Raw genomic sequence first — 57,671 nt, 5'->3', positions numbered from 1 at the left:
TGCCCGCCCCGCGCTTCGCCGTGCTCGTCGACGACGCCGAACGCCAGGCCGTAGTAGTTGCGCGTACTGGTCCCGTAGAGGTCGCCCGTCTGGTTGCTCATCATGGTCTCGATGGTCGTTCGGCTCAGGATGCGCGTTCCGTTCAGCTCGCCGCCGTTGAGGTACATCTGCAGGAAGGTCGCGTAGTCTTTCGCCGTGCTCGACAGGCCGGCGCCGCCGGAGAAGAATCGCCGGGCGCCTTTCCGGGGATAATCCGGGTCGTAGAACGTGACGGGATACCGTTCCCAGTCGCCTTCGCTCGATTTCCGCTGTACGGCGACCAGCCGATCGCCCTTGTTTTCGGGCAGGTAGAACCAGGTGTCGTTCATCCCGAGGGGATCGAACAGCCGCTCGCGCAGAAACACGTCGAACGGCTTGCCGGAGACGACCTCGATGAAATACCCGAGCACGTCGAGGCCTTCGCTGTAGGTGAACTTCTCCCCGGGATTGTGGTGCAGCGGGAGCGTGGCCAGTTTCTTGACGCTTTCCTCGATGGAGATATTTTCGGTGGTGAACAGGTCGGTGACGCCGGCCTTCTCATACATCATCTGGAACCGCTCGTCGCCGTCGATCACGCCGTAGCCGAGGCCGGAGGTGTGGGTGAGGAGATCGCGGATGCGGATCTCGCGGCTGGCCGGCACCGTGGTGTAGGTGGTGTCGCGGTACTGGAAGCTCTGCAGCACCTGCGGGTTTTTGAACGCCGGGATGTACTTCGAAATCGGGTCGTCCAGCTGAAACCGGCCTTCCTCCCATAGCATCATGACGGCCGTGGACGTGATCGCCTTGCTCTGCGAGGCGATGCGGAAGATATCGTCCCGCTTGAGCGCGCGGCCGGCCTGGTTGTCGGCCGAGCCGTAGGCCTTCCAGAACACGATCTTGCCATGCCGGGCAACGAGCGCGACGACACCCGGGACGTCGCCGTCGGCCACCGCCTCCCGGCACATCGCATCGATCCGCGCCAGCCGCTCGGCGGACATGCCGACGGACTCCGGACTCGCTTCGGCGAGGGGCGGAGATTTCTGTTGCGACTTCGTCTGCGCCGAAGCCGTGAGGCCGAAGGCGAGCGAAAGAACGAGGACGTAGAGGGAAAAACGGGGGCGGAGCGAAGAGGCCATGGGTACAGCGTTTCAGTGGGAGGTTCGTCCTGCAAGATAGCGCTTCCGGCGAACATCAAGCATCCCGACGGGAAAATGCCCGAGGCGGACAGCCGGTTGTATAGTTGCAGCCTGACCGTTAGTACGGTTGCAGGTTGGTGCCGCACACTCGAACTTGCAACCTGCCGTAGATCCTTCAGGCCTGCGGCCCTCAGGACAAGCCTGCCAACCCGCAACCCGCCAACTTTCTACCTGCCCCTATGCGCATGACCTTCCGCTGGTACGGCCCCGACGACCGGGTGACGCTGGACTCTATCCGGCAGATTCCCGGGATGGTCGGGATCGTCAGCGCGCTGTACGATATCCCGCCCGGCGAAGTATGGCCGCTCGAACAAATCCAGGAGCTTAAGGCCGCCATCGAGGCCGCCGGCCTCGCGTTCGACGTCATCGAGAGCATCCCCGTCCACGAGGACATCAAGCTCGGAAAGCCTTCGCGCGACGCGCTGATCGAGAACTACTGCCGCAGCGTCGAGCACGCCGGCGCCACCGGCATCCCCGTGCTGTGCTACAACTTCATGACGGTGTTCGACTGGACGCGCACCGACCTCGCGATGCCGATGCCCGACGGCTCGACGGCCCTCAGCTACGACCACGAGGCGCTCGGGCGGATCGACCTGTCGCAGGGCACGGGCTCGCTCCCCGGATGGGCCACCGCCTACGACGCCCGGCAGCTCAACGCCCTCTTCGACTCCTACAAGACGATGGACGAGGAGCAGCTCTGGGATCACCTCGGTTATTTCCTGGAGCGCGTCATCCCGGTCGCCGAGTCCGCCGGCGTGCGGATGGCGATCCACCCCGACGACCCGCCCTGGTCGACGCTTGGCCTGCCCCGCATCATCGGGTCGCAGGCGGCGCTCCGCCGTTTCATCCGGCTGGTCGACAGCCCCGCCAACGGCGTCACGCTATGCACCGGATCGCTGGGCGCCAACCCGGCGAACGACCTGCCCGCCACGATCCGCGAGATCGGCGGCGCCGGCCGGATCCACTTCGCCCACTCCCGCAACGTCCGGGTCACCGGCGAGAAACAGTTCCACGAAAGCGAGCACCCCTCGCGTTTCGGCAGCGTCCCGATGCGGGAGGTCATGAAAGCCTACCGCGACATCGGCTTCAGCGGCCCGATGCGTCCGGACCACGGCCGGATGATCTGGGGCGAGACCGGCCGCGCCGGCTACGGCCTCTACGACCGCGCCCTCGGCGCCATGTATTTGCAGGGGCTCTGGGAGGGATTGGGAAGCGGAGGATAATGCAAAATGTATGGTGCACATCGCAAAACCGTAGGTCGGGTTGGGCCGGCCGCCACGTTCCCAAACGCCCTCAAGGCCCATCCGGCCGTAACCCGACAACCCGATGCCGTGACATCCGCGTGCATCGCCAGGCCGTAACCCGACGATTCGATGCAAAAAACATCCGTCACCAGCATCGCCAGACCGTTAACCGACCGTCATCAACACGAACCGATGCGATACGATTGTGTACAGATGTCGGGTTACGCTACGCTAACCCGACCTACGGCCTCGGCGCCATGTATTTGCAGGGGCTCTGGGAGGGATTGGGAAGCGGGGGATAATGCAACGTGTAGGGTGCACATCGCAAAACCGTAGGTCGGGTTTGGCCGGCCGCTACGTTCCCAAACGCCCTCCGGGCCCATCCGGCCGTAACCCGACGATTCGATGCAACCGACATCCGTCACCAGCAAAACCGTAGGTCGGGTTGGGCCGGCCGGCACGGTCCCATACGCCCTCAAGGCCCATCCGGCCGTAACCCGACGATTCGATGCAAAAAACATCCGTCACCAACATCGCCAGACCGTTAACCGACCATCATCAACACGAACCGATGCGATACGTTTATTTACAGATGTCGGGTTACGCTGCGCTAACCCGACCTACGGCCATGGTGCTCCTTCTCGCCCTCCTCGCCGGCTGCGGCGCGCCGCCGGACGCCCTCCGCATCGACGTCGTCTCCGGGCCGGCGGAGTGGGTCAGCGGCGGCATGGCGCGCCTGCAGATCGCCGGCAGCGCGGCGACCGAAGCGGTCCTCACGCTGAACGGCGAGCCGGTGGAAGGGTTTGCTCCGAACGGGGACGGCGTGCTGGAAGGCGTCCTCACGGCACTGCGGGACGGGGCGAATACCGTCGAGGCCAGGGCCGGCTCGGCGAAGGCGTCGATCACCCTCACCAACTATCCCATAGAGGGCCCCATGTTCTCGGGGCCGGCCCAGACGCCCTTCGTGTGCGCCTCCGAAGAGCACCGCGCCCGCGCCCGACTCGGCGCGCCGGTCGACGCCGACTGCACCATCCCTACGGCCGTCGACTTTGTCTACCGCTCCACCCTCGACGACGACTGGAAACCGTACGACCCCGCCGGCCCGCGGCCGGCCGACCTCGCGCAAACCACCACGCTCGACGGTGAGACGGTCGACTTCATCGTTCGCTGGGAACGCGGCACCATCAACCGGTTCATCTATAGCATCGCGATGCTGTCGCCGGCGAGCCAGGAGGCCGGCGCGCCCGACCTCAGCGCCTGGAATCGCCGCGTCATCTACGCCTTCCAGGGCGGGGTGGGCATCGGACACTACCAGGGCAATCCGAGCCCGGGCGACATGCTCTATCCCTACGGGCTCGAAACGGGCTACGCGATCCTCTACTCCACCGGCACCCGCACCTCGACTCATTACGACCTTCAGGTGGGCGGCGAAACCGCGCTCATGGTCAAGAACCGGTTCGTCGCGGCATACGGCACGCCACTCTACACCGTCGGCGTCGGCGGGTCGGGCGGCGGCATCCAGCAATACGTCTACGGGCAAAATCATCCCGGGCTCATCGACGCCGGCGTGCCGCAGTACGCGTATCCCGATATGATTACGCAGACGATCCACGTCGGCGACTGCGAACTGCTCGAACGCTACATGGACGCGGAGGTCGCGAAGGATCCGGCATCCAAGTGGGCAACCTGGTCGAACCGCCCCTGGTTGGAAGGCATGAACGCGTCCGACCTCCTACCCAACCGCTACAACGGCGACCGCCCCGGCCTTACCGAATGCATTCGTGGATGGCGCGGGCTCACGCCGCTGACCTTCAACCCGCATTACGGCACCGCGCCCGGCATCTCCGCCGAGGACCAGGCATCCACCGAGTGGACGCACTTCGGCGACCTCGTGCAGATCTACGGCACCAACGCCGACGGCTACGCGCGGCGGACGTGGGACAATGTCGGCGTCCAGTACGGTCTCCAGGCCCTGCTCGACGGCCATATTTCGCCGGATGAATTCATCGACCTGAACGCGCGCATAGGAGGATGGAAGCCGGCGAAGGAATCGGTGCAGGAAGGCCAGCCTTATTTGCCCGAAGGCGGCCTCGACATCCACAGCGCCCGCAACATGACGCTCAGCCCGAACGACGCCGGCGACCCGCCGGCGCCGCGCACCACGGCCGATGCCGGCGCCATCGAGGCGGCCTATACCAGCGGGATGGTCTTTACCGGCCAGATCGACATCCCCCTGATCGACTGGCGTCATTACCTGGAAGAGGTGCTCGACATGCACAACAGCCACCAGTCCTTCGCCATCCGCCAGCGCATGCTGAACCACGACGGCGACGCCGCGAATCAGGTCGTCTGGTTCACGGACACGGGGACGGACCGCGAGCGCTACGACCAGACGCCGCTCGCCTTCCAGGTCATCGACGAATGGATGGCGAACCTGCGCGACCACCCGGAACGCGGCGTCGCCGGCAACAAGCCGGATCGCGCCGTCGACAGCTGCTACGACGTGGACGGCTCCCTGATCTACAGCGGCCCCGACGCCTGGAACGGCATCCTGGACGACCGGCCGAAGGGCCCCTGCGCCGAGCGGTTTCCGGTGTACCGCACCTCGCGCATCGTGGCCGGCGGCCCGATCACCGGGGATGTGTTCAAGTGCCAGCTCCAGCCCATCGACGACGCCGTGCGGCAAGGTCTGTATGGCGCATGGGAGATGTCCCCACAGCAACGCACCCGCATGGAGGCGATATTCCCGGAAGGCGTTTGTGATTACACCCGCCCCGACGCCCGACGCCCCCCATTGCCGTAGGGCCATGAAACTTCGTGGCCGCGCCATCGCCAAACCTGCAGAACATGATGCATCGGATCGCCCTCTTCCTTGTCGCGCTGGCTGGAACCACCGGCCTCCCCGCGGTCGCCCAGACCCCCACGCGCAGCGACATCCTCGTCACGCGTCTCGGCACCGTCTTCCCCGACGCCGTGCAGCTCGAACGCTCACTCCGCTCGGAAGAGCTCTACTACATGCGGGTCAACGGCAACATCTACCGGCTGATCGAAAACGAGCAAGGATGGGAATCGGACCTGCTCTACACTACCGACTCGCATGGACTGAACGCCCCGCAGGGCATGGCCATCGGGCCGGACGACACGATCTACCTCGTCGGCAACGAAGCCGACGACCTCGTCACCACCGCTTGGATCAAACGCGGCGTCCGTGTGGATCCCTCGAATCCACAGAATCATGCGCGCACGTGGAGCACCCTCGCGCGAACCGAGCCCTATCCGCTCACCGGCGACGGATTTAACCATCTGTTCAACGGCGTCGTGGTGAGCCCGGACGGCGCGTATGTATTTGTGAACAGCGGCGCGCGGTCGGACCACGGCGAAGTGCACGAAAACGCCGGCAACTTCCCCGGCCTCCGCGATATCCCCCTGACCACCGTCATCTTCCGCCTGCCGGCCGACAGCACCGACCTGCTGCTGCCCAACGACAGCACGGCGCTCGCACCCTACGTCTTTGCGCGGGGGATCCGAAACACGTTTTCGATGGCGTTCGGGCCGACCGGCGATCTGTTCGGGACGGAGAACTCGGGCGACCGCAACGACCCCGAAGAACTCAACTGGATCCGGGAAGGCCATCACTATGGATTCCCGTGGCGGATGGGCGACAACGAGACGCCGCAGCAATTCCCCGGCTTCGACCCCGATCAGGATCCGCTGATCAACCCGACCTCCACCGCGTATCTCCGCGGCTTCTTCTACGACGATCCGTCCTTCCCCACCCCGCCAGCCGGCGTCACCTTCACCGACCCCATCCCCAACAGGGGCCCCGACGCCGACCGGTACATGGATCCCCTGAACGGCGAAATCATCGACGCCAGCGAGGCCGGCGAGTCCATCCACTCGTTCACCGCGCACCGTTCGCCGTTGGGACTGGTCTTCAACCGGTCCGACCGCATCATCGTGGATGCTGGCCAGGTCATCGCCGAGGAGTTCAGAGAAGACGCCTTCGTATTGAGCTGGAACGATCCGACCACCAACCTCCTCGCGCCGATGGAAGACGATGGCGAGGACCTCCTGCACATCGACCTGGAGAAGATCGGCGACGCCTACGTCATGCACGCGACCCAGCTGGTGACGGGCTTCGACCACCCGATCGACGCGGTATTCGACCCGCTGGAAACAACGCTCTATGTCATCGAGAACGGCGCCTCGCGGGGGCTGTGGGAAGTCCAGCTCCCGGTGATGTCCGTGGATATCGAACCGGAAGTCCCTCAGCCGGACTATGCGCTGAGCGTCTACCCATCGCCGGCCTCCGGCTCCAGCACGATCGCCTACACCCTGCCCGCCGACGGCGCGGTCCGCATCGCCCTGTTCGACCTGCTGGGCCGCCGGCTCGATGTCCTCGTCGACGCGCGCCAGGCCGCTGGGCCGCACGAGGTCCGGATGGATTGGTCCGACCGGCCGGCCGGCCTCTACTTCGTACGCATGGAAACCGCCGGCCGCGCCGTGATCCAGGCGGTGGCGCATCGATAATGTGCCGGGATGAAACGTAACGTCGTCGATGCCATACAAGGCGGAAGCGGTTACAGAAGATGCCCACCGATCTGTGCCGGTTTGTCCATGGATCCTTGCCCCGCCGGCGTCGCCACGCGGCATGCAGGGCACGCCTGTCACCTGATTGTCTACCCATGCATTTTGAATTCGGCTCCGTCGCTGCCCTCCTGGGCCACATCCAGGAATACGGAAACCTCGAGGCCGTCGTCTGCCAGGGCCTGGACCTGCAGGACCAGTCGGAGGTCCTCCTCGGCGTTTCGGCGGCCGGCGCGGCGTTTCTTGGATGCCAGTTCGAGGACCGCGTCCTGAGCCACATCGTCGGCAGCGGCGGGCTCATCTTTCCCCGCCTCCCCGGCCTGCCCTATCGCCCCTACCGCTCGACGCTCTACACCATCGACGAGCTGATGCAGGGATACCGGCGCGGCGACCCCGGCAGCTTCCAGCGCGATGCGCTGGACATGACCATCTATCAGCACTTTACGCGCTACCGCCTCAGCGACAGTCCGCCGCCGATCCTCGAAGCGCTCGCCCAGCGCCTGCACGACCACGCCATCGACGACGCGCTGGAAGAACTCCTCGATGCGCATCCCCAGATCGTAGCCATCATGGGCGGCCACCGCATGAAGCGCGGCGAGCCGGCCTATCGCGATGTCGCCCGCATGGCGTACAGCCTCACCGGCCGGGGGTATTTCATCGCGACGGGCGGGGGCCCCGGCGCCATGGAAGCCGGCAACCTGGGCGCCTACATGGCCCGCTATCAGCCGGGCGACCTCGATGAAGCCATCGACATGCTGGCCGGCGAGCCGTCGTACCATGAGGACGCCTACCTCGATCTCGGCTTCGCCGTGCGGGACCTCTATGCCGACGGCGGAGAGAGCCTCGCGATACCGACCTGGTTCTACGGCCATGAACCCACCAACCAGTTCGCTTCGCATATCGCCAAATATTTTGCGAACAGCATCCGCGAAGACGTGCTGCTCGCCATCGCCACATCCGGGGTCATCTATGCCCCCGGCAGCGCCGGCACCATCCAGGAGGTCTTCATGGACGCTGCCCAGAACCACTACGGCAGCTGGAAGGTGGTCAGCCCCATGGTGTTCTACGATACGGCGTTCTGGACCCAGACCAGCCCCGTCTATCCCCTCCTCCAGCACCTCGCGGCGACGAAACAGTACCGGGAGTTGCTTTCCATCCACGACGACCCCGAAGCGATCGTGCAGTTCATCGAATCGCATCGTCCCATCCCCTACGACCCGTCATTCGGGGCCGCGGGAGCGTGATTTTAGCGATTTTCGCTTTCGGCCGATCCTATAGTCAGGCGCAGGCCTCGCGCGGTCGCCCTGTGCGCGGTGGACAAGGTCCCGGCCTAACACCCTGACCCCGCTTGCGGGATCGCCCCCTGCCGAGGCCCGCTTTCATCGATGCCAGGGAAGGCAATTAGCGGCCGCGATGGAACACAGTCGCCGGATCGGGCGTGGCATTAACGCCTTTTCAAGCACCTGTGCCTTTCAGCAACCAGCCTCGCCGGCCTCTTGCCTTCTGTTCAACCGGCCGGCTTTTCACCATACCGGAGCGTCGTCATGCCTATCGAATGGGTGGGCGAAAGCCTGCCGACGACCTACAAGCCGGAAGAAACCCGGCCGGTAACGCCATCCGATCGGGGTAAATCTGATCGAGAGCAAAATGCCGCGTGGACCAATCGGCGCGGCGCCCGTGGCGCGAATCCCTATAACCAGGCCCTGACACGCCAGAATCAGCGGCTCGAACAGGCGGTGTTTGCCAAGGAAGTGATGCAGACGCGAATGCAGACCGTCGAGCCGGAGCAGCCGCTCCACGTCGCGGTAAAACTGTTCGCCGACCACCACATCGACCATCTTCCCGTCAAGAACCGCTCGGGCAAACTCGTAGGCATCCTCTCCCAGCACGACGTGATGCGCACCCTCGCCGGCGGCCGGCGGCCGGAAGACGTCCTCATCGCGGAAGTCATGACCGGCCACGTGCTCACCGCCACCGGCAACACGACCCTGCGCGAAATCTCCCGCGTCATGGTCATGGAAGACATCCACTGCATCCCGATCGTCGATTCCGGCCAGAAAATGATCGGCCTCCTCACCGCCGCCGACATGCTGCAGTGCATGGTCAACCATCACAAGCTGAATGTGTGGATCTGAAGAGTTTCAAGCAGGCAGGTTCAACGTTTAAGGCGTCCAGAAACGAGCATCATGGAACGTTGAACGTCGAACCTCGAACCCTTACAAAAACGCACTCGCCACCAGCACCACGACCAGTCCCACCAGGCCGACGATGCTCGAAACCACCGTCCATGACTGGATGGTCTGTTTTTCGGTCATCCCCATGTAGCGGCTGACGAGCCAGAAGCCGGAGTCGTTGACGTGCGATACCATCGTGGCGCCGGCGGCGATGGCGATGGTGATGCAGCCAACGAGCGGCGCGGAGAAGGACCCGGTTTCGATCACCGGTGCGATGAGGCCGGCCGCCGTCACCATCGACACCGTCGCGGAACCCTGGGACAGCCGGACGACGAGTGCGATCACGAACGCCAGCAACACCATCGGGAGGCCGGATGCCGCCATCATATCCGCCAGTGCGGTCCCGACACCCGTGGCGATCAGGACCTTGCCGAACACGCCGCCGGCTCCCGTGACGAGGATGATGAGCCCCACCGGCTCCATCGACCGCGTCGCAATCCGCTGGATGTCGTCGCGCGAATACCCCCGGAGGGTGCCGAGCGTGTAGAACGCCAGCAACGCCGCCAGGATGAGGGCGATGAAGGGGTGACCGATGAATCCAACCCACTGCGCCACCAGGCTGTCCTTCGGCAACATGACCCCCGTCACGGTATTGGCCAGGATGAGCACGATCGGGAGCCCGATGATCGTCATCACCGTCGCGAACGAGGGCAACTCCTTCGATTCGATATCGCCCGATGGCATGTCGCGGGCCATGTATTCGGGGATCGCGATGTCCATCCGGGCCGAGATGAACTTGCCGTACAGGATCCCGCCGACCGCCGTGGCCGGCACGCCGGCGATCAAACCGAACAGAATCACCCAACCCAGATCGGCGTTCAGCAGCGCCGCGACGGCCACCGGCCCCGGCGTGGGCGGGATGAAGGCGTGCGCGACGCCCATGCCGGCGATGAGCGGCACCCCGTAATACAGCAGCGACGTCTTCGCCCGCCGCGCGAGGCTGTACACGAGTGGGATAAACAGGATGAGCGCCACGTCGAAAAACACCGGCGTCGATACGATGAGCCCGGTCAGCGCGAGCGCCCACTGCGACTTCTTCTCACCGAACCGGTCCAGCAACGTCCGCGCGATGCGCTCGGCGCCCCCCGACACCTGGAGCAACTCCCCGAACATCGCCCCGACACCCACCACCACGGCGATGTACCCGAGCGTGCTGCCCATGCCGTCCTGGATCGTTCGCGCGATCTCGCTGATCGGGATGCCGCCCACGATCGCCACGAACAGACTTGCCAGCAGCAGCGCGATAAACGCCTGCAGGCGGACGACGATCACGAGAAACAGCAACAAGCCGATCCCGACTACCGCCAGCGAAATCAAAAAAGCCGTCGACATAAGCTCAACCTCGATCATGATGGTGAAGGCGCAAGGTGGTGCGCCCGGGCTCAGCGCCCACTCCTACTCCACCCGCGGCCAGAATAACGCCTCTCGCAACGGGGATCAAGCTATTCGAAACGCAGCGCGTACAGATCGGCATCCTGCATCACGAACCGAAGGCGAACCGGCCGGCCGGCGAGCGCGCTCACGTCGCTTCGCCCTCCCCAGGCGACGTCCTGCGCGATCGCGTCGCCCACGAACGGGTCGCTTTCCGCCAGGCTGTATCCCGGCAGGGGCCGGCCCGCCTCATCCTGGATCTCCACCCGCAGCGACCCGCTGGCGCTGGTGGCCGCGTTCAGCACCAGCCGCCCGCCCGAGAACGTGAGGGGCCGGGTCACCATCTCGCCCCCCTCGAACCCGGCGTGCACCGACGCGAACCCGTCCGTCCGCAGCACGTAGCGCCGGCCGCGAACATAGATCGACATCTCCGCCTCGCCGGTCGGGACCACATTCAACGCCGCATAATTGGCGCGATTCTGCCAGTATTCCGGCTGGAGGCCGGGGCGAATGAAGGCTTCGAGGAACGTCCGGTCGAACGCGGCGCCGCCGCGCGAGGTCATGAATACGATGTCCGTGGCGTTGCCCCGATCGGGCATGAATCGCGTCGGCAGCGCGATATAGAGATGCGGCGCTCTGAAATACGGATGCGTTCCGCTCGTATAGAGATGCTCGTTTTCGGCATTCGGCCGCAGCGCGACCGGCGCCGACCAGTGCACGAAATCGGTCGACGTGGTCCGGCTGATCGTGCGCAGGCCGCTGTAGCCCTCGCCGGTCCAGCTCCGGAAATAGCAGACGTACCGCTGTTCGACGTCCGACCAGAACGACACGTTCTGCGAATCAAATATCCCGTCCGTAAACACGGGGCTGTCTCCCTGGCGCACCCAGTGGACGCCGTCCGCCGAATAAAACGCGTGGAGGCCGGATTCGCGCGTGCCGGCCAGCGCCTTGTAGCGTTCAGCCGGCGGCACGCCCGGCCGGGTATCCAGGAACGGCGAGAAATTATGGCTGAACGGCGGGGCGTTGGCCAGGATCGCGTTGTTATCCCGCGAGCCGTTCAGCTCGAACAGACCGAGGCGCGGCGCCACCCAGTCGATGCCGTTCGTGCTGACGAAATACGCGGTATACTCGCGCTCGTCGCCATCGAAATCCGAGATGCCGCCCCGGTTGTAGAGCCGGTAGATATCGCCATCCTTGATGACCGTCGCATAGTGCCCGTTCGACAGCGGCGCGCGCGAAGGGGGCGCTGGCGTCGGGGGATGCAGCATGAGCGACGCGCCGTCGAGCGTGTCGATCAGATAGCGGTCGACGAACAGTTCGAGACGACGGCCGATATCGACCGGATCGGGGCGGGACGGAAACGCGGCCGGCGTCGCCGCGACGAGCAGCGCAAGCAGGAGCGGGCGGATCAGGGTGATGCGCATGGATCGGTTGGCTAAAACGTTCGCGCCAACCTACGACCCCGGCGTCATATCCTCAACCGCTCCGGTTCCGTCCACCGGCCGGCGCGGGACGAGTTTTCGCCACACGAGGTAGTGTCATACCAGAACCTCGCCTGTCCCAGGTCCAGCAACAAGCCCCCGATCTCCCGTGTCCGAGCCCGTCATCCCGACCGATCTTCCTCCCGTCGCCGCGCGTTTCCTGCGCTATGTCCAGATCGACACCCAGTCCGATCCGGCGTCGACCACGATCCCGTCCACCGAAAAACAAAAAGACCTGAGCCGTCTCCTGGCCGACGAACTGCGCGCCCTCGGCGTACGGGATGTCGAGATGGACGCATACGGCTATGTGTACGCCACCCTGCCGGCCGTCGACGCCCCCGAGGCGCCGGTGCTCGGCCTCCTCGCCCATGTCGACACGTCGCCCGATGCCTCGGGCGCCGGCGTCAAGCCGATCATCCACCGGAACTACGACGGCCGCGTGCTGACGCTGCCCGGCAATCCCGCCGTCACGCTCGACCCATCCCGCCAGCCGGCGCTGCTCAACCACCTCGGGCACGACCTCATTACGAGCGACGGCACCACGCTGCTCGGCAGCGACGACAAGGCCGGCGTGGCTATCCTGATGCAACTCGCGGAAGACCTCGTGGCCGACACTGCCACGCCGCGCCCGGAAGTCCGCCTCTGTTTTACCATCGACGAGGAAATCGGCCGGGGCGTCGACAAGCTTGACCTCGATCGTTTCGGCGCCGCCGTGGCCTATACCATCGACGGGAGCGACATGCATACCGTGTTCGCCGAGACCTTCAACGCCGCGGAAGCCACCATCCGGGTAACCGGCAGAGGGGTGCACCCGGGCTACGCCAAAGATATCATGGTCAACGCCGCCCGCATCCTGTGCGAGATGGTCGCCACGCTGCCCCAGGCGGAAACCCCGGAGCATACCGCGGAGCGCGAGGGCTATATCCACCTGCACGGACTCCACGCCGGCGACGTCGAATCCGCCTCGGCGCACCTGATCCTGCGGGATTTTTCGGACGAGGGGATGGCGCGACGCCTGCAGCTGCTCGAACGGCTCGTCGAGCGGTATCGCATCCAGTATCCAACGGCGACGATCGCGCTCGAAACGCGAGAACAGTACAAAAACATGCGCGCCTATATCGACGCGAGCGACCCGCGCGTCGTGAGCCTCGCGTTCGACGCCGCGGAGCGGGCCGGCATCACCCTCCGCGAGGAAGTCGTGCGCGGCGGCACCGACGGCGCGCGGCTCTCGGAACTGGGCATTCCGACGCCCAACCTGTTTAACGGCGGACACGATTATCACAGTTGCTTCGAATGGAATACCGTCCAGAACCTGGTGGAGTCGCTGCGCTACCTGCGCGTCCTGCTCGGAGTCTGGGCCGAGGCGCCGGCGCGATGAAGCGTTCGCCGTCGTTTTTCTGCCAGCCTACAGGACGTAAGGATTGTAGAATGCAACGCGTGAGGCAACTCTTTAAGGTAACATGCCGTTATAGCCCCCGATTGCAATGATTGCCGACATGACGCGGTCGATGAATCCGGTTACGGCCCGGCGCATGCAAGGATATGAATGCGTGTTTGGTCTCGATCTGTCGGATTCCATTGAGTGTCTATTTTTTCTTCTCCCACTCAAACCCGTACGCGTGGTGCGTCGCCATGCACTTCTATAATTTTTCCAGGGATAATCGCCGGGGGCGCATGGGGACGGTAGTCCGCAACGCCCTGTTTGTGCTTGCCATTTTGTTTTATCTCGGCGCGCTCTTTCTGGTGATCCGGTACTTCAGTTAAACGCGCCGGCGAGCCCCGCAAAACCTGGGCGACCATCGCGCGTTTGCATTTCATTGTGCACGAGAATACCTTCGTGCTCCTGTACGGTCAAACGTAGCGATCCCCCATGCTCATCTACGGATACCCGACTGGCAGCCAGGGCCGCAAACGCCAGCGTCAACGCCGGCGCCGGCGGCGGATGCGCGAATTCCGCACGCTGTTTGCCGCCCTGGGGTTATTCCTCACGACCGCGCTGATGTATCTCGGTGCGCTGGCGCTGCTCTTTCTGCTGGCCAGGTGGTAAGCATCGCCCCAACGCCGTCTCCAGATATCGCATAACGCCATGGCTCTCGCAGATCGCCCTTCCAACCGTGGATTTTCTCCGCTCTCGCGCAAATCCACGCGGCTCTTCCTGGCATCTTTCTTCGCCATCACCATCGTACTGGCCTATTTCGCGGCGAAAGCCATCCTGCATGACGCCGAGAATCCCGAATTGCAGCAACGCGTCGAGGCGTTTCGCGAACGCAAGACACGCAACTCGCTTTTTGCGCCTGCCGATTCGACCAGCGCCCCTGTCCAGGCCGGCGCCGACACGACGGATACCCCCTGAGGGGCTCCAGACGTAGTCAACCATGCGCGCCGCACTCCTTATTTGCTCAATCGGCCTCGTCATCCTGCTCGTACGTTCAGGCCCCTGGCTATCGGACAAGCTCGCCGTATACGAAGACCGCACCGCGCTCGAGGATAGCCTGGATGCGTTCATTCGGCGGGAGCTGGCCGACAAAGACCTGCCCGGCCTCTCCGTCAGCCTCGTGCACCACCAGCGCGCCGTGTTCGAGCGCGGCTACGGCATGGCCAACCCGGCCACCGCCACGCCGGCCACCGCCTATACCGTCTATCGCGTCGGCGCCCTCTCGCAGGCCTTCACGACCGTCGCCATCCTCGAACGGGCCGAACGCGGCATCCTCAAGCTCGACGCCCCCATCGAAACGTATCTGCCCGCGTTCCGGCCGCTGAACCCCTATGGACATCCGATCACGCTGCGCCAGATCCTCGCGCATCAGTCCGGTCTGCCGCGCGAGTCGCATGTCGGGCACTATTTCGATGCCTCCGGGCCCACGCTCGCCGCGACAGTTGCCGGCCTGAATGAAACGGTGGTCGTCTATCCACCCGAAACGTTCACCAAATACAGCAACGGCGCGTTCGCGGCCGCCGGCTACGTGCTCGAGAAGGTCCAGGAAAAACCCTTCGAGCAGCATCTGCGCGCCGTGCTGGACCGCATGGATCTGAAACGGACCAGCTTTGCGCCCCGGTTCGATCTGCGGAGCAAACTGGCCCAGGGGTTTCAATGGACCTACGACGGGCGCGCCGTCCCGGCTCCGCTGTTCGAACCCGGCGCGTCGCCGGCGCTCGGCCTCTACACGACCGTCAACGACCTCGGACGTTTTCTGAATGTCCTGTTCGCGGAAGGTGAGAGTCCGAACGGTGGGATCATCTCGCCGGCGGCCATCGAGGAGATGTGGACGCTGCAACCCGCCACTGCGCGGCAGGAAACGCCGTACGGGCTCGGCTTCGTCGTGTCGTCCTACCGACGCGAACGCCGCATGCGCATCGACGACAGCTTCCACGGCTACACCGCCCGCCTGGACGCGTTGCCGGACAGCAAGATGGGCATCGCCATCGTAACCAACATGGCGAACGCAAACGCCGTCCTCGAGCGCATCGCCACGTATGCCTTCGATCTCCTGCACGCGGATGAAGCCGGCCTCCCGCTGCCGGCGCCGCCTGCCACGCACCCTATTCCCACCGCGCTGCGCAACCGCATGATGGGCCGCTACGAGGGACCCGCCGGCGAATTGACGCTGTCCGTCCTCGATGGCGATCTCTACCTCTGCCAGGATATTCGGCGAACGCGGCTCCGTATGCTCAACAACAGCGACACCCTCGTCACCGACGACCGCCATAGCGCCGGCGCCTGGATCGTCCAGCAGGCCAACGGCTCGATCCACTTCGGTCCGGACGTCTACGCGCGCCGCGATGCGACGCCCCCCCTCCTCCAGAACGCCGACCTGCTCCCCTTTGTCGGGGTCTATCAAAACGACACCCATGCCCTGTTCGTACTCGAACGGGATGGCATGCTGCATACGCTGCTCGACTGGATCCGCTTCTTCCCGCTCGCCTACGAGGAAGGCAACACCTTCACGTTCCCGGCAGAAGGCATGTTTGGCGGCGAGCGCGCCCGGTTCGAGCAGGATGATACGGGGCGCATCGCACGGGTTACGATGGCGAACATGACGTTTGAACGGGCCGCGGATCCCCCCTACCCGATCGCGATGCGTCCGCTGCCCGGCGCCGATGCCTTCAACCGGATCCTGCAGGAACTCCCGGCCGCCCCGGTGCCTGTCGCGGCCGGCGCCAGCCGGCCTTCGGAGTTGGTCGACGTGGCCCTCGTCGATCCCCTGCTGAACCTCGACATCCGGTACGCGACCAGCCTGAACGTCGTGCAGCGGCCTATTTACGAAGAACCCCGCGCATTCCTCCAAAAACCGGTATCGGATGCCCTGTTCAGGGTCCAGGAGACGGTTCGACGCAAGGGTTTCGGCCTCATCATTTACGATGCCTACCAGCCCTGGCAACTGACCCGCGCGCTGCGGGCGACGGCGCCCGATTCCTTGAAGTACTTCTTCCCCCACCCGGCGGTGGGCGGCGCGCAAAACCGGGCGTGCGCGATTGCGCTCAACCTGTACGACCTGAACACCGGCGAACCGCTCGCGATGCCCACCGAGGTCGACGCCCTGGTCCCCGAAGCCTCGGCCGGCTACCCGATCACCGACAACCAGCTGCGCTGGAATCGGGACAACCTGCGTCAGCTGATGGAGGCAGAGGGGTTTGCGGTGGATCCCAACAAATGGTGGCTCTTCGCCCACACATCCTGCGAGGACTACCCTATCCTGAACGATACGTTTTCGGCCTTGAGCCAGACGCTGTTCGATGCGCAACCGCCCAAGGCCCCGCTCCCTGCGGAGCAGTGAGCGGCATGGGCTGCGGGACAGATACAAAAAGGCCCCGGACGCGCTGAGCATCCGGGGCCTTTTTTACATGTTGCACGTCACGCGGGGAATCAGCCTTCCTCCGTCTCCACCGATTCCCCGTCGCCGCCGGCCGGCGCACTCGTGGCCGTAACCGACGTCGCGGCGCGGGCCGCGGCGCTGCTGCTGCCGATGGCAGCCTGCAGTTCGGCGAGCTCTTTCCGGGAGCCGACCACGATATCGCGGAAGCGGCGCTGGCCGGAGCCGGCCGGAATGAGGTGACCGACGATGACGTTCTCCTTCAGACCGTACAGCGGGTCCACCTGCGCGTTGATCGCCGCGTCGGTGAGCACCTTCGTGGTCTCCTGGAACGACGCCGCCGAGATGAACGAATCCGTCGAAAGCGACGCCTGCGTGATGCCGAGCAGGATAGGCTCGGCAACGGCCGGCTGCGATTCGCGAACCATGATCTGCTTCAGGTCGCGACGCTTGAGGTCGGAGTTCATTTCGCGCAGACGCCGGCGGCTGATCAGCTCGCCCACCTTGTGCGAGTTCGCACCACCCGGATCCACGATCACGAAGCGGTCGTACAGGTCGTCGTTCAGCTCTTCGAGCACGAAACGGTCGACGGTATCCTGTTCGAGCAGGTTCGTGTCGCCCGGATCCGTGATGCGCACTTTCTGCATCATCTGGCGAACGATCACTTCAATGTGCTTGTCGTTGATCGTCACACCCTGGAGGCGGTACACTTCCTGCACTTCGTTCACCAGGTATTCCTGCACGGCTTTCGGGCCGAGAATGCTCAGGATGTCCTGCGGCGATACCTGCCCGTCGGAGAGCGGGTCGCCGGCGCGAACGAAGTCGTCTTCGTGCACGATGAGGTATTTCGAGAGCGACACCAGATACGTCTTCGCGATGTCGCCGTCGCGGCTCGTCACGATGACTTCCTGGGCGCCACGCTTACGACCGCCGAACGACACGACGCCGTCGATCTCGCTGACCACCGCCGGATCGGTCGGGACACGCGCCTCGAACAGCTCGGTAACACGCGGCAGACCGCCCGTGATGTCGCGCGTTTTCGCGGACTGGCGGGGAATCTTCGCGAGCACCTGGCCGGCCTGAACCACATCCCCCAGGTCGATCTGCAAACGGGCGCGGATCGGCAGCGGATACTCGCGCACATCGCCTTTCGCCGTGGTCACCAGGATGGCCGGCGTCATGTTGCGCTCGCGGCTTTCCGTGATGACCTTCTCCTTGTACCCGGTCTGCTCGTCGGACTCTTCGCGGTACGTCGTGCCGTCGATGATATCCTGGAACGAAACCTTACCCGACACCTCGGAGAGGCGCACGCTGTTGTACGGGTCCCAGCTGGCAAGCACCTGTCCCTTCTCGACGGTGTCGCCATCCGAAACGAGCACTTCCGCGCCGTACGGGATGATGTAGGAGATCAGCTGCCGGCCTTCTTCGTTCGGATCCGTGATCCGGATTTCACCCTGACGGGCCAGCACCACTTCCTTGGGCTCCTCGCCCGTGTCGTAGGTCACCGTACGGAGGTTTTCATACACCACCTTACCGGCGAACTTCGTCTGGATCGTGCTTTCGGCCGCGATACGCGACGCCGCGCCACCGATGTGGAACGTACGGAGCGTAAGCTGCGTGCCCGGTTCACCGATCGACTGCGCCGCGACGACGCCGACGGCCTCGCCGGGCTCGACGATGCGGCCCGTGCCGAGGTTACGGCCGTAGCACAGCGCACAGGCGCCGCGACGGGCTTCGCAGGTCAGCACCGAACGGATTTCGACTTCCTCGATCGACGTCTCCGAGATCCGGCGGGCCTTGGCCTCGTCGATCATCTCGTTGGCGCCGACGATCATCTCGCCGGTCAGCGGGTCGTCCACGTCGTGGACCGACACACGGCCGAGGATGCGGTCGGCCAGCGGCTCGACGATGTCCTCGTTGTCCTTCAGCGCCGAGATCCGGATGCCGCGGAGCGTGCCGCAGTCGTTCTGGGTGATCGTGACGTCCTGCGCCACGTCGACCAGACGACGCGTCAGGTAGCCGGCGTCCGCCGTCTTGAGGGCCGTGTCGGCCAGACCCTTACGCGCGCCGTGCGTCGAGATAAAGTACTCGAGCACCGACAGCCCTTCCTTGAAGTTCGAGATGATCGGGTTTTCGATGATTTCGCCGGCGGAGCCCGTGAGGCTCTTCTGCGGCTTGGCCATCAGACCGCGCATCCCGCCGAGCTGACGAATCTGCTCCTTGGAACCACGAGCACCGGAGTCGGCCATCATGTAGATGGCGTTGAACCCTTCCTCGTCGGCCTTCAGCGCGTCGAACAGTACCTCGGAAACGAGGCTGTTCGTGCGCGTCCAGATGTCGATTACCTTGTTGTAGCGCTCGTTCTCCGTGATGTGACCCATCTCGTAGAAGTTGCGCGCCTGCTCGACCTCGGTCTGCGCCTCGGAGATGAGCTTCTCCTTCGCGTCGGGCACGACGATGTTCGCCAGCGAGAACGTGAGGCCGGCGGTCGTCGCGCGCTCGAACCCGAGGTTCTTGATGTCGTCCAGGAAGCGGGCCGAACGGGCAAAACCCGTCGCCGAAAGCACGCGCGAGATGATGTTGCGCAGGCTCTTTTTGGTCAGGACCTCGTTGATGTAGCCGACTTCGATCGGCACCACTTCGTTGAAGATCACGCGACCGACCGTCGTCTCGATCGCCTGGCCGTCCGGCGTGCGCACGCTGATCTTGGCGTGCTGCGCGACGACGCCCTGGTCGAATGCCTGGCGCACTTCCTCCATCGTGCTGAACCGCATGCCTTCGCCCTTCTGACCGCTCTTGCCTTTGGTCAGATAATACAGCCCGAGCACCATGTCCTGCGTCGGTACCGTCACCGGACCGCCGTGGGCAGGGCTGAGGATGTTGTGGCTCGCCAGCATCAGAATCATGGCCTCGAGGCACGAATCGTAGCTGAGGGGCAGGTGGACCGCCATCTGGTCGCCGTCGAAGTCGGCGTTAAACGCCGTACAGACGAGCGGATGCAGGCGGATCGCCTTGCCTTCGATCAGCACGGGCTGGAAGGCCTGGATGCCGAGACGGTGCAGCGTCGGAGCGCGGTTGAGGAGCACCGGCCGGCCGTCGATGACCTTTTCCAGGATGTCCCACACGTCCGCCGTGCGGCGATCGACGACCTTCTTGGCGCTCTTCACCGTCTTCACGATGCCGCGCTCGATGAGCTTGCGGATGATGAACGGCTTGAACAGCTCGACCGCCATCTCCTTGGGCAGACCGCACTGGTGCAGTTCGAGCTCCGGACCGACGACGATGACCGAACGACCCGAGTAGTCGACGCGCTTGCCGAGCAGGTTCTGACGGAAGCGGCCCTGCTTGCCCTTGAGCATGTCGGAAAGCGACTTCAGGGCGCGGTTGGAATCCGAACGGACGGCGTTGGCCTTGCGGCTGTTGTCGAACAGCGAGTCCACCGCTTCCTGCAACATGCGCTTTTCGTTGCGCAGGATCACCTCGGGCGCCTTGATGTCGATCAGGCGCTTGAGGCGGTTGTTGCGGATGATGACGCGGCGGTAGAGGTCGTTCAGGTCGCTCGTGGCGAACCGGCCGCCTTCGAGCGGCACCAGCGGACGCAGTTCCGGCGGGATGACCGGAATCACGCGCATGACCATCCATTCCGGACGGTTTTCCATGCGGCGATTGGCCTCGCGGAACGACTCGACCACCGCCAGGCGCTTGAGGGCTTCCGCCTTGCGCTGCTGGCTGGTTTCGGTCTTCACCTGAAAGCGGAGTTCCTGGGCGAGCGGCTCCATGTCGAGCCGGCTCAGCATCAGTTCCACCGCCTCGCCGCCGATCTTGGCGATGAACTTCTCGGGGTCCTCGTCGTCGAGCCGGTTATTGTCCTCGCGAATCTGGTACAGCACGTTGAAGTACTCGTCCTCGCTGAGAAGCTGGTCCCGCTCGATGCCCAGCTTCTCGGCAGCGCCGGGCTGGATGACGATGTAGTTTTCGTAATAGATGACCCGCTCGAGATCCTTGGACTTCAGACCCAGCAGGTGGCCGATCTTGTTCGGCAGCGTCTTGAAATACCAGATATGGACCACCGGCACGCTCAGCGTGATGTGGCCCATGCGCTCGCGGCGAACGGCCTTCTGGGTCACTTCCACGCCGCATCGGTCGCAGATGATGCCCTTGTAGCGAATCCGCTTATACTTGCCGCAATGGCACTCCCAGTCCTTCACGGGGCCGAAGATCTTCTCGCAGAAAAGACCGTCTTTTTCGGGCTTGAACGAGCGATAGTTGATCGTTTCGGGTTTCAGGACCTCACCGTAGGACCGTTCCAGGATCGCCTCGGGCGACGCCAGACTGATCGTAATCTGGTTGAAGTTCTTCTTGATCTTCTGCGTTTTTCCGTACGGCATATCGAATTCCGAATATCAATGTCGAGTGACGAAGACCAGCGGCCTCGACCGCATCGGTCGGGGCGCGTTCATCTAATCTGTCAATCCAGCTTCACTTCCAACCCGAGACCCTGGAGTTCTCGGACGAGGACGTTGAAGCTTTCCGGAGTGCCGGCTTCGGGCATGTTCTCGCCCTTGACGATGGACTCGTACGCCTTCGAACGGCCCTGCACGTCGTCGGACTTGTAGGTGAGCATCTCCTGGAGCGTGCTGGCCGCGCCGTACGCATACAGCGCCCAGACTTCCATCTCCCCGAGCCGCTGACCACCGAACTGCGCCTTGCCACCCAGCGGCTGCTGGGTGATGAGGCTGTATGGCCCGATGCTTCGGGCGTGGATCTTGTCGTCCACAAGGTGGCTCAGCTTGAGCATGTAAATGACGCCGACCGTCGTCTTCTGGTCGAACGGTTCACCCGAGCGGCCGTCGTAGAGCTGGGCGCGGCCGTCGGCCGGAAGGCCCGCCGCCGCCAGTTCGGTCGACACGTCGTCCATCTTCGCGCCGTCGAAAATCGGCGTCGCGTATTTCTTGCCAAGCTTCAGGCCGGCCCATGCCAGCAGCGTCTCGAAGATCTGCCCGAGGTTCATTCGGGAAGGCACGCCGAGCGGGTTGAGCACGATATCGACCGGCGTCCCGTCCTCGAGGAACGGCATGTCTTCGTGCGGCACGATGCGGGCGATGACGCCCTTGTTGCCGTGCCGACCGGCCATCTTGTCACCCACCTGAATCTTGCGCTTCTTCGCCACATACACCTTCGCCAGCTGGACGATGCCCGGCGGCAACTCGTCGCCCATCTGCACCTGGTGACGACGACGCTTCGCGTCGCTCTGGATGCGGTTGTAGATCGTGTGGTAGTTGCGGAGCAGCTTCCGGATCTTGCGGTTCACGCGATCGTCCGGCGTAAAGCCCTTGCGGACACCCAGCTGGATCGGCTGGATCTCGGCGAACGCTTCCTTCGTGAACTTGGCGCCATCCGGCACGACAACGCGGCCCTCGCGGTCTTCCACGCCGGCGCTCTTCTGGCCGTCGACCAGCTGGAAGAACTTGTCGTAGAAACGGCGATTGATGTGGCCGATCTCGTGCTCGAGGTCGCCCTCGATCTCGGCGATGCGCTGCTGCTCGATCTTCTTCGAGGCGGGATCGAGCTTGCGCCGGCTGAACAGCTTCGTGTCGATCACGACGCCCTTCATGCCGGGAGGCGCCTTCAGCGAGGCATCCTTCACGTCGCCGGCCTTGTCGCCGAAGATGGCGCGCAGGAGCTTCTCTTCCGGCGTCGGATCCGTCTCCCCCTTCGGGGTGATCTTGCCCACGATGATGTCGCCGGCCTTCACTTCGGCGCCGATCCGGATGATGCCGCGCTCGTCGAGGTCCTTCGTCGCCTCTTCCGAGACGTTGGGAATCTCGCGCGTCAGCTCTTCCTCACCGCGCTTCGTGTCGCGCACCTGGAGTTCGAACTCCTCGATATGCACCGAGGTGTAGACGTCTTCCGCAACGAGCTTCTCCGAGATCACGATGGCGTCCTCGAAGTTGTACCCGCGCCACGGCATGAACGCGACCAGCACGTTCTTGCCCAGCGCCAGCTCGCCCTTCTCGGTCGCGAAGCCTTCGGTCAGCGGCGTGTTTTTCACGACCCGCTGGCCCGTCTTCACGATCGGCGTCTGGTTGATGCACGTGTCCTGGTTCGTGCGGCGGAACTTGGTCAGGTAGTAGGTCTTGATCGTATCCTCGAACGCCACATCGGCGTCGTCGACATCCGTATCGTAGCGGATGACGATGCGCGTCGCGTCGGCGAACTCGATGACGCCCGGGCCTTCCGCGACCAGCACCGCGCGCGAGTCGCGAGCGATGCGGCCTTCGAGACCGGTGCCCACGATCGGCGCCTGGGGCCGGAGCAGCGGCACCGCCTGGCGCTGCATGTTCGATCCCATGAGCGCGCGGTTGGCGTCGTCGTGCTCGAGGAACGGAATCAGGCTGGCCGCCGGCGAAACGATCTGGTTCGGCGCGATGTCCATGTATTCGACCTTCTCGGGCGCTACGATGGGGAAGTCGCTGCCGAAACGGCACTTCACATATTTGTTGATGAACTCGCCCTGCTCGGTGATCGGCGCATTCGCCTGCGCGATGATGGCGTTGTCCTCTTCTTCCGCCGTCAGATACCGCAGTTCATCCGTCACCACGCTGTCCTTCACCACCCGGTACGGCGTTTCGATGAAGCCGAACTGGTTGACGAACGCGTGCACGCACAGCGACGAGATCAGACCGATGTTCGGGCCTTCCGGCGTTTCGATCGGGCAGAGCCGGCCGTAGTGGGTGTAATGCACGTCGCGGACTTCGAAGCCGGCGCGCTCGCGGGTCAGACCGCCCGGTCCGAGCGCCGACATACGCCGCTTGTGCGTCAGTTCGGCCAGCGGATTCGTCTGATCCATGAACTGGCTGAGCTGGTTCGTGCCGAAGAAGCTGTTGATCACGCTCGACACGGTGCGGGCGTTGACCAGATCCTGGGGCGTGAAGCTCTCCGCGTCGCGGAGGTTCATGCGCTCCTTGATCGTGCGGGCCATACGCGCCAGACCCAGCGAGAACTGGGCGGCGAGCTGCTCGCCCACCGTACGGACACGGCGATTGCTCAGGTGGTCGATATCGTCCACCGAGCTCTTGCCGTTCTGCAGGTTGACCAGCTCGCGGATGATCGCGAGGATGTCTTCCCGGGTGAGCGTGAGCGTCTTGTTGTCGTCGCCCAGGCGCAAGCGCCGGTTAATACGGTACCGGCCGACGTCGCCGAGGTCGTACCGCTTCTCGCTGAAGAACAAACGCTCCAAGACACTGCGCGCCGTCTCGAGATCCGGCGCCTCCGTCCCGCGCAGCTGGAGGTAGAGGTACTCCAGCGCCTCCTCCTCGGTGTGCGTGGCGTCCTTCTTGATCGTGTTCAGCAGCGCGCTCTTGTCGACGCTGTCGTCGCCGATGTCGTCGTGCAGCAGATAGAGCCGGGTGATGCCGGCTTCCTTCAGCACGTTGTAGTCGTCTTCCGCGACGGCGTGTTCGGCCGGGAACAGCACCTTGCGCTCTTCCTTCGTCTCGATCACCTCGCCGGTGTCCTCATCGACCACTTCCTTGGTCTCCATCACGAAGACCGAAGCCGCCAGCTTGCGGTTCTCGAACTTCTTGAAGTTCTTCTTCGTGTCGACCGGATGCTCTTCCGCGAGGTCGAAGATGCGCACCAGCTCTTCGTCCGTCGAGTAACCGAGGGCGCGCAACAGGGACGTGACCGGAAGTTTTTTCTTCCGGTCGATGTACGCCCACATCACATTGTTCACGTCCGTCGAAAACTCGATCCACGACCCACGGAACGGGATGACGCGCGCCGAGAACAGCTCCGTGCCGTTCGGGTGCATGCTCTGCCCGAAAAACACGCCCGGACTGCGGTGCAGCTGCGATACCACGACGCGCTCTGCCCCGTTGATGACGAACGTGCCCCGCTCGGTCATCGCCGGCAAATTGCCCAGGTACACTTCTTGCTCAATCGCTTCCTCGGCTTCGTCCTCGTCCTCGTCTTCCTTGCTCGAGAGACGCAACTTGGCCTTGAGCGGCACCGAGAACGTCAGCCCCTGCGCAATGCATTCGGCAACGGAGTGCTTCGGCGCGTCTAGCGAATAATGGATAAACTCCAGCGTGTACCGTTCGCGGCTATCCTGGATGGGGAAATGCTCCTTGAATACGGCCTGCAGGCCGACATCAGCGCGTTCCTCCGGCGGGACCTCCTCTTGCACGAACTCGTCGTACGATTGAAGCTGTACGTCCAGGAAGTCCGGATAGTCCTTGACGGCGCGCGTACGGGCAAACGTAACCCGTTCCACGACGCCTCCAGGCTCGGTAATGGTGTTGGGCATAGACTGATCGGTTAGCGAGGTTGGTGACGCGTAGTGAGGGTACTGGTCATGTCTCTCGGGCGTCTACACGTTTATGCGCGACAGAAGTGCATCAAACGCTCAACGCAGCCCCTTTGCTATTGTTTCAAAACCTTACGGAACGACGGGAACCTCGGGTTCCCACGCTCCTATGCAGAAGCATCGAAAGCCGACCCTTCGAGAGGGTCGGCTTTCGCAGATTCCTGCGGTATGATGCTACGCCTTCTGCATGGAATGCGGACTGCCGTACCCGAAGGGTTACTTCAGTTCGACAACGGCGCCGGCTTCTTCCAACTGGGCTTTCAGCTTGTTGGCTTCGTCCTTGTTGACGGCTTCCTTCACCGTGCTCGGAGCGCCTTCGACCAGGTCCTTGGCTTCTTTCAGGCCCAGGCCCGTGATCGCGCGGACTTCCTTGATGACGCCGATCTTCTTGGCGCCGGCATCCTTCAGGATGACGTCGAATTCGGTCTTCTCTTCTTCGGCGGCGGCAGCGGCGCCACCACCGGCGGCCGGACCCGCAACGGCGACAGCCGCAGCAGCCGGCTTAATGCCGTATTCGTCTTCGAGAACCTTCGCGAGTTCGCTCGCCTCTTTGATGGTGAGGCCTACCAGCTGTTCAGCAAGTGCTTTGATATCTGCCATGATCGCTCTAATGCTCCTGCAGCGGTCTGCGCTTACGGCGCGTAGCCCTGGCTGCGCTGCATATTAAGGGTTTGAGGGTGTATACGTAGTAGGAATGAACCGGCGCGGGGGCATCAGCCTTCGCGCTCGGAAATCGTTTTGATCGCTCCGACGAGGTTGCCGCCCTGCGCCTGCAGCGCGCCGACCACGTTGGTCATCGGCGAGAGCAACAGCCCGATGACGTCGCCGATGATCTCGTTCTTGGACTTCAGCGCGACCAGGAGGTCGAGGGCGCTGCCGTCGTAGACCGCGCCGTCGACAAACGCGGATTTCAACTGCGGCAGCCCGTTGCCGGGGCCCGAGCTGAATTCTTTGATCACGCGAGCCGGCGCCGCCGGCTCGTTGCTGAAGGCCACCGCCGTAGGCCCTTCGAGGGTGCCGTACAGATCCTGGTAACCGCCAACGCGATCCATCGCCAGGCGAAGGAGGGTGTTCTTGACGACCCGGTAGCCAATGTTCGCATCGCGAAACTTGTTGCGGAGGGCGTTCACCGACTCCACCGAGAGGCCCGAGCAGTTCGTCAGATAAACGGTCGAGGCATTCTCCAACTGCTTGGTGACCTCTTCCAGAATGACCGATTTTTCTTCTTTGGTAAGTGCCATTGCTGCATCTGCGCCGCTTGACGCGTCTACATTCAGTTAGAGAAAGTCTTAGCGGATCGCGTTGACCACTTCGTTGCGATCGAGCGCAATGCCCGGGCCCATCGTCGTCGACAGCGTGATCGACTTGACGTAGGTGCCTTTCGCCGAAGCGGGGCGCAGACGCATCACTTCCTTCAGGAAGGCTTCCGCGTTGTCGCGAATCTGGTCCGAGGAGAACGAGGCCTTTCCGATGGCGGAATGCAGGATGCCCGTCTTGTCCACCCGGAAGTCGATCTTACCCGCCTTCACGTCCCGAACCGCGTCGCCCACGTCCATCGTCACGGTGCCGCTCTTCGGGTTCGGCATGAGGCCGCGGGGGCCGAGGACGCGACCGAGGCGACCGACTTTACCCATGACGTCCGGCGTGGCGATGAGCACGTCGAAGTCAAACCAGTTTTCATTCTGGATCTTGTCGATGAGATCGTCCAGACCCACATGGTTGGCGCCGGCGTCGCGCGCTTCGGCCTGCTTGCCGTCGCTGGCGAGCACGAGCACGCGCACGTTTTTGCCGGTGCCGTGCGGCAGCGCAACGGTGCCGCGCACCATTTGATCGGCGTGTCGGGGGTCGACCCCGAGACGTACATCGATATCGATCGACTCGTCAAACTTGGCGCTCGCCGTGTCCTTGAGCAATTTCGCAGCCGTGTCCAGCGTCATCGCCGTGCCGGCTTCCGCTATCAGCTTCTGCAGCCGTGTATAGCGCTTTCCTCGCTTTGCCATATTCGCGGTTGATAGTGCGGTTCGTGCGCCTGCGCTCGGTTCGCGTCAGGCTCCCGCTGATGAAACAGGGCATACGGCGCTGCAAGGCAGTGCCGCTGCCAGACCTCAACTTACGCGCCTGCCGGAGCGCCCGTGACCTTGATGCCCATCGAACGCGCCGTACCGGCAACCATCGAGGCCGCCTTTTCCGCGTCGTACGCATTCAGATCGCCCATCTTCACTTTGGCGATTTCCAGGCACTGATCCCACGTCACCGTACCCACCTTCTGACGAAGCGGATCGGCCGCGCCGCTTTCGATGCTGGCCGCCTTCTTGAGCAGCACAGCCGCGGGCGGGCTCTTGATGATGAAGGTGAAGGACTTGTCCGCAAACACCGTAATCACGACCGGGAGGATGAGCCCCATGCGGTCCTGGGTTGCGGCGTTGAACTGCTTGCAGAACTCCATGATGTTGACGCCCTTCTGGCCCAGAGCGGGACCAATCGGAGGCGCTGGATTGGCCTGGCCGGCCTTGACCTGCAGCTTGATGTAGCCGTCGATTTTTTTAGCCATAACAGCAATGCGGTGCAAACGCCCGATCCGAGCTCCCGCGTATAGTGTCGTTGAGACAATCGTTTGGTGTGGCCGCGTGGAATGCGCGCGTCAGGCCGCTTGTTCCACCTGACGCCGGCTCACACGGAGGTTCACAGTAAATTCCCCTACTCCTCGTGCTCGACCTGGAGGTAGTCGAGTTCGAGCGGCGTCTTGCGGCCGAAAATCGATACCATCACCTTCACCTTCATCTTGTCGGGATACACTTCCTCGACAAACCCGGTAAAGTTGTTGAACGGGCCGTCGACCACCTTGACGGCATCGCCGATCTTGAACGGGATCTCGGGCTGCTCGCCCATCTCCCGCGCCTCGTCCACCTTGCCGAGAATCCGGTTCATCTCGTCCGGCCGAAGCGGCGTCGGCTGGTCGCCGGTGGTGAGGAATCCGACGACCGAGGGCACGTTGGCGATGACGTGCTGGAGCTCCTTGTCGAGCACCGCATGAATGAGCAGATAACCCGGGAAAAAGGTCTTCTCGCGCGTGCGCTTCTTGCCCTGGCGCATCTCGAACACCGTCTCGGTGGGAATCATGATGTCGGTCAGCCTATCGGTGAGACCGGTCAATTCGAGCTCTTTCTCCAGATAGGACTTGACCTTCTTCTCATGTCCGGAGAAGGTGCGGAGCACATACCACTTGGGTACGCTGTCTTTTTTCAGAGTGGCCATAGGTCGTGCAGCGCGAGGCTGAACTAAGGGCATTCGCCGGCGAACGCAGGCGGGCGAATGATTCGGATTGCAAGAGGCTGATCGCACCACGCCCGGGACCGGACGTTACGCGGCCCTGAGACGTGGAACTACCACGCCGCGAGGCTCGGCTCAGCCGGCAAGAAGGTAGATGTTCTCGAGCACCAGGCCGATCAACCGGTCCGCCCCGAAAAAGAGCATCGAGATGATGGCCGTGGCGACCAGGGTGATGGCGGTGTTGCTGACGAGCTCCTGTTGCTTCGGCCAGCTCACCTTCTGCATCTCCTTGACCACCTCTTCGATGTACGCCTTGATCTTGTTCATGCTTGATTCAGTCGTCCTCGGCAGACGACGTGTATGGATAATCGGGGGAGGCGTGTTGCACGGGCGGCAGGACTCGAACCTGCAGCCTGCGGTTTTGGAGACCGCTGCTCTGCCAATTGAGCTACGCCCGTAAAACGGTCATCGGCCAAGGGTCATCTGTGCATCGCGCGACACACACTGACCGTTGACCGATGACCCTATACTCAGTCGAGGATCTTCGTCACAACGCCGGCGCCGACCGTACGGCCGCCTTCGCGGATGGCGAAGCGCAACCCTTCCTCCATCGCGATCGGCTGGATCAGCTGCACCGTGAACTGGGTGTTGTCGCCCGGCATCACCATCTCGACGCCCGCCGGCAACTCGATGTCGCCCGTCACGTCCGTCGTACGGAAGTAGAACTGCGGGCGGTACCCCTTGAAGAACGGCGTGTGACGACCGCCCTCTTCCTTCGAAAGCACGTACACCTCGCTCTCGAACGACTTGTGCGGCTTCACGCTGCCCGGCTTACACACCACCATGCCGCGCTCCACGTCGTCCTTGCCCGTACCACGAAGCAGAAGACCCACGTTGTCACCCGCCTCACCGCTGTCCAGCAGCTTGCGGAACATCTCAACGCCCGTCACCGTCGTCGTGATCTTCTCCTCGCGGATGCCGATGATCTCCACCGTCTCACCCACCTTGATCACGCCGCGCTCGATACGACCCGTCACCACCGTGCCGCGGCCCGTGATCGAAAACACGTCTTCGATCGGCATCAGGAACGGCTTGTCCTTGTCGCGCTCCGGCGTCGGAATGTACTCGTCGACCGCCGTCATCAGCTCGATGATCTTCTCTTCCCACTGCTTCTCCCCGTTCAGCGCGCCCAGCGCGCTGCCGCGGATCACCGGCACGTCGTCGCCCGGAAACTCGTACTGGCTCAGCAGCTCACGAACTTCCATCTCCACCAGCTCCAGAAGCTCCTCGTCGTCCACCAGGTCGACCTTGTTCATGAACACCACCAGGTACGGAACACCCACCTGACGAGCCAGCAGGATGTGCTCACGCGTCTGAGGCATCGGGCCGTCCGTCGCCGCTACCACCAGCACCGCACCGTCCATCTGGGCCGCTCCCGTCACCATGTTCTTCACATAGTCCGCGTGGCCCGGGCAGTCCACGTGCGCGTAGTGACGATTGTCCGTCTCATACTCCACGTGCGCCGTCGCAATCGTGATACCGCGCTCGCGCTCTTCCGGCGCGTTGTCGATCGAATCAAACGAACGCACTTCGCCCGATCCCATCCGCTCCGCGAGAACCTTCGTGATCGCCGCCGTCAGCGTCGTCTTACCATGATCCACGTGACCAATCGTCCCTACGTTCACGTGGGGCTTGTTCCGTTGAAACGTCTCTTTCGCCATGGCTCTACTTTTTTATTTCCTATCGTTCTATGTGTAGACAGAGAAAGCGCCGACGCCCGTCTTGCCCATCCGGGAGACGAGGCCGGTCCGCACTCACGCCTCGGCGCGAGATTCTCGTGAGCCAGCTATGGGATTTGAACCCATGACCCCTTCCTTACCATGGAAGTGCTCTACCACTGAGCTAAGCCGGCCAGTAAAACAGCCCGTTCAAAACCGCTTTCGAACCCGAACCAGGCTCGCAGGACGGTTCCGCGACCTGAAACGCTGCTGTAGTGAGCGGGAGACGGGATTCGAACCCGCGACCCTCAGCTTGGAAGGCTGATGCTCTACCAACTGAGCTACTCCCGCCAGGAGGGTTTCAGCGTCGAAAACAAGAAACAGATTTCACGTCACTTCAACCTGAAATCTGCGACCTGAAACCGGTAATGTTGGAGTGGGCAGGGAAGGATTCGAACCTCCGTACTCGTACGAGAACAGATTTACAGTCTGTCGCCTTTAACCACTCGGCCACCTGCCCGTTCGTAAAGTGCCTGTTTATATCCCGTCCACGGTCATCGGGTGCCCCGACATGAACGAATTTAAGGTGAAGAGCTGGCGGAGGGACTCGAACCCCCGACCTGCTCATTACAAGTGAGCTGCTCTACCAGCTGAGCTACGCCAGCACCTTTTTTAAACAGAAGGGCGAATATACACGCCACGAGTCCTGCTGTCAACGGGCTCGCACGTCGCGTGTTTCATTCACGACTTTTCCTTCTGGATCGATACCACACGTACGCTACCGCCACCACCGTGAGCGCGAGGATGAACCATCCGTAGCCTTTCAGATAGACCGAAACGACTTCCCAGTTCTCGCCGACCAGATAGCCGGCCCAGATGATCACCCCCGTCCACACGAAGGCGCTGATGGTGGCGTAGGTCAGCGTCCGCATCCGGTGCATGTGCGCCATGCCGGCCGACAGGGAGATCACGGAGCGCGCCCCGCTCAAAAACCGGTTCGCCAGCACGACTTGGTACCCCCAGCGGTGGAGCCAGAGCCGCACCTTCCCCAGATACGTCTTCGGCAGCCAGCGCAGGCGATCCGGGTCGTACACGGCATCGCCGACCCAGAAGCCGACCGCGTACATCGTCATGAAGCCGAGCGCGCCCCCGAGGGTGGACAACGCCCAGACGCTGTACACGTTGAGATGCCCGATGCCGGCCAGATACCCCCCGAACACCACCACCATGTCGCCGGGAATCGGCGGCACCACGTTCTCTCCGTAGGCGATGGCCAGTATGACCAGATAGGCCCAGACCGGGGACAGCGCCTCGATCCAGGCGAAGACGTTCGAAAAAAGATCGGCCATACGTAGCGATGACTCAAAAAGCAGGGGCGAAGACAACAAACGGCGACAACCCTATCGCGCGAGAAGCAAACAGACGGCATACGCCGCCGCGCCGGCTTCGGAGCCGACAAATCCCAGTCGCTCCGTCGTCGTCGCCTTTACGGAGACGGCCTGTACCGGGATGCGCAGCAGGTCGCCGACGCAGGCGCGCATCGCATCGATGTGCGGCCGCAGCTTGGGGCGCTGCAACGCGACCGTCGCGTCCACGTTTCCGACCACATACCCGGCTTCCTCGACCAGACGAACCGTCTCGCGGAGCAAGTCGCGGCTGTCCGCCCCTTTCCAGCGCATATCCGTATCCGGAAAGTGCATGCCGATATCCCCGAGCGCCGCCGCGCCGAGCAAGGCATCCGTGATGGCATGCAACAGCACGTCGGCATCTGAATGGCCGTCCAGACCCGTTTCGTGGGGGATGGTCACCCCGCCAAGGATGAGCGGCCGGCCCTCCACCAGGCGATGCACGTCGTATCCAAAACCAATCCGCATGGGCGATCCCCTCAGGTTTCCATCGATGTCCAGAACGGCCAGAGGGCGACGGCAAGCTCCCAGTCTGCCGGCGTCGTGACCTTCATATTCAGCGGCCCGCCGGCGACGATCGCCACCGGGTACCCCAGACGCTGCACCAGCGCGACATCGTCCGTCGCATCGACGCCATCCCGCTCGGCCGCCGCGTGGGCCTCCTCGTACCACGCCCGCCGCGCTCCCTGCGGCGTTTGCATCCGGTAGAGGCCGTCACGAGGGATCGTCTCCCCAAAACGGGCACGATCGCCGCGACGCAAGGTATCCGTCAGTTCCACCGCCAGTGCGGCCGCCCCGGTCGTTCGCACGCCCTCGATCACGCGACTGATTTGCTCGGCGCGGATGAACGGACGCACGGCATCGTGCACCAGGACCATGTCCACGTCAGGAGGAAGCCGGCGCAGGGCGGAGCGAACCGAGGCCTGGCGCGTGGCGCCGCCCGGGGCGAGCAGCACCGGGACGTCGAGCGCGGCGGCCTCCAGCAGCGCGGCGATTTCGGCGTGGTCGGCTTCCGGAAGGGTCAGGACCAGGAGATCGATCTGCGGATGCGCCGCAAAGACGCGCGCCGTCCGTAGCAACAACGGCTCATCGCCGAGCAACCGGAACTGCTTGCGCTCGCCGCCGAGGCGCGCCCCCGAACCGGCGGCCGGCATGATGGCGGCAATTCGCTCCCCGGCCATGGCTTCGCCCGGCCTCAGAGGATCATCATCGCGTCGCCGAAGGAAAACAGGCGATACTCCTTCTCGATCGCTTCGCGATAGGCTTCCATCAGGAACTCGTGCCCCGCAAAGGCCGCCACAAGCATGACGAGCGTGCTGCGCGGCATGTGGAAGTTCGTGATCAGCCGCTCCACGATCCGGAACTCGTGCGGCGGGTAGATAAATTTATCCGTCCAGCCGCTGTCCGACTTCAGGGTGTAGGACGCCGAAAGGCTCGACTCCAGCGCACGCACGACGGTCGTGCCGACCGCGGTGACCTTGTTATGCTGGGATGTAAGCGCTTTGTTCACCGTCTCGGCCGACTCGGGCGAGATGATGTAGTGCTCCGAGTCCATCCGGTGTTTGGTGAGGTCTTCCACCTCCACCGGCCGAAACGTGCCCAGCCCCACATGCAGGGTCAGCGGAGCGACCTTGACCCCCTTACCCTGCAGCGTGTCGATGATGCCCGGCGTGAAGTGCAGGCCGGCCGTGGGCGCGGCGACGGCGCCGCGCTGTTCCGCGAACATCGTCTGGTACCGCTCGCGGTCCTCCTTCTCCACTTTCCGCTTGATGTACGGCGGGATCGGCGTCTGGCCGATCTCGTCGATCTTCCGGTACAACTCCTCGTTGTCGCCCTCGAAAACAAACCGAATCGTGCGCCCCCGCGATGTCGTGTTATCGATCACCTCGGCGATGAGCCCGTTCTCGAAATACAGCTTGTTGCCGATGCGAATCTTCCGGGCGGGGTCGACGATGACGTCCCACAGCCGGCTCTCTGGGTTCAATTCGCGCAGCAAAAAGACCTCGATGCGGGCGCCTGTCTTCTCCTTGTTCCCGTACATACGGGCGGGAAACACCTTGGTGTTGTTTACGACAAGCACATCTCCATCCGAGAAATACTCGACGATGTCGCTGAATACCCGGTGTTCGATGGTCCGTTTTTCCCGATTCAGCACCATCAGCCGCGCGCTGTCGCGGGGCTCTGCCGGATACTTGGCGATCAGCTCCTTGGGATAATCAAAGAGGAAATTAGACAGCTTCATGGAAGAAACCTGGTAATACGGGGATACTACGTCTGGCTACACGTACTGCATGGGTAGACGCGTAGCTCGCGGGAACACGAGCGTGCGCACCGGCCATGAGAGCGGTTGCGTAGGGGATGGTGGCTGCTGCGAGGACGCGCAATAGGGTGCGGCACATCAGAATTTGAAAAAGCGCGGCCGGGTGTGGGTTGCCGACCGCACGCAAGCTTCTTCGATTAAGCCGCATCCTCATAGGCATGGCGACAAAGTCGTTAGACAAGAAACGGTATGATGCCTATATTCAAATTTCGCAAATATAAGCGCATCTTCGCTCTGCTCCAAACGAACTTTTAGCGATGAAGATCGGCCTCGCGGTGGGTTTTTTGTCTGATCCAGCGTTCCCTGGACCGGTCGAGCCGGCTGGTGGTCGGGCCCGCCCGTCGCCCTGTTGCATCCTACAGGTGTGTCGCATAAGATCGTACCGAAACGCGGCCGGCCGCAACGCCAGCCGGCGTATACCCACTTCCCCCTTGTAGCGTCGACGCACTACCTTATCGCCCCCACGCCGTCATCCATTCCACCCCCCATGCGTACGCTTCTTGTCTTCGTTATCGCGCTGATCGTCGCTTCGGGTTGCGATCACGGCCTCGTGCCGCCCGAGCGGGACGCCGTCGGCGCGGTCCGCGGCACCATCACCTACACGGGCGCGTGGCCGTCTCCGGATTCGCTGTTCGACCTCCGCTTCGTCGGCATGCGCTTCATCCCCCAGGACACGTCGGATTTTCTTCAACTGAATCGGATGGTGATCAGCCCCGGGCTCCGGCGCAATGTCGAACAGGACACGTTTTTCATCGGCGACATCGATGAAGGCGTCCTCGTGTACAATGGCATCGCCGAGAAATTCGGACCCGGCATCCTGGACTGGCGGCCGGCGGCGCTCTACGAGGGCGGCGATGGCACCATCCAGATTCGCGAGGGAGAAGTCGTCACCATCGACCTTTACGTCGACTTCTCCACGCGCCCTCCCTTCCCTCCTGCTTCCGCCCGCTGACATGCCCCGATTTCTACTCGCCCACCTCCTCGCGGCGCTGGCGTTCGGCGCATTATCGACCGCTACCCTGGCCCAAACAGCCAGCATTTCGGGGCAGATCATCGATGCCGAGGGCGTCCCGCTGCCCGGTGCGAACGTGGCCATCGCGGGCACGGCCCGCGGCGCCGCCACGGATGCTGCAGGCCGCTACCGCATCGCCGGCCTCGCCGCCGGCACCTACGTCGTGGAGGTCTCGATGGTCGGGTTCGAGCGCATCCGGCAATCCGTGACGCTCGCGGATGGCGAGTCCCTGCAACTCGACGCCCAGCTGATGGAAGAGGTGCTCCAGAGCGACGGCGTCGTCATCATCGCGAACCGCCGCGAACAGCGCATCACCTCGGTGCCGGTGAGCGTGGCGGCGATGGCGCCCGAAGAACTGTCGCGGCGCAACGTGGTCTCGCTCGACGATGCGCTCCGGCACATTTCCGGCGTACAGGTGCAGGACAACCAGATCAGCGTGCGCGGCTCTTCCGGCTTCGCCTACAACGTGGGGAGCCGCGTCCTCCTGCTGATCGACGGCGTGCCCCTGTTGTCGCCCGATACGGACGGCGTGCCCTACGAAGGCCTGCCTTTTGCCCAGGTGGAACGGCTCGAGGTGCTCAAGGGACCCGGCTCGGCGCTCTACGGAAGCGGCGCGCTGGGCGGCGTGGTCAACCTCATCACCAAAACCTTCCCATCCCGCCCCACGACCCTCGTGCGGGCCTTCGCCGGCGCCTACGAGCCGGTCCGCTACGCCATCTGGCGCGAGCGATGGGACGGCGCCGATACGCCCAGGCCATTCGCCGGCGCCACGGTATCCCACGCCCGGCGCGTTTCCGAACGGTTCGGGTACTGGGTGGATGGCACGTTCCGCCGCAGCGAAGGGTACATGCGGCTCAACGAAAAAACCCTGTTTCAGACCCACGCCAAGGCCGGCTGGAACCCCAATGCCGACGTCCGTCTCGACGTGCTCGCCAACGTCCTCTACCGCAAAAAAGACGACTTCCTGTTTTGGAACGGCGCCCGCGACGCCCTGCAACCGGGCAGCCTCGCCATCACGAACTCCTCGGAACCGAGCGGGGCGACGGACAACGAGTCCAATCAGATCAGCCTCTTCCCCACCCTCACCCACGTCCTCAACCCCAGGCTGTTCTATCAGGTAAAAACCCGCCTGTATGCCGTTGGCGTACGGCCTATCGACTCCGCCGGCAACGTGCGCACCTATCGCGACGGCACCTACGGATTTCGGTATGGCGGCGAATACCTCCTCAACTGGAACCCGGGCCCGAACCGGTTTTTCACCGGCGGCGCCTCGATCGACGCCAACTCGACCCGTTCCAGCTTTTTTGTCAGCGCCGACGGGGATCCGATCGGAAGCCAGCCGGAAGGCGCGGTTTTCGGGCAGTGGGAGCAGAACATCGGCCCGCGGCTCAACGTGGTGGCCGGCCTCCGCTTCGATATCTACAGCATCGACGCCAGCGACACCGTATCCAAACTCAGCCCAAAACTGAACCTCGGCTATGCCTTCACGCCGCAATTCACGGCGCGCGCGGCATACGGGCAGGGTTTCCGGATACCGAGCCTGGGGGAACGGTTCGTGGACAACCGGGACTTCTTCCCCATCGTCCGCAACCTCAGCCTGCGCCCGGAGGAAAGCACGAGCTACGAACTCGGGCTCCGGGGCCTGATCCCGTTTACCGACCGGAGCGATGCCCTTCTCGATGTGGCGGTGTTCTGGAACGACTACTGGCGCCTCATCGAAACGAAGTTCATCCCTACCGAATCGGCCTTCCAGTTCGTCAACCTCATCCGCGCCCGCATTCGCGGCGCCGAGGCCTCGATCGAGGCCTCGCTGTTCGACGGGGCCGTGACCACCCGCGCCGGCTACACGTATCTGGATGCCCGCGACCTCAGCGCCGGCGAGGCCCTCGCGTTTCGTCCCCGGCACATGGTCTCGGCCTCGGCGGATGGGCGTTTCGGACGCTACCAGGCCGGCTTCGATCTGCGGTATGCCAGCGCCCCGGAAAGCGTCAATTCAGACTTCGCGCGGTTCGTCCCCGACGCGGAAACCCTGATCGATACGCGCGTCCTCGACCTGCGCGCCGGCGTCCAGTTCGGCCGGCTCCGCACCCTCCTCATCGTCCGCAACGCGCTCGAGTACTACTACATGGAACGCCCCGCCCTGCTCGCCCCGCCCCGGCATGCCATCCTGCAACTCCAGATGGAATTTTGAGATTCCATGATCAAGGATCAAGGAATGAGGATCAAGGAGAGTCTGCTCCATCCCTTGATCTTTAATCCTTGATCCTCATTCCTTCTTCTTCCTCCGTCCACCGCCTTTGGTCTTTTTCGCGCCGGCCTTTTTCGCCAGGAGTTCCAGCGCGGCCTCCATCGTCAGGGTGTCGGGGCTCGTGCCCTTGGGAAGCGAGGCGTTGACCTTCTGATGCTTCACGTAGGGCCCATAACGGCCTTCGAGGACCTCGATCGGCTCGCCGGATTCCGGGTGGTTGCCCAGCACCTTCAGCGCCTGCGTCTTCCCTTCCTTTTTCTGGAGCAGTTCGAGCGCGCGCGGCAGCTCGACGGAGAGCACGTCGTCTTCCGGCGTCAGCGAGGCGTAGGTGCGTCCGTGCTGAACGTACGGACCGTACCGTCCGATATGCGTCAGGATCGGCTGGCCGCTCTCGGGATGCACGCCGAGCTGCCGGGGTAGGGCGAGGAGCGCCGAGGCGGTGTCGAGGTCGACTTCCTCGGGGGCGATGTTTTTCGGGATCGAGATCCGCTTGGGCTTCCCGTTTTTCTCTTCTTCGCCGAGCTGCAAATAGACGCCGTAGGGTCCATTTCGCATCAGGATGGGCTCATTGGCGACCGGATCGATGCCGAGCACCCGATCTTCCTCGTTGCCTTGGGCGACGATCGATTCGAGCATTTCGAGCGTCAGATCGCCGGGGGCGATGTCCGCCGGCAGCGACGCCGTCAGCCGTTCGCCCTGCACCTCGCGCTCCGCATACGGGCCGTATCGCCCGACGCGCACGATGTACTCGCCCCATTTGGGCGACGTGATGGTGGACACGCTGCGGGCATCGATCCGGTCGAGCCCGCCTTCGACCAGCGTCTCGAGGCCGTTCTGCCCCTGGTAGAACTTCTTGAGATACGGCCCGGATTTCAGCGAGCCGGCCGCGATGTTGTCCAACTCCTCTTCCATCCCCGCCGTAAAACCGACGTTGACGAGTTGGTCGAACTGCTGTTCGAGGACGGCGTTGGTGGCGAACGCCGTGAAGGTCGGGATAAGCTGGTTGCTTTTCCGATTCACGTAGCCGCGCCCGATGATGGTATCAATGATCGTGGCATAGGTGCTCGGCCGGCCGATGCCTTCGTCTTCCAGCTTTTTGATGAGGCTGGCTTCGGTATACCGCGCCGGCGGTTTCGTCTCATGCCCCTCGGCCTCGATCTTGGTGCACTCGGGCTGATCGCCCTCCTTGAGGTCGGGCAGTGGCTGATCCTGGTCTTCCAGCGCCGCCTCGGGATCGTCGCTGCCTTCGACGTAGGCCCGGAAGAAGCCCGGAAACTCGATCGTTTTCCCCGAGGCCCGGAAGACCGCGATATCGTCGGCCGCGCCGGCTTCGATCCGCGCCGTCACCATCCGGAGCCGGGCGTCGGCCATCTGGGTGGCGACGGTACGCTTCCAGATCAGGTCAGACAGCGCCCTCGATGCCTTTCAGCCCGAGTTCGTCGCGCGTTTACCGCGCTGGCCGGGCGGATAGCCCTGTGCGCTTCCTGCGCGTTGTGCACCTGCCGCCGGTGAGGCGGCACCGTCGGATAGAGGTATTCCTCCCCGTAGCGCTGCACGATGGCGCGCCGGCTGGCATCGATGGCCTCGCCGGAGAGCTGCGTGGAGTCGGTACGCATATAGGTGATATAGCCCTGCTCGTAGAGCTGCTGGGCCACGCGCATGGTGTCGCGGGCGGAGAGTTTCAGCTTGCGGCTGGCTTCCTGCTGGAGGGTCGACGTGATGAACGGCGGGGCGGGTTTGCGGATCGAGAGCTTTTCCTCGACCTGCGCCACGCGCCACGGCGCATCCTTCAGTCGGTCGGCGAGGGATCGGGCGTCGGCTCCGCTGAGCAGCAGCACGTCCTTGCCAGCCGTGAGGCCCTTCTTGAGCTGACCGGTCTCGTCGTCGAAGTCCTTACCGGATGCGATGCGGATGCCCTGGTAATGCGTCATCACAGCGTCGAAGGGCTTCTTGTCCTTGCGCAGCGTCGCCTTGATGTCCCAGTACGTCGCCGGCACAAACAGCATGCGTTCCTTCTCGCGCAGCACGATCAGGCGGACGGCCACGCTCTGGACGCGGCCGGCGGAGAGCTTCGGCGCGATCTTTTTCCAGAGGAGCGGCGAAATCGAATAGCCCACGAGGCGATCGAGTACGCGCCGCGTCTCCTGGGCGTCGATCAGGTTGTAGTCCATCTCGCGCGTATGGTCGAGCGCCTCGAGAATCGCTTCCTTGGTGATCTCGTGAAACACCATCCGCCGCACGGGGATCTTCGGTTCGAGCACCTGCAGGAGGTGCCACCCGATCGATTCGCCCTCGCGGTCCTCGTCCGTCGCGATGTAGAGCTCATCGGCATCCTTCAGCGCGGATTTGAGTTCCTTGACGACTTTCTTCTTTTCGGGAGGGACGACGTAGATCGGCTGGAAGCCGTCGTCGACGTTGACGCCGAGCCGGGCCCACGCCTTGTCCTTGAGGTGCTCCGGAATCTGATCGGCGGACGCCGGCAAGTCGCGCACGTGGCCCATGCTGGCCTCGACGCGAAACTCACTTTCAGGGAGGTATCTGCGGATCGTCCGGGCTTTGGTGGGGGATTCAACTACGAGCAGTCGCTTCATGTATACGGAATAATTCGTTCGCGAAGAGAGCGGGAGAAGCGGAGCGTTCCGTGAAAGGCGCCGGCGAATTTTTGAGTGCCGAGGTCACACGCCCGTCGACAGACAACGTTCCAGCCGGCCGGCGGCGGGAGGAGGCCGGGGCGAGATGCATATCTCCAAATATCGTATCTTGCGCCTTTCAGACACGCCCTTCCCCCGGAGATGGTAGCTGCAACTCTTATGAGAACCCGGCTTTTTCGCCACGTGCGCGAAGCCCCGATGCTTCTCCTGCTCATCGTTTTGCTGGTCGATCTCTTTCTGAACCGGCTCTACCTTTCGTTCTTCCATTACCCGCTCGATGCCATACAAGACATCTCATCGGGCATGGTTGGACCGCTTCTTTCGTTAAGTTTTATCAAAATTGCCTTCATCGTCGTCGGCGTTGTGATCTGGATCGGGCGCTTCAAACCCCGGGAACTGGGGCTCTGGGTGCGCAATATCCCCGCCGGCATCCTGACGACCGTTTTCCTCTGGGCCGCCATGCAGGCCAGCATGATGCTGGCCGCCTTCCTCAGCCAGGGGTTCGTCCGCTTCTCCGACGCCATGGAGGGGTTGAATCCGCTGTGGTCCATGGCTACGCTCGTGGTCTTCGCCCTGTCGAAGGCCATGTTCGACGAGATCACCTACCGGGGCCTCCTGCTTCCCCAGCTGCACACCAAGCTCCAGCGATACGTCCCGTTTTCCACCGGGATCAACCTCATCCTGGCGGTGCTGATCTCGCAGCTGATTTATGTGATCATCCAGATCCCGTTGATCGATTTCGGCGAAGGGAACGAGTACCATCTCACCAGCGCCATCGTGTCGGTCTTTTCGCTGAGCATCCTGAACGCGCTGATCTTCCTGCGGACCAAGAACTTGTATATCGCCGTGGGCGTCCACGCCCTGTGGTATGCGATCGCGCTGTTCGCCGAAACCGATTTCCCGCCCCGCATCGCGCTGGCCACCCTCGTCATTTTACTGATCGCCATCTGGCCGCTGCTGCCAGACCGTCGCACCGTGCTGTATGCGCAGCCGCTCGAGGATCAGAGTCTGTATTAGAGATCAAGGATCAAGGATTAAAGATCAAGGGGAATACGCCCTGATCCTTGTTCGTTAATCCTTGATCGTCAATCCTTGATCGTTCAACTCTTCCCCCTCCCGTATCTATTTTTCGTGGAATCTGCGGTAAACTTTCTGGAGCACGGAACACCGGATTGACTTCATGCTTTGGCTGTGCCGTACTTTACGCGCTTTTTCAGCGCAGGCCGGCGCACGCCAACCGCATGCCAACCGCATGGCGCCACCCCCTCTATGCCCACACCCATTCGCACAGCTGGATGCGTATGATTTGCAGTGCCCACAATATGACCGGGTCCCCTGCTTCCAGAACTGTACAGGGACCCACCTTGCAGCCATCAAACGACTCTTGAACAGGAGGACCATAGTATGAGTGATAACACCAAGTATGTTTATTTATTCGGAGACGGAAAAGCCGACGGTACCCGGGAGATGAAAGCGCTCCTGGGCGGCAAAGGGGCCAACCTCGGCGACATGAGTTCGATCGGCCTGCCGGTTCCTCCGGGGTTCACGATCACGACTGAATGCTGCAAGTACTACAACGAGCACAACCATTCCTGGCCGGCTGAACTCGAAGCGCAGGTGCGCAACGGCATCGCGTCGCTCGAACGCATGATGAACGCCGGCTTCGGCAAACCCGAAAATCCCCTCCTCGTATCCGTCCGCTCCGGCGCCGCGGTCTCCATGCCGGGCATGATGGACACGGTCCTCAACCTCGGTCTCAACGACGCCGTCGTGGAAGGCCTCGCCAAGCTGACGCAGAACGAACGCTTCGCGTACGACTCGTATCGCCGCTTCATCGACATGTTCGGCGACGTCGTGATGGGCGTCGCGCACGAACACTTCGAAGAGGCGATCGACGCCCTGAAGGAAGAGCGCGGGGTGAAAAGCGACCTCGACCTGTCCGCGGCCGACCTGAAGACGCTCGTGGAGCGCTACAAAGCCATCTACCGCGAGCACAAGGGCGACATGTTCCCCAGCGACCCGTACGAGCAGCTGCGGTATGCGGTCAACGCCGTCTTCAATTCGTGGGACAGCGAGCGCGCCGTCAAGTACCGCACGATCAACAAGATCCGCGGGCTCATCGGGACGGCCGTGAACGTCCAGACGATGGTGTTCGGCAACATGGGTGACGACTGCAGCACCGGCGTGTGCTTCACCCGGAATCCGTCCAACGGCGACAACCACCCGTACGGCGAATACCTGATCAACGCGCAGGGCGAAGACGTCGTCGCCGGCATCCGCACGCCGCACGAAATGACGCTCATGGAGCGCGAACTGCCCGAGGCGTACCGGGAGCTCATCAGCACGATGAGCCTCCTCGAGAAGCATTACAAGAACATGCAGGACATCGAGTTCACGGTCCAGAAGGGCAAGCTCTTCATCCTGCAGACCCGTAACGGCAAGCGCACGGGCGCCGCGGCCATCAAGATCGCGGTCGACATGGTCCGCGAAGGCCTCGTGACCGAAAAGGCCGCCGTCGCGGATCTCGTCGAACCGGGCCACCTGGATCAGCTGCTGCATCCCCGCTTCGAGAACGAAGCCGCCTACGCGTCGCGCGTCATTGCGAAGGGGCTGCCCGCCTCGCCGGGCGCCGCGGTCGGTCAGGTCGTCTTCTCCGCCCACGAGGCGGAAGAAGCCAAGGCCGCCGGCAAACATGTGATCCTCGTCCGTATCGAAACCAGCCCCGAAGACGTCGGCGGCATGGATGCCGCTCAGGGCATCCTGACCTCACGCGGCGGCATGACCTCGCACGCGGCGGTGGTCGCGCGCGGCTGGGCAAGCCCTGCGTGGCCGGCTGCGGCGACGTGGTCATCAACTACAAGAACAAGTCGTTCGTCAGCGGCAGCACGGAGATCAAGGAATGGGACTGGATCTCCATCAACGGCTCGACGGGTGAAGTCGTCAAGGGCAAGGAGCCGCTCGTGGCGCCGACGCTCAGCGGCGACTTCGCCACGTTCATGAGCTGGGTCGACAAGTTTCGCACGATGGGGGTCCGCACGAACGCGGACGCGCCGGCGGACGCCGCGAAAGCCATCGAGTTCGGCGCCGAGGGCATCGGCCTCTGCCGCACCGAGCACATGTTCTTCGAAGAGGATCGCATCATCAACATGCGTCAGATGATCCTCTCCAAAACGGAGAAAGACCGCCGCGCGGCGCTTGCCAAGCTCCTTCCGCACCAGAAGAAGGACTTCCTCGGCCTGTTCAAGGAGATGGCCGGTAAGCCGGTGACGATCCGTCTGCTCGATCCGCCCCTCCATGAGTTCCTCCCGCACGACGCGGAAGGCCAGCAGCAGATGGCGAAGGAGATGGGCATCCCGGTCGAACAGATCGTCGCCCAGGTCGAGGCCCTGTCCGAGTTCAACCCGATGCTCGGGCATCGCGGCTGCCGGCTGGGCATCACCTACCCGGAAATCACGGAGATGCAGGCGCGCGCCATCCTCGAGGCGGCCGTGGAACTGAGCCAGCAGGGCGTCAAGGTGCTCCCGGAAATCATGGTGCCGCTGATCGGCACGGTGGAAGAATTCGTCAACCAGAAGCAGATCATCCTCGCCACGGCGGAGAAGGTCTTCGCCGAAAAGGGCGCGAAGGTAGAGTACCTGATCGGGACGATGATCGAAATCCCGCGCGCCGCCCTCACCGCGGCGGACATCGCGCAGGAAGCCGAGTTCTTCTCGTTCGGCACGAACGACCTCACCCAGATGACGTTCGGATACAGCCGCGACGACGCCGGCCGCTTCCTGCCCCAGTACGTGGAGTCCAAGATCCTGCAGGAAGACCCGTTCCAGTCGCTCGACCGGAACGGCGTCGGTCAGCTGGTTCGGATGGGCACCGAGGGCGGCCGCAAGACGCGTCCGAACCTCAAGGTGGGCATCTGCGGCGAACACGGCGGCGACCCGTCGTCGGTTCATTTCTGCTACGAAGTGGGCATGAACTACGTCTCCTGCTCGCCCTTCCGCGTGCCGATCGCTCGCCTCGCCGCCGCCCAGGCGGAACTGAAGGCGAAGAAATGATCCGCACGCGATGAGCTGGCTCGCAGGCTGCATCAGCCCGAATCGTTCATTGATCGCACAAACCAGGAGTCTGGCCAGCCAGGCTCCTGGTTTTTTGTTTGAGATCGAGGCCGGCCCCCGCTACCTCGCCGGCGGCGGCATTCCCGAAACGTGCCGGCACGGCGATGGCTGGGCCATCGTGGGCGTGGGGCTCAACGTCGCCGGAACGCGCGCCCGTGTCCACGGCGACGCCGAGTGGGCTATCGCGCTACCGGCAGACGGCCATTTCGTCGCCGTCCGCCACGATGCGGATGGACTCGCACTCCATGCCGATCCACTCGGCCTGCGTGCCCTGTATTTCGTCCGCGATGGCGATACGCTCGTGTTCTCGACGCGGCTGGACTGGATCGCCGCCCTCACCGGCAGGCGCCGGCTGGATGCCGCTGCCTTCGGCGCGCACTGGCTGCTCTTCAACCAGCTGGGGCACGGTGCACTGCTGGCCGGTGTGGAACGACTCGGGCCGGGCCAGACGCTTCGCGTCGACAAGGCGGGCACGCGGTTGTCACCTACAGCCGCTTGGATGCCGCGCGATCAACCGGTGAACCCGATCGCTTTCGAGCAAGCCCTCCAGCCGCTCGTCTTTCCGGATGATCCCGGCGGGCTGTCGCTCTCGCTGGGCCTGTCCGGCGGCATGGATTCGCGGCTGCTGCTCGCCCTTCGATCCGCGGACGCGCCCATCCGCCTGCATACGTTCGGCGATGCACACGATCCGGACGCCGCGATGGCGCGCCGGCTGGCCCGGGCAGTCGACCTGCCCATCGCCACCATCGACGCCCCGCTCCCCGATGCCGAAACCTGTCTGGCGCTGCTTCGCGGGCACATGGCGCTCACCCAGGCGGTCTCTCCCGCATCGGGCGTGCTCGGACTGCGGCATTTCGCGGCGCTGCGTGAAAAGGGATCGTGGCTCATCGACGGCGGGTTCGGGGAGGTGGCGCGACAGCAGTACCTGAACCGGCTCCGACTGCGCGGACGGAAGGTATTCGCCCGGCGCGACGCCGCTGGCGTGATGCCCTTTCTCCGTTTGCATCGGGTGGATGTGTTTTCTGCGGAGGCGCGGCGGCAGTACGAGGCCGGTGCTATGCAGGAACTGGACGCCGCATTGGCGGCCTTGCCGACTTCACTGAATGTGGACGATGCCCTGGATCTCCTTTCAATCCGCGCCCGGTTGCCCAATTTTTTTGGCTACGAACAAAATCGTCTCGATGGCGAGATCCTGAATTTCATGCCGTTCGCGCAGCCCTCGGTGTTGCACGCGCTGTTTGCGACGCCGACGGCGCGGCGCCGGCACGGTCGCCTGTTTCGGGAGTTGATCCGGGCGCATCAGCCTGCGTTGACACGGTTTCCGCTGGTGAAGGGTCTGCAGACATATCCTTTTGCCTTCCCCCCACTGCCGGCCTATCTGTGGACCGAGGCCGCGCGCCGTGTCCGGCCCGCGCGGATCACGCCTATGCAAGGGCGTTTTTTATGGCTCATGGAATCAGTAGCCCGGGATCGGGTACGGGACCAGTCGGTCCGCGAGGATGGGCGCTACGACCATGCCCGGCTTCTGGAACTGGTGGACGGGTATTATGAACGCCGGCACAGCCGTGTCACCGAGTTGGACTGGTGGCTCGCCCTGGATGCGTGGTGGTCTTCGCTGGATGGGCCGAGTTGACCGTTCACGAACGGGCCCGACGCCGCGCGGGGGCGGCCGGCTCGAACAGCTCGTCGGCGGGGGGAGGCAGTTCGATACGCCCTTGCTCTTGATCAGGGGCGTCGCCCGTCTCCAGGGCCTCGACACGATGGGAGAGATCGGAAGTAGCCTTACGGACCGCCTCTTCGATCATGCGCGACAACTCGCTCTGGGTCAGCGTGTCGCCGGTAGCATGCCCGGCACCCGCCGTCTGCCGTTCGCGCATGAACGCCAGCACCATCTTGACAATACCGGAGAACGTCCCCGCGAGAATGGAGACGATGACGATGATAAATATTTCTTCGGGCATGCGCTACGGTTCGGTCAGGTTACAGAGCGCCGGCCGCGCTGCGTGCTGACGCCGGCGAGGTCCTGGGGCATATCAGGTTCGTCAAGCAGGATCGTCTGCTGCGGCGAGGGCAGGCGCAGCGCCGGGGCGCCATCGTTCAGCTGACGTTCGAGCCGGTCGATGCGGGCGAGGATTGGCGCGTTGGCCTCTTCCACCACCCGGGTCAGCATCGCTTCGAGTTCGCTGGACGTCAGGGATTCGGCGGCGGAAGGTGTGCCACCTGACTTCGCGGACACGTAGGCCGTCCACACCTTGAGCAGGCGCGTGATCAGGAACGTGCTGGCGGCGATGGCGATGATCGAGAGAACCAGGATTTCATCGGGCATGGCGTCTTCGGCGGGCGATATCGCCGCGGTAGATGAACGGAGCGGTCAGGATGCGGGCGGCAACGCGCGGGTGCGCTGGTCGAGCGTGTCCTCGAGTTCGTCGATACGCGCCTGTAGCGGCGCGTTCGCCTGCTCGACGGCATCCTGGATCAGGAGGCGCAGTTCGCTGGACGTGAGGCTGTCGCCGGCATCGGAGCCGCCGCCGAGGCGATGCTTGTTGGCGTACTTCCATTTCGCATGATCGAGGCTCATCTTGACGATGGCCGAGCACGCGCCGAAAATGATGGCAATGATCAGAACAGGTTCCATAGACGATCCAATGCGTGTCTGGCTAGCGCGTGCGGTGGCGAGGGCGCGACGAGGCCGGCTCCTCGACATCCTCCTCCGTCTCGAAAACATCCAGCCGTCCGCTGCGCCCGGCTTCCGGGAGTTCGGCTACCGGGTCTTCCGGGGCCTCACCGGAGCCGGACTCCAGTCGGTCGAGACGCTCGCGAAGGGGTTCGATGGCTTCTTCGACCACCTCGCGGATGAGGCCACGCAGGTCGCTTTCCGTGAGGGTATCCTGCGAGGCCTGGCCGGCCTTGATACGGAGTTTTTCCTGCTCGTGATCCATGGCCCATTTGACGATGAAGCCCACGAATCCAAAAATGACGAGAAGTATCGGTATCGCTACCATGGACACAAAGTCATGTTACCAGATCATTCCACCAGGAGAGACAGCCGGCGAGCTGCAGAGGCGTACGGAAGTATACGGATCCTGTTACGCTTTCTCCATGAACACGCCCTTGAGGGGCGAACTTTTTCAGCCGCCGCGGGAGAAATTGCGCCGTACATTTCAGCAATTGCGGCTGCACCGTACCTTTCGGCAACTTGCGCGCGCTTCCCGCTTTTAAGGGGCACATCGGGAACGGCCTCCCACAGGGTCCGTACGGCGCGTGTTGCGCTGCCGCCTCCGTTCCCCTTGCGCGTACTGTTTCACCGTCTACATAGATCACCCGTCGCATGAAGCGAAGCCGTAACGTCACGCTATTCGTCCTGTTGATTCTTCTTGCCCTGTGCATCCCCAGCCAGGCGACCCGGGCCCAGGGCTCTATCAAGACGCGTTTTGGCATCGGCATGAACATGGCCATGAGCGTGGACAACGGCTTCGGGCTCGGCTTCAGGGGCCGGGTCTCCTCGCCCATCAACAGCGACTTCTCGCTCGCGATCGGCATGGGCTTTACCGGGTTCGTCCTGCGCGGGCGCGACGATGCGTCCTTCGTCTTCGATCCGCAGGTTTCGGGCATCATCAACCTGCCGTCCACCACGCCGGACGCCGAGATTTACCTGCTCGCCGGCCTCGGCGCGTACGTGCCGCTCTCCCAGAACACCAGCAGCAACGAAAGCGGGCCCAGCATCCATTTCGGCATCGGCCGCGTGCAGTTGCTGCAGGAGTCGTCGTTCTTCTACGAGATCAACCCGGCCGTCATCGTGGGGCAAACCGCCGTCCAGTTCATCCTGCCCTTCCGCGTCGGCCTCATCTTCGGGAACTGACGCGCGGCGTCAGAGGCGGCGCAGGATGGCCTGCAGCCGTTCGTGATCGTCGCGATAGAGCCGGCTCAGGACCCGCCCGGCATCGATCACCACGCTCCGGCCTTCCGCCGGCGTGGGTCTGGATTCGCGCAGCGCACGCAGGGTCGCAGCCAGCAGATCTTCCGCCGAGACCGCCTCATCGATCCGCGACGCCAGCGTGCGGAGCACGTCGAACGGCGCCCCGATAGCCTGAACGACGGCATCCGGAGCCTCCATGACAAAGTCGTGGATGGCGGGCGGATGGGGCGGCACCGTCTGACGAAGCCGGCCCCCGGCGTCGACGTGCGCCAGGAGATGAACGTCTACCGTCGTGCGGAGGAGTTCGAGCACGTGGGGCATCTCGCGCTGGAGCGCTTCCCGCTCACGCCCGAGCGCCACGGCCTGCCGGTTCGACACCATGCTGCCGCGCTCTACATAACCCACCACGCCGAGGGTAAGCACCCCGTCGCTGCTGCGCGTGGCGACCCAGGCGCCGAACGCGGGGACGTCCGCCTCACGCATCACTTCGGCGGTATAGCCGCCGGTACTCGATGCGATCACTTCGGCGATCGCCGGCCCATCGGTTGTCTGTATCATAGGTAGCATCTACTGGATGGCCGACCGGGGCGGACGGCGCCGCGTCCTGCCCGCGACCGGTTTGACATTCAGATCAGGGGCCGCTGTTTGCTCGCCCGTTTCATCGAGCCCATCGCCGGATGCCCCTCGCGGACCATCAGCGTTTCCAGCATCTCGAAAAACAAGACCCGGTCGGCCCCGCGCACGACGGCCTGTTCATGCGCCTCCGACAGGATCATGGGATATCCCCGCCCCTTGCGGCACTCGTCGAGCACCACGCTATGGATCAGGTCGAGCGCGCCGGGCTGCTCGCTCACCCAGTGCGGCAATTCGACGCGGGCGATCTCGGATGCGCCGGCCGGCGCATCCGTCCTGAAATAAAAGAACACGATCTGCTCGGCTTTGGGGTAATCCTTCTGGATGTGGGACTGGGTGGCGAACAGCGCCGAGCGCTGCCCGGGCCTCAGATGCCGGCTGAGCAGCCAGTGATCGACCAGCCCATCGAGCCCCAGCGCATCGGGCTCCTGCTCAAACAGGTGCAGATAAACACCGAGGGTATTGATCAGTTCGGCGTTGCCGGGCAGGCTGATGTAGGAGCAAACGGGGATGCCGGCCGCGCGAAACCCCTCCAGCGTATCGGTGTAGGCGCGCAGCAGCCGATCCTCGAGCGCCCGATCACGGAGGCTGCGCAGCATCCAGCGTATCAGCGTGCCGTCCGACAACGCGACGATCGGCCGGCCGTCGACCCGCGACGCCGTCGCCGTCGCCAGCAAGTCCGTCAGCTCCAGCTCGTCCCGCAGCGCCGACACGACCGCCTCCGTGGCGGTGTCGTAGCCGTCGCCGGCGATCGTCTCGATGTCCCGCGCCCGGTATTTGACGTGCGGGCTCGCATCCATCAGGGGCGGCTCCAGGGTGCCGTACTGGAAGGCGATCCGGCCGATGTTGAGGAGGAAACAGGTCGGCTCGACGTGCCGGTCCGGAAAGATCTGCGATCCGTCGGTCGCCACGACGGTGACTTCCGCCGGGCGCGGCTTCGGATCGTGCGGTGTACCGGGCGATTCGAGCGGCCGGGCGTGCAGCCGCGAAGTCGGCCGGCCGTCGACGGCGTCCGCCAGCCGATCCCATACCGGCTCGCAGGCGCGGAGCGCGGCGAGGGCGCGATCGAGCTTGCCGGCGCGTTCTCGCTCTGCTTCGGACTGATACCGGTAAAACTCGCGCAGCTGCTGCTGTACGGCGTGTAGATCCAACATGCTGTATCTCGATCGTTCCGTCGTCGGCGGGCGTCCGGCAAGGCGTTGACCTCCGTAACCAAATGCGGTCTGAAAGGTATGACGCAAGACTGACTTCTGCGCGCTCCAGGTAATCACACGGAACATGGCCGGGATCTACATCCATATACCTCGCCTGTCGAACCATCCGGCGTCGCGCGTCGCCCGTTCCGAGCGGGGCGCGATCACGCGGCTGGTGCGCGCGATCGGCATCGAACTGGCCTACTACGCCGAATCGCACGCGCGCAACGAGACGGTGGAAACGCTGTACCTGGCCGGCTTCCCGGACGACCTGCTCGACGACGAGGTCGGCGCCGTCATCGAGGCGGTCGTGGCCCACTTCGACACCTCGGCGATGACGGAAGTCACGCTGGACGTCGATCCGACCACGCTCGACCGGGAGACCCTGCGCACGTATGCGTCCCTCGGCATCAGCCGGCTTCACCTGAAGGCGCACTCGTTTTTCCAGGAAGACCGCGACCGGCTCGCCCTCAGCGGCAGCGGCGAACAGGTGATGCGCGGCATCGAATATGCCCGTCTGGCCGGCTTCAACGCCCTGTCGATCGGGTTCGCGTTCGGCCTGCCCGACCAGCCCGAGGAGTACTGGATGGCGAACCTCCAGCGCGCGCATACCCTGCACCTGCCCGAGATCGTGTTCGCGGCGCCGCAAACGGACGCCCCCGACGGGCCGCCGGCGCAGTGGGCGCGCAATCTCAACCTCCCCTTCGCGGATCCGGAGTGGGTCTACCGGTACGACGCCGCCTCGCGCTACCTGAACGACAACGCCTACGCGCCCTACCTGCTCACCAGCTTCGCGCGCGCCGAAGCGTGCAGCCAGCATCATCTCCTCGTGGCGGACCACAGCCACGTACTCGGCATCGGGCCGTCGGCGCATTCGTTCTGGTGGCACGGGTCGTCGTACACCCGCGCGCACCGGTGGGACAATGTGACCGAGATCAACCGGTATACCGACTTGCTGCTGCAGCACCAGGTGCCGATCAACACCCGCAGCACCGTGGATATGGACACGCTCGCCGAGGAATTCCTCCTTTTCCAGCTCAGCACCGCCGGCGGCGTGAACTTGCAGCGCATGGAAACGCAATACGGGGTAGATTTGTTGACGGAACGCATCGAGGTCATCGCGAGCCTGGAGGCGGGGGGATTGATCGAGCCGATACGCAATCAAAAGCTCCGGCTCACCCTGCTCGGCCGCACCCACTGGGAGGAAGTCACCCACAAGCTCCTCTCCTGAAGCCTTTTTTGACGCATGACGTTTTCGATACCTGCACGCTGGATTTCGTTGATCGCCGGCGCCACCATCCTCCTAGCGACGGGTTGCGGCCCGGATCGCGACGACCGGGTGGTCCAGACCGACATCCCCTTTCGCACCGACGGCACGCTCGATGTGATTCGCCCCGACGGCTCCATCGTCACGACCCTCGCGATCGAAATCGCGGAAGGCGATTCGGCCCGTGCGCGGGGCCTCATGCAGCGGCGCTCGCTGCCGGCGAAAGGAGGCATGCTGTTTCTGAGCAATGAATCCAAGGTGCAAACGTTCTGGATGAAGAACACGCCGCTGCCGCTGGACATCATCTTCATCGGGGCGGATTCCTCGATCGTCAGCATTGCCGAACGGACGCTGCCGTTCTCGGAACGAACCATCGAATCCACCGGCCCGGCGCAGTACGTCCTGGAGGTGCGCGCCGGCTACGCCGCGCGGTTCGGGATCGACAGCACGGCGACCGTTCGCTGGCGCCGGACCTCCGCGAAGTGAGCACGCCCCACGCGCATCCGGCGTCTGAAACCCCATTCCTTCGAACAAACACAGAGGCGATGAAGTCCACTCGTTTGATCTCCCTCGTCATCCTCGCCGCCGTGGTCGCAGCCGGGTGCCAGCCGTCCGATACGCCGCCGCCGCAGCAGGCCCCCGCTACCCAGGAAATTCCCTACCGAAAAGACGGGACCCTGCATTTCCTGCGGGAGAACGAGCGGATGCTCACCATCGACATCGAAATCGCCGATACGGATTCGACGCGGGAGCGCGGCCTGATGCAGCGGACCTCGCTGCCCGACGGCGCCGGCATGTTGTTCATCATGCCGACGGAGGAGCCACAGAGCTTCTGGATGGCGAATACGCCGCTATCGCTCGACTTCGTGTTCGCCAGCACGTCGGGCGAGGTCGTGGCGATCTCGAAATACGCGAAGCCGCAGTCGCCTGACCCGGTGATGTCGGGCCTGCCGGCGCGGTTCGTCCTCGAGGTCCCGGCCGGCTTCCTCGACAGCTACGGCATCATCGAAGGCGACCAGATCGAGTGGTCGCGCACCGAGTAGCCGGTCAGTCGGCCACAAACACACTGTAGACGCCGCGCACGTCGCCGGCCTTAAAATCGAAGGCCCGGTCGTCGGGGTATTTCGCCACCACGAACGCCGGCCGGCTTTCGGCCGCGCCGTGGCACGCGAGGCAGGGCTGTTCGACGGGGATGCGATGGAGGTACCGCCAGCCGGGCTTGCCATCGCGTTCCGCGCGCATCCAGAGGGTGTCGCGCCGCGCCTCGCGCACGAAGCGTGCGATGGCCTCGGCCGCCACCGTGTCCGCCTGATTCGCCGGATTCCGGTATTTGACGGCCAGTTGCCGCACCTCCCAGCCCGTCTGTTTCGAGAGTTCCGCGGCACGCATACCCACCGGCTTGCACACCTGGGCGAACGTCTCGGCGTCGACCGGCCGGTCGCCGATCGGTCCGGCGAGCCCGACGCGCATCGCATCGATGTCCCGGATCGCGCCGGACACAGCCTGACGCAGCGAGTCGGGTACGGCTTGGACCGCCGGCGGAGGCTCCGCGGGCCGGCACGCGGCCAGTCCCAGAGCGACCGCCAGCACGACGAGCGCACGCCGGGTCATCGGTCTGCCCCCGCCTCTTGCGTATCCGGCAGGGCCTCGTCGAGCCAGCGACGCACCGCGTGTTCCGGCAGCGCCCCGACAAATTCGTTGACCACTTCGCCGTCCACGAACAGCTTCACGGCGGGAATACCGCGTATCCCGAACTGGCGGGCCACGTCCGGATTGGTGTCCGTGTTGATTTTCACGAGCCGCCACGCCCCCTTGCTTTCGCGGGCGAGCTTCTCCAGGGTAGGGCCGAGAATCCGACAGGGGCCGCACCACGGCGCCCAGAAATCGACCAGAACGGGTTTGCGGGCGCTGGCATCCAGCACCTCGGTTTTAAAGGCAGCGGGAAGGGTTTGCATAGGGTTACGGGATGCGGCGAGCGCCGGCCGGCGAGATGGGTCCCGCCGGCCGACGCTCATCGTCTGGAGGTTAAATCGGGGCGCGTCAGGCCATGGCCGGTTCGTGCGCCATATCGCCCCGCAGCTGGTACGTGGCGAAGCTGTCGTTGACGTACACGACATCGTAGCCGCTACGCGCCAGGAACGACGAGGCCGCCGCGGCGCGCGCGCCGCTCGCGCAATAGAGCACGAGGGTTTTGTCTTTCGGCAGCCGATCTTTCATGTACTGCGGGAGGCGCGTGTAGGACGCGTTGAGCGCGTCCGGTACGTGGGCGGCGCGGTATTCAGACGCGAACCGGACATCAAGGAAGGCCATATCGGGCCGGCCGCGGAGCGCCTCCGCCTCGACAAAGTCAACTTCCCGTATCGACGTCGACGCCCCTCCGTCCTCGAAGTACCGCTCGAGCGTCTCCACATCCGCGTAAGCGATGATGTTGTCGTATCCGATGCGGATCAGATCCCGAACGGCTTCTTCGACGCCCTCTTCCTGCACGATCAGGACGATCGGCGTCGTTTCGTCCATCACCAGCGAGCCGACGACCGTGTTGAACGCCCGGTTCAGGGGGGCGTAGAGGGAGCCCGGGATATGGCGCGCCATGAAGCCGCTCCGGTCGAGCCGGGTGTCGACGATGAGCGCCTTGCCGTTCGCGACGGTCTCGTGCAGTTCGCCGGAGGTGATCCGCTGGGGATTCGGGAGCCGGCCGAGCACCGGGGCGCCCATCTTGTTGTCCCGCTTCATCCGGGCGAAATACATCTGCGGCTCGGGCTGGCCGGACAGGATGGCCTGGACGAACGCATCCTCCCCCTCCTGCGCCGCGCTGAGCGAGGCGTTGTATAGTTTTTCGTAGCCCACCGTGGTGGTCGGCACCGCGCCGAGGGCCTTGCCGCAGGTCGATCCCGCGCCATGCGCCGGCCAGACCTGGATGTACTCCTGCAAGCGGGTGAACGTCGGGAGCGATCCGTAGAGCCGGCGGGCGGAAGGCTCCTGCACGCCGTGCATGCCGGCGGCCTGCTCGAGGAGGTCGGGCCGGCCCAGGTCGCCCACGAATACGAAGTCGCCCGTCGCGATGCCGATCGGTGTCGATGCCCCCGACCCGCGGTCGATGACCAGATAACTCATGTGCTCCGGGGTGTGCCCGGGCGTATGGAGGGCCTTGATCTCGATGTTGCCGATCATGAAGGTGTCGCCATCCTTCAGCAGCTGATAGCGATACGGCGTGCCGTCTTTCTTCATCTGCTTGACCCACTCGTACTTCCAGTCCGCATCCCCTTCATCGGACACGTACAGCTTGACGTCATGCCGCTCCGCCAGCTCGCGTCCACCGGACAGGAAGTCGGCGTGGATATGCGTTTCAGCCACGGCCACGATGCGGAGTCCCTCCTCCTCGGCGGCGCTTACGTAGCGATCGATGTCGCGTTCGGGGTCTATGATGAGGGCTTCGCCCGTCTTCTGGCAGCCAATCAGATAGGCGTACTGGGCGAGCTTGGGGTCGAATAGTTGACGAAAGAGCATGGTGAACCTCCCTGTTCCGGATCGCAAAAGCAGTACATGTAATTACATGTATAGTAACAACGCTATTATACGTTGCGAGGCCGGGGCCGGTTTGTAGGAGATTCCCTGATCCCGCTGAGCGGAAGTGCCGGTGGCGCGGAGGGCGCCGGCGTAAACGCCAGTTTACAGTCCGAACGACTCGCCACAGGCGCAGGTGCGGGCGGCCTGGGGGTTGAGGAAGTGAAAGCCCTTGCCTTCGAGGCCATCCGAGAAATCGAGTTCCGTCCCTTTCACGAGGCGCCAGCTGCGGTTGTCGAGGACGACGTGGAGGGGGTCGATATCGAGGAGGTGGTCCTCATCGCGCCGGGTCGTGTCCCATCCGAGGTCGTAGGTGAGCCCGGAACACCCGCCGGGTACGACGGCGATGCGGAGGAAGGTGGAGGCGGTGTCCAATCCTTCTTTTTCAGCGATTTCGTTGAGTTTATCGAGGGCTCGGGGCGTGATTCGGATATCCATGGCGTCGAGAGCAGGCCTGTGCGGAAGAACCGGTATGGATGAATCGGAGCGGATTCGTAGCGTGGTCGGAGCGCGTTCGGGGCGCGCGGGTGTGCGACCCGGTTGCCTACAGCAGAGGCGGCGCATAGTTCCAGTCAGGCCGGCTGCGCCGCCGGGTGGCGGGTGGGGGCGGGGACCGGCAGTTGCGCCGGGTTTTCCGGGCGCGCTTTTTATGTAATATGGATTTAATCTAAATTGGGAACAGCCTGTCCACGGGACCGTTGTTTACGCACGTTGACATGTAGGGGCCAGCACGCCCCATCCCCCGCGACGGGGTCTTTGCCGAACAGAGGTCCCCAAACCGATACCGGAACGCCATGAGTCAGAGCCAGAGCGATACTGATTTCCTCCATGAAGTAGCCGGCGAAGAGTATAAATACGGCTTCGTCACCCAGATCGAAGCCGAGACCGCGCCGAAGGGGCTTTCGGAAGACACGGTCCGTTTCATCTCGGCGAAGAAGAACGAGCCGGAGTGGATGCTGGAATGGCGCCTGCGCGCGTTCCGTCACTGGCAGACGCTGCAGGCCGGCGAGGCGTACCCCCGCTGGGCCCACCTCGACTATCCGGATATCGACTTCCAGAACATCAGCTACTATTCCGCCCCGAACAAACGGCCCAAATACGACAGCCTGGATGAAGTCGACCCCGAGCTGCTGAGCACCTTCGAGCGCCTCGGCATCTCGCTCCAGGAGCAGAAGCGCCTCGTGGGCGTGGCCGTGGATGTGGTGATGGACAGCGTCTCCGTCGCCACCACCTTCAAGGAGCAGCTGGCGGAACTGGGCATCATCTTCTGCTCGCTGGGCGAGGCGATCCAGGAGCACCCGGATCTCGTCCGCAAATACATCGGGTCGGTCGTCCCCTATACCGACAACTTTTACGCGACGCTGAACTCGGCGGTCTTCTCGGACGGGTCGTTCTGCTACATCCCGAAGGGCGTGCATTGCCCGATGGAGCTGTCGACCTACTTCCGCATCAACGAGGCCGGCACGGGGCAGTTCGAGCGCACCCTGATCGTCGCGGAAGAAGGCAGCTACGTCAGCTATCTCGAAGGCTGCACCGCCCCGATGCGAGACGAAAACCAGCTGCACGCCGCCGTCGTGGAGATCGTGGCGGCGAAGGATGCGGAGGTCAAGTACTCCACGATCCAGAACTGGTACCCCGGCAGCAAGGACGGCAAGGGCGGGGTCTACAACTTTGTCACCAAGCGCGGCATTTGCGAGGGCGACAACGCCAAGATCTCCTGGACCCAGCTCGAAACGGGCAGTTCGATCACCTGGAAATATCCCAGCGTGATCCTGAAGGGCGACCATTCGGTGGGCGAGTTTTACTCCGTCGCCTTCACCAAGGGCCGGCAGCAGGCGGACACCGGCACCAAGATGATCCATCTGGGCAAAAACACGCGCAGCACGATCATCTCGAAGGGTATCTCCGCGGGCCACAGCCAGAACAGCTACCGCGGGCTGGTCCGCGTGGGCCGGAACGCCGAGGGCGCGCGCAATTTCTCGCAGTGCGACTCGATGCTCCTCGGCTCGACGTGCGGCGCGCACACGTTCCCCTACCTCGAGATCAACAACCCGACGGCCCAGGTGGAACACGAAGCCACGACCTCTAAAGTAGGCGAGGACCAGATCTTCTACTGCAACCAGCGCGGCATCAGCGAGGAAGACGCGATCAAGTTGATCGTCAACGGCTTCTGCAAGGACATCCTGGCCAAGCTGCCGATGGAGTTCGCCGTCGAGGCGCAGAAGCTCCTCGCCATCGAACTCGAAGGCAGCGTCGGCTGAGCCGGCGCCCCGCATCCCCGACATTACGCTCCCAACTCGCAGACCATCGTACCATGCTTCAGATATCCAACCTGCACGTTTCCATCGAAGACAAGCCGATCCTCAAGGGCCTCAACCTGACGGTGAACCCCGGCGAGGTGCATGCGATCATGGGGCCGAACGGCTCCGGCAAGAGCACCCTTGCCTCCGTGCTCGCCGGCCGGGATCTGTATGAGATCACCGAAGGCGCCGTCGACTACATGGGCCACGACCTGCTCGATATGGAGCCGGACGAGCGAGCGCTCGAAGGCATCTTCCTCGCGTTCCAGTACCCGGTGGAGCTTCCCGGCGTCAGCATGTCCAACTTCCTCCGCCAGGCCGTCAACGCCCAGCGCGCCCACCGGGGCGAGGAATCGATCTCGGCGGCGGAATTCCTGCAGCTGATGAAGGAGCGCGCGAAAGTCGTGCACCTCGACCCGGACCTGAAGCGACGCGCCGTCAACGAAGGCTTCTCGGGCGGCGAAAAGAAACGCAATGAGATCTTCCAGATGGCCATGCTGCAGCCGCGTCTGGCGATCCTGGACGAGACCGACTCAGGGCTCGACATCGACGCGCTGCGGATCGTGTCCGAAGGCGTCAACCAGCTGCGTTCGCCGGAGCGCTCGTTCCTCGTCATCACGCACTACCAGCGGCTGCTGAACTACATCGTGCCGGACGTCGTGCACGTCCTGCTCGACGGACGCATCGTCAAGACCGGCGGCAAGGACCTCGCGCTCGAACTCGAAGAGAAGGGCTACGACTGGATCAAGGAAGA

The 57,671-nt window shown here is 63.7% G+C and carries 49 protein-coding genes and 5 tRNA genes (2 of these 54 running past the window's edge); 21 read left to right on the top strand and 33 right to left on the bottom strand.

Features of this window, described 5'->3' with window-relative positions; all coding sequences use genetic code 11:
* A protein-coding gene (locus R2834_07690; protein MEZ4700193.1) for a serine hydrolase domain-containing protein crosses the window boundary here: on the bottom strand, positions 1–1,154 show its 5' portion. The gene continues 166 nt to the left of window position 1, outside the view; 1,154 of the gene's 1,320 nt are visible here — the first part of the coding sequence; its start codon is at positions 1,152–1,154; its stop codon lies off the left edge, out of view.
* Positions 1,155–1,393: 239 nt separating this feature from the next.
* Here R2834_07690 and uxuA point away from each other — a divergent pair, with 239 nt between their 5' ends.
* The 5 genes from uxuA to R2834_07665 all read left to right on the top strand — a co-directional run bounded on the left by uxuA (position 1,394) and on the right by R2834_07665 (position 9,180).
* The gene (uxuA, locus tag R2834_07685; protein ID MEZ4700192.1) at positions 1,394–2,437 is read left to right on the top strand and encodes a mannonate dehydratase; all 1,044 of its coding nucleotides are present in this window, start codon (positions 1,394–1,396) and stop codon (positions 2,435–2,437) included.
* A gap of 649 nt (positions 2,438–3,086) precedes the next feature.
* A complete protein-coding gene (locus R2834_07680) occupies positions 3,087–5,261 on the top strand; it encodes a DUF6351 family protein (protein MEZ4700191.1) in 2,175 nt (724 codons plus the stop codon).
* Positions 5,262–5,305: 44 nt separating this feature from the next.
* A complete protein-coding gene (locus tag R2834_07675) occupies positions 5,306–6,988 on the top strand; it encodes a PQQ-dependent sugar dehydrogenase (protein MEZ4700190.1) in 1,683 nt (560 codons plus the stop codon).
* Between the two features lie 155 nt (positions 6,989–7,143).
* The gene (locus tag R2834_07670) at positions 7,144–8,289 is read left to right on the top strand and encodes a hypothetical protein (GenBank protein ID MEZ4700189.1); all 1,146 of its coding nucleotides are present in this window, start codon (positions 7,144–7,146) and stop codon (positions 8,287–8,289) included.
* A 300-nt stretch (positions 8,290–8,589) separates the two neighbouring features.
* Complete coding sequence (locus R2834_07665) at positions 8,590–9,180, top strand: CBS domain-containing protein (GenBank protein MEZ4700188.1); 591 nt, start codon at positions 8,590–8,592, stop codon at positions 9,178–9,180.
* A gap of 81 nt (positions 9,181–9,261) precedes the next feature.
* On the opposite strand, the gene R2834_07660 is transcribed toward R2834_07665, so the two are convergent.
* Complete coding sequence (locus R2834_07660; protein MEZ4700187.1) at positions 9,262–10,611, bottom strand: gluconate:H+ symporter; 1,350 nt, start codon at positions 10,609–10,611, stop codon at positions 9,262–9,264.
* 110 nt (positions 10,612–10,721) lie between these two features.
* Positions 10,722–12,074 (bottom strand): hypothetical protein, encoded by a 1,353-nt coding sequence (locus tag R2834_07655; GenBank protein ID MEZ4700186.1) that lies wholly within the window; start codon positions 12,072–12,074, stop codon positions 10,722–10,724.
* Between the two features lie 166 nt (positions 12,075–12,240).
* Here R2834_07655 and pepT point away from each other — a divergent pair, with 166 nt between their 5' ends.
* The 4 genes from pepT to R2834_07635 all read left to right on the top strand — a co-directional run bounded on the left by pepT (position 12,241) and on the right by R2834_07635 (position 16,906).
* A complete protein-coding gene (pepT, locus tag R2834_07650) occupies positions 12,241–13,509 on the top strand; it encodes a peptidase T (protein MEZ4700185.1) in 1,269 nt (422 codons plus the stop codon).
* A 492-nt stretch (positions 13,510–14,001) separates the two neighbouring features.
* Entirely contained in the window at positions 14,002–14,178 is a 177-nt protein-coding gene (locus R2834_07645) for a hypothetical protein (GenBank protein ID MEZ4700184.1), read from the top strand.
* Between the two features lie 39 nt (positions 14,179–14,217).
* Positions 14,218–14,484 carry a hypothetical protein gene (locus R2834_07640; protein ID MEZ4700183.1) on the top strand — a complete coding sequence of 89 codons (267 nt, stop codon included), beginning with the start codon at positions 14,218–14,220 and terminating at the stop codon, positions 14,482–14,484.
* 22 nt (positions 14,485–14,506) lie between these two features.
* Positions 14,507–16,906 (top strand): serine hydrolase, encoded by a 2,400-nt coding sequence (locus R2834_07635; GenBank protein MEZ4700182.1) that lies wholly within the window; start codon positions 14,507–14,509, stop codon positions 16,904–16,906.
* A gap of 89 nt (positions 16,907–16,995) precedes the next feature.
* On the opposite strand, the gene rpoC is transcribed toward R2834_07635, so the two are convergent.
* The 18 genes from rpoC to queA all read right to left on the bottom strand — a co-directional run bounded on the left by rpoC (position 16,996) and on the right by queA (position 33,946).
* Positions 16,996–21,330: a DNA-directed RNA polymerase subunit beta' gene (gene rpoC, locus R2834_07630; GenBank protein ID MEZ4700181.1), complete on the bottom strand. Its 4,335-nt coding sequence runs from the start codon at positions 21,328–21,330 to the stop codon at positions 16,996–16,998.
* A gap of 80 nt (positions 21,331–21,410) precedes the next feature.
* Entirely contained in the window at positions 21,411–25,250 is a 3,840-nt protein-coding gene (gene rpoB / locus R2834_07625) for a DNA-directed RNA polymerase subunit beta (protein MEZ4700180.1), read from the bottom strand.
* Between the two features lie 276 nt (positions 25,251–25,526).
* Complete coding sequence (gene rplL / locus R2834_07620) at positions 25,527–25,910, bottom strand: 50S ribosomal protein L7/L12 (GenBank protein ID MEZ4700179.1); 384 nt, start codon at positions 25,908–25,910, stop codon at positions 25,527–25,529.
* A gap of 113 nt (positions 25,911–26,023) precedes the next feature.
* Positions 26,024–26,551: a 50S ribosomal protein L10 gene (gene rplJ, locus R2834_07615; GenBank protein MEZ4700178.1), complete on the bottom strand. Its 528-nt coding sequence runs from the start codon at positions 26,549–26,551 to the stop codon at positions 26,024–26,026.
* 48 nt (positions 26,552–26,599) lie between these two features.
* A complete protein-coding gene (gene rplA, locus R2834_07610) occupies positions 26,600–27,310 on the bottom strand; it encodes a 50S ribosomal protein L1 (GenBank protein MEZ4700177.1) in 711 nt (236 codons plus the stop codon).
* Positions 27,311–27,420: 110 nt separating this feature from the next.
* The gene (rplK, locus tag R2834_07605; protein MEZ4700176.1) at positions 27,421–27,861 is read right to left on the bottom strand and encodes a 50S ribosomal protein L11; all 441 of its coding nucleotides are present in this window, start codon (positions 27,859–27,861) and stop codon (positions 27,421–27,423) included.
* Positions 27,862–28,007: 146 nt separating this feature from the next.
* The gene (gene nusG / locus R2834_07600; protein MEZ4700175.1) at positions 28,008–28,565 is read right to left on the bottom strand and encodes a transcription termination/antitermination protein NusG; all 558 of its coding nucleotides are present in this window, start codon (positions 28,563–28,565) and stop codon (positions 28,008–28,010) included.
* A gap of 150 nt (positions 28,566–28,715) precedes the next feature.
* A complete protein-coding gene (secE, locus tag R2834_07595; GenBank protein ID MEZ4700174.1) occupies positions 28,716–28,907 on the bottom strand; it encodes a preprotein translocase subunit SecE in 192 nt (63 codons plus the stop codon).
* A 58-nt stretch (positions 28,908–28,965) separates the two neighbouring features.
* A tRNA-Trp gene (locus R2834_07590) sits at positions 28,966–29,038 on the bottom strand.
* Positions 29,039–29,110: 72 nt separating this feature from the next.
* Positions 29,111–30,301, bottom strand: coding sequence for an elongation factor Tu (tuf, locus tag R2834_07585; protein MEZ4700173.1), 1,191 nt, complete (start codon positions 30,299–30,301; stop codon positions 29,111–29,113).
* 119 nt (positions 30,302–30,420) lie between these two features.
* A tRNA-Thr gene (locus R2834_07580) sits at positions 30,421–30,492 on the bottom strand.
* An 84-nt stretch (positions 30,493–30,576) separates the two neighbouring features.
* Positions 30,577–30,649 (bottom strand) — tRNA-Gly (locus R2834_07575).
* An 86-nt stretch (positions 30,650–30,735) separates the two neighbouring features.
* A tRNA-Tyr gene (locus R2834_07570) sits at positions 30,736–30,818 on the bottom strand.
* Positions 30,819–30,890: 72 nt separating this feature from the next.
* A tRNA-Thr gene (locus R2834_07565) sits at positions 30,891–30,963 on the bottom strand.
* Between the two features lie 72 nt (positions 30,964–31,035).
* Complete coding sequence (locus R2834_07560; protein MEZ4700172.1) at positions 31,036–31,647, bottom strand: DedA family protein; 612 nt, start codon at positions 31,645–31,647, stop codon at positions 31,036–31,038.
* A gap of 51 nt (positions 31,648–31,698) precedes the next feature.
* The gene (gene ispF / locus R2834_07555) at positions 31,699–32,172 is read right to left on the bottom strand and encodes a 2-C-methyl-D-erythritol 2,4-cyclodiphosphate synthase (protein ID MEZ4700171.1); all 474 of its coding nucleotides are present in this window, start codon (positions 32,170–32,172) and stop codon (positions 31,699–31,701) included.
* Between the two features lie 11 nt (positions 32,173–32,183).
* A complete protein-coding gene (gene ispD, locus R2834_07550) occupies positions 32,184–32,885 on the bottom strand; it encodes a 2-C-methyl-D-erythritol 4-phosphate cytidylyltransferase (protein MEZ4700170.1) in 702 nt (233 codons plus the stop codon).
* 14 nt (positions 32,886–32,899) lie between these two features.
* Complete coding sequence (queA, locus tag R2834_07545; GenBank protein ID MEZ4700169.1) at positions 32,900–33,946, bottom strand: tRNA preQ1(34) S-adenosylmethionine ribosyltransferase-isomerase QueA; 1,047 nt, start codon at positions 33,944–33,946, stop codon at positions 32,900–32,902.
* 565 nt (positions 33,947–34,511) lie between these two features.
* Here queA and R2834_07540 point away from each other — a divergent pair.
* Positions 34,512–34,976: a hypothetical protein gene (locus R2834_07540; GenBank protein ID MEZ4700168.1), complete on the top strand. Its 465-nt coding sequence runs from the start codon at positions 34,512–34,514 to the stop codon at positions 34,974–34,976.
* Between the two features lies 1 nt (position 34,977).
* Entirely contained in the window at positions 34,978–37,227 is a 2,250-nt protein-coding gene (locus tag R2834_07535) for a TonB-dependent receptor (GenBank protein ID MEZ4700167.1), read from the top strand.
* Positions 37,228–37,302: 75 nt separating this feature from the next.
* Here R2834_07535 and R2834_07530 read toward each other — a convergent pair whose 3' ends face one another.
* Together R2834_07530 and topA are read right to left on the bottom strand one after the other, a co-directional pair.
* The gene (locus tag R2834_07530) at positions 37,303–38,655 is read right to left on the bottom strand and encodes a topoisomerase C-terminal repeat-containing protein (GenBank protein MEZ4700166.1); all 1,353 of its coding nucleotides are present in this window, start codon (positions 38,653–38,655) and stop codon (positions 37,303–37,305) included.
* Positions 38,656–38,681: 26 nt separating this feature from the next.
* Complete coding sequence (gene topA, locus R2834_07525; GenBank protein ID MEZ4700165.1) at positions 38,682–39,875, bottom strand: type I DNA topoisomerase; 1,194 nt, start codon at positions 39,873–39,875, stop codon at positions 38,682–38,684.
* A 219-nt stretch (positions 39,876–40,094) separates the two neighbouring features.
* Between topA and R2834_07520 the strand changes: the two genes are divergently transcribed.
* From R2834_07520 to R2834_07505, 4 genes are all read left to right on the top strand, one after another.
* Positions 40,095–40,952: a CPBP family intramembrane glutamic endopeptidase gene (locus tag R2834_07520; protein MEZ4700164.1), complete on the top strand. Its 858-nt coding sequence runs from the start codon at positions 40,095–40,097 to the stop codon at positions 40,950–40,952.
* Positions 40,953–41,339: 387 nt separating this feature from the next.
* Positions 41,340–42,935: a pyruvate, phosphate dikinase gene (locus R2834_07515; protein ID MEZ4700163.1), complete on the top strand. Its 1,596-nt coding sequence runs from the start codon at positions 41,340–41,342 to the stop codon at positions 42,933–42,935.
* Positions 42,932–43,984 (top strand): putative PEP-binding protein, encoded by a 1,053-nt coding sequence (locus R2834_07510; protein MEZ4700162.1) that lies wholly within the window; start codon positions 42,932–42,934, stop codon positions 43,982–43,984. The genes R2834_07515 and R2834_07510 overlap by 4 nt, the downstream gene beginning before the upstream one ends.
* A 94-nt stretch (positions 43,985–44,078) precedes the next feature.
* Complete coding sequence (locus R2834_07505; GenBank protein MEZ4700161.1) at positions 44,079–45,677, top strand: hypothetical protein; 1,599 nt, start codon at positions 44,079–44,081, stop codon at positions 45,675–45,677.
* Positions 45,678–45,681: 4 nt separating this feature from the next.
* Here the strand turns inward: R2834_07505 and R2834_07500 are convergent, their stop codons facing one another.
* Genes R2834_07500 through R2834_07485 form a run of 4 tightly spaced genes read right to left on the bottom strand, consistent with a single transcriptional unit; the run spans position 45,682 to position 47,046 of the window.
* Positions 45,682–46,005 carry a hypothetical protein gene (locus R2834_07500; GenBank protein ID MEZ4700160.1) on the bottom strand — a complete coding sequence of 108 codons (324 nt, stop codon included), beginning with the start codon at positions 46,003–46,005 and terminating at the stop codon, positions 45,682–45,684.
* 14 nt (positions 46,006–46,019) lie between these two features.
* Positions 46,020–46,370 (bottom strand): hypothetical protein, encoded by a 351-nt coding sequence (locus R2834_07495; protein MEZ4700159.1) that lies wholly within the window; start codon positions 46,368–46,370, stop codon positions 46,020–46,022.
* Between the two features lie 45 nt (positions 46,371–46,415).
* On the bottom strand, positions 46,416–46,679 hold the full coding sequence (locus R2834_07490; protein MEZ4700158.1) for a hypothetical protein: 264 nt from the start codon (positions 46,677–46,679) through the stop codon (positions 46,416–46,418).
* A 22-nt stretch (positions 46,680–46,701) separates the two neighbouring features.
* Entirely contained in the window at positions 46,702–47,046 is a 345-nt protein-coding gene (locus tag R2834_07485) for a hypothetical protein (GenBank protein MEZ4700157.1), read from the bottom strand.
* 326 nt (positions 47,047–47,372) lie between these two features.
* Between R2834_07485 and R2834_07480 the strand changes: the two genes are divergently transcribed.
* Positions 47,373–47,903: a hypothetical protein gene (locus R2834_07480; protein ID MEZ4700156.1), complete on the top strand. Its 531-nt coding sequence runs from the start codon at positions 47,373–47,375 to the stop codon at positions 47,901–47,903.
* 9 nt (positions 47,904–47,912) lie between these two features.
* Here the strand turns inward: R2834_07480 and R2834_07475 are convergent, their stop codons facing one another.
* Both R2834_07475 and R2834_07470 read right to left on the bottom strand, forming a co-directional pair.
* On the bottom strand, positions 47,913–48,518 hold the full coding sequence (locus R2834_07475) for a hypothetical protein (protein MEZ4700155.1): 606 nt from the start codon (positions 48,516–48,518) through the stop codon (positions 47,913–47,915).
* Between the two features lie 68 nt (positions 48,519–48,586).
* Positions 48,587–49,747, bottom strand: coding sequence for a DNA double-strand break repair nuclease NurA (locus R2834_07470; GenBank protein MEZ4700154.1), 1,161 nt, complete (start codon positions 49,745–49,747; stop codon positions 48,587–48,589).
* Between the two features lie 124 nt (positions 49,748–49,871).
* On the opposite strand from R2834_07470, the gene R2834_07465 reads away from it, so the two are divergent.
* The 3 genes from R2834_07465 to R2834_07455 are packed head-to-tail and all read left to right on the top strand — an operon-like array spanning position 49,872 to position 52,096.
* Entirely contained in the window at positions 49,872–51,017 is a 1,146-nt protein-coding gene (locus tag R2834_07465; protein ID MEZ4700153.1) for a hypothetical protein, read from the top strand.
* 15 nt (positions 51,018–51,032) lie between these two features.
* The gene (locus tag R2834_07460; GenBank protein ID MEZ4700152.1) at positions 51,033–51,539 is read left to right on the top strand and encodes a DUF192 domain-containing protein; all 507 of its coding nucleotides are present in this window, start codon (positions 51,033–51,035) and stop codon (positions 51,537–51,539) included.
* A gap of 59 nt (positions 51,540–51,598) precedes the next feature.
* Positions 51,599–52,096 carry a DUF192 domain-containing protein gene (locus tag R2834_07455; GenBank protein ID MEZ4700151.1) on the top strand — a complete coding sequence of 166 codons (498 nt, stop codon included), beginning with the start codon at positions 51,599–51,601 and terminating at the stop codon, positions 52,094–52,096.
* A 4-nt stretch (positions 52,097–52,100) separates the two neighbouring features.
* Here the strand turns inward: R2834_07455 and R2834_07450 are convergent, their stop codons facing one another.
* The 4 genes from R2834_07450 to R2834_07435 all read right to left on the bottom strand — a co-directional run bounded on the left by R2834_07450 (position 52,101) and on the right by R2834_07435 (position 55,055).
* Positions 52,101–52,664, bottom strand: coding sequence for a DUF3365 domain-containing protein (locus R2834_07450; GenBank protein MEZ4700150.1), 564 nt, complete (start codon positions 52,662–52,664; stop codon positions 52,101–52,103).
* The gene (gene trxA / locus R2834_07445; protein MEZ4700149.1) at positions 52,661–53,008 is read right to left on the bottom strand and encodes a thioredoxin; all 348 of its coding nucleotides are present in this window, start codon (positions 53,006–53,008) and stop codon (positions 52,661–52,663) included. Before trxA ends, R2834_07450 begins: the two co-directional genes overlap by 4 nt.
* 85 nt (positions 53,009–53,093) lie before the next feature.
* Positions 53,094–54,560, bottom strand: coding sequence for an MBL fold metallo-hydrolase (locus R2834_07440; GenBank protein ID MEZ4700148.1), 1,467 nt, complete (start codon positions 54,558–54,560; stop codon positions 53,094–53,096).
* Positions 54,561–54,722: 162 nt separating this feature from the next.
* Positions 54,723–55,055 carry an iron-sulfur cluster assembly accessory protein gene (locus R2834_07435; protein ID MEZ4700147.1) on the bottom strand — a complete coding sequence of 111 codons (333 nt, stop codon included), beginning with the start codon at positions 55,053–55,055 and terminating at the stop codon, positions 54,723–54,725.
* A 356-nt stretch (positions 55,056–55,411) separates the two neighbouring features.
* Between R2834_07435 and sufB the strand changes: the two genes are divergently transcribed.
* Positions 55,412–56,878: a Fe-S cluster assembly protein SufB gene (gene sufB / locus R2834_07430; protein MEZ4700146.1), complete on the top strand. Its 1,467-nt coding sequence runs from the start codon at positions 55,412–55,414 to the stop codon at positions 56,876–56,878.
* A gap of 53 nt (positions 56,879–56,931) precedes the next feature.
* Positions 56,932–57,671: the 5' portion of a Fe-S cluster assembly ATPase SufC gene (gene sufC, locus R2834_07425; GenBank protein ID MEZ4700145.1), read on the top strand. 22 nt of this gene lie beyond the right edge of the window; only the first 740 of its 762 coding nucleotides appear in the window; its start codon is at positions 56,932–56,934; the stop codon falls past the right edge of the window.

The organism is Rhodothermales bacterium, from assembly GCA_041391505.1.
Taxonomy (GTDB): Bacteria; Bacteroidota; Rhodothermia; order Rhodothermales; family JAHQVL01; genus JAWKNW01.
Note: the sequence above shows the minus strand (reverse complement) of the source record. Positions and strands in the feature narration are given on the sequence as shown.

Bases quoted from the DNA above. Each gene is read 5' to 3' on its own strand.
- uxuA (MEZ4700192.1), top strand. From the start codon at position 1,394: ATGCGCATGACCTTCCGCTGGTACGGCCCCGACGACCGGGTGACGCTG.
- R2834_07680 (MEZ4700191.1), top strand. From the start codon at position 3,087: ATGGTGCTCCTTCTCGCCCTCCTCGCCGGCTGCGGCGCGCCGCCGGAC.
- R2834_07675 (MEZ4700190.1), top strand. From the start codon at position 5,306: ATGATGCATCGGATCGCCCTCTTCCTTGTCGCGCTGGCTGGAACCACC.
- R2834_07670 (MEZ4700189.1), top strand. From the start codon at position 7,144: ATGCATTTTGAATTCGGCTCCGTCGCTGCCCTCCTGGGCCACATCCAG.
- R2834_07665 (MEZ4700188.1), top strand. From the start codon at position 8,590: ATGCCTATCGAATGGGTGGGCGAAAGCCTGCCGACGACCTACAAGCCG.
- R2834_07660 (MEZ4700187.1), bottom strand. From the start codon at position 10,611: ATGTCGACGGCTTTTTTGATTTCGCTGGCGGTAGTCGGGATCGGCTTG.
- R2834_07655 (MEZ4700186.1), bottom strand. From the start codon at position 12,074: ATGCGCATCACCCTGATCCGCCCGCTCCTGCTTGCGCTGCTCGTCGCG.
- R2834_07645 (MEZ4700184.1), top strand. From the start codon at position 14,002: ATGCTCATCTACGGATACCCGACTGGCAGCCAGGGCCGCAAACGCCAG.
- R2834_07640 (MEZ4700183.1), top strand. From the start codon at position 14,218: ATGGCTCTCGCAGATCGCCCTTCCAACCGTGGATTTTCTCCGCTCTCG.
- R2834_07635 (MEZ4700182.1), top strand. From the start codon at position 14,507: ATGCGCGCCGCACTCCTTATTTGCTCAATCGGCCTCGTCATCCTGCTC.
- rpoC (MEZ4700181.1), bottom strand. From the start codon at position 21,330: ATGCCGTACGGAAAAACGCAGAAGATCAAGAAGAACTTCAACCAGATT.
- rpoB (MEZ4700180.1), bottom strand. From the start codon at position 25,250: ATGCCCAACACCATTACCGAGCCTGGAGGCGTCGTGGAACGGGTTACG.
- rplL (MEZ4700179.1), bottom strand. From the start codon at position 25,910: ATGGCAGATATCAAAGCACTTGCTGAACAGCTGGTAGGCCTCACCATC.
- rplJ (MEZ4700178.1), bottom strand. From the start codon at position 26,551: ATGGCACTTACCAAAGAAGAAAAATCGGTCATTCTGGAAGAGGTCACC.
- rplA (MEZ4700177.1), bottom strand. From the start codon at position 27,310: ATGGCAAAGCGAGGAAAGCGCTATACACGGCTGCAGAAGCTGATAGCG.
- rplK (MEZ4700176.1), bottom strand. From the start codon at position 27,861: ATGGCTAAAAAAATCGACGGCTACATCAAGCTGCAGGTCAAGGCCGGC.
- nusG (MEZ4700175.1), bottom strand. From the start codon at position 28,565: ATGGCCACTCTGAAAAAAGACAGCGTACCCAAGTGGTATGTGCTCCGC.
- secE (MEZ4700174.1), bottom strand. From the start codon at position 28,907: ATGAACAAGATCAAGGCGTACATCGAAGAGGTGGTCAAGGAGATGCAG.
- tuf (MEZ4700173.1), bottom strand. From the start codon at position 30,301: ATGGCGAAAGAGACGTTTCAACGGAACAAGCCCCACGTGAACGTAGGG.
- R2834_07560 (MEZ4700172.1), bottom strand. From the start codon at position 31,647: ATGGCCGATCTTTTTTCGAACGTCTTCGCCTGGATCGAGGCGCTGTCC.
- ispF (MEZ4700171.1), bottom strand. From the start codon at position 32,172: ATGCGGATTGGTTTTGGATACGACGTGCATCGCCTGGTGGAGGGCCGG.
- ispD (MEZ4700170.1), bottom strand. From the start codon at position 32,885: ATGGCCGGGGAGCGAATTGCCGCCATCATGCCGGCCGCCGGTTCGGGG.
- queA (MEZ4700169.1), bottom strand. From the start codon at position 33,946: ATGAAGCTGTCTAATTTCCTCTTTGATTATCCCAAGGAGCTGATCGCC.
- R2834_07540 (MEZ4700168.1), top strand. From the start codon at position 34,512: ATGCGTACGCTTCTTGTCTTCGTTATCGCGCTGATCGTCGCTTCGGGT.
- R2834_07535 (MEZ4700167.1), top strand. From the start codon at position 34,978: ATGCCCCGATTTCTACTCGCCCACCTCCTCGCGGCGCTGGCGTTCGGC.
- R2834_07530 (MEZ4700166.1), bottom strand. From the start codon at position 38,655: ATGGCCGACGCCCGGCTCCGGATGGTGACGGCGCGGATCGAAGCCGGC.
- topA (MEZ4700165.1), bottom strand. From the start codon at position 39,875: ATGAAGCGACTGCTCGTAGTTGAATCCCCCACCAAAGCCCGGACGATC.
- R2834_07520 (MEZ4700164.1), top strand. From the start codon at position 40,095: ATGAGAACCCGGCTTTTTCGCCACGTGCGCGAAGCCCCGATGCTTCTC.
- R2834_07515 (MEZ4700163.1), top strand. From the start codon at position 41,340: ATGAGTGATAACACCAAGTATGTTTATTTATTCGGAGACGGAAAAGCC.
- R2834_07510 (MEZ4700162.1), top strand. From the start codon at position 42,932: ATGAGCTGGGTCGACAAGTTTCGCACGATGGGGGTCCGCACGAACGCG.
- R2834_07500 (MEZ4700160.1), bottom strand. From the start codon at position 46,005: ATGCCCGAAGAAATATTTATCATCGTCATCGTCTCCATTCTCGCGGGG.
- R2834_07495 (MEZ4700159.1), bottom strand. From the start codon at position 46,370: ATGCCCGATGAAATCCTGGTTCTCTCGATCATCGCCATCGCCGCCAGC.
- R2834_07490 (MEZ4700158.1), bottom strand. From the start codon at position 46,679: ATGGAACCTGTTCTGATCATTGCCATCATTTTCGGCGCGTGCTCGGCC.
- R2834_07485 (MEZ4700157.1), bottom strand. From the start codon at position 47,046: ATGGTAGCGATACCGATACTTCTCGTCATTTTTGGATTCGTGGGCTTC.
- R2834_07480 (MEZ4700156.1), top strand. From the start codon at position 47,373: ATGAAGCGAAGCCGTAACGTCACGCTATTCGTCCTGTTGATTCTTCTT.
- R2834_07475 (MEZ4700155.1), bottom strand. From the start codon at position 48,518: ATGATACAGACAACCGATGGGCCGGCGATCGCCGAAGTGATCGCATCG.
- R2834_07470 (MEZ4700154.1), bottom strand. From the start codon at position 49,747: ATGTTGGATCTACACGCCGTACAGCAGCAGCTGCGCGAGTTTTACCGG.
- R2834_07465 (MEZ4700153.1), top strand. From the start codon at position 49,872: ATGGCCGGGATCTACATCCATATACCTCGCCTGTCGAACCATCCGGCG.
- R2834_07460 (MEZ4700152.1), top strand. From the start codon at position 51,033: ATGACGTTTTCGATACCTGCACGCTGGATTTCGTTGATCGCCGGCGCC.
- R2834_07455 (MEZ4700151.1), top strand. From the start codon at position 51,599: ATGAAGTCCACTCGTTTGATCTCCCTCGTCATCCTCGCCGCCGTGGTC.
- R2834_07450 (MEZ4700150.1), bottom strand. From the start codon at position 52,664: ATGACCCGGCGTGCGCTCGTCGTGCTGGCGGTCGCTCTGGGACTGGCC.
- trxA (MEZ4700149.1), bottom strand. From the start codon at position 53,008: ATGCAAACCCTTCCCGCTGCCTTTAAAACCGAGGTGCTGGATGCCAGC.
- R2834_07440 (MEZ4700148.1), bottom strand. From the start codon at position 54,560: ATGCTCTTTCGTCAACTATTCGACCCCAAGCTCGCCCAGTACGCCTAT.
- R2834_07435 (MEZ4700147.1), bottom strand. From the start codon at position 55,055: ATGGATATCCGAATCACGCCCCGAGCCCTCGATAAACTCAACGAAATC.
- sufB (MEZ4700146.1), top strand. From the start codon at position 55,412: ATGAGTCAGAGCCAGAGCGATACTGATTTCCTCCATGAAGTAGCCGGC.